Below are 55927 nucleotides of genomic sequence, written 5' to 3' on the forward strand. Positions count from 1 at the left end.
CGCGGGGCTGAACCGCAGGCGCGCATCAACGTCCACGAGGACGAGCTGTGTTCCCCGCGCCCGCGGGGCTGAACCGCAGGCGCGCATCAACGTCCACGAGGACGAGCTGTGTTCCCCGCGCCCGCGGGGCTGAACCGCGTGTGTTCGTTGGGGAGGAGACCGGCCATGCGTGTTCCCCGCGCCCGCGGGGCTGAACCGCGGACCCAATTCCATCCAGTCCCTATCGAATAGTGTTCCCCGCGCCCGCGGGGCTGAACCGCCCTATATGGACATGGACGCGACCACCTTCGAGTGTTCCCCGCGCTCGCGGGGCTGAACCGAACAACGGCCGGCTGTCGATGGTCGCGGGCACGTGTTCCCCGCGCCCGCGGGGCTGAACCGGTGTACGCGGGGGCACCCACAGGGTTTCGGTTGTGTTCCCCGCGCCCGCGGGGCTGAACCGTCTGCGGACGGACCGGCGTGGACAATCCCGGCGTGTTCCCCGCGCCCGCGGTGCTGAACCGGCTACAGCCGAGTGGGGCAGCAGATTGCCGACGTGTTCCCCGCGCCCGCGGGGCTGAACCGCCGCCGCCGCCTACACGGCGCACATCGACCAGGTGTTCCCCGCGCCCGCGGGGCTGAACCGGATCGTCCTGACCGTTGCCCACATCCACGATCGTGTTCCCCGCGCCCGCGGGGCTGAACCGGGCCTGGGTGTCGTCCCACTCGATGCAGATGTTGGCTCCGACCACGGTGTGCTCCTATACTAATATTAGCTCATTGCGCGGGCAGTCCCCGCCCGGACGACCAATCCCACGCGCAGGGTAGCCACGGTGGGGCGGTGCCGTGGCTTTTTCTACTCGCCTCTGCGATAGAGCCTCACACCGCGGCGAAACGCCTCAAGCTCCTCCTCACGTCCCTCCGACCACTCGAAGGGTGTTCCCCGCAGCCGCGGGGCTGAGCTGATCCTGGAGCAACGATTATCTTCGCCGGGTGGGGGTATTCCGGGACCGCAGTGGAGAGCCTCCTGGCTCATCGTGGAGTTCGTGTAGCAGTTATCCCGTTTGATTCAGGGGTGGGTAGTTTGCCGGTTCACACCGAACTCGTGCGCCAGCGTCGCCTCTTTCAGAAACGGTGCTACGTCAACGCCCCGTAATGGGCGCGTGAGCTAACGCTCGAAATTGGCGGGTTTCACGCTTCAGTCGCCGCGGTCCGACTCAAGCTCTGGGCACAGTTTGGGCACAATTTGGGCACACGGCGAGAAGAGGTTGCGGGGGAGAGCCTGTAAGCTCTTGATTTAATTGGCGCGCCCGACAGGATTCGAACCTGTGACCTTCGGCTCCGGAGGCCGACGCTCTATCCAGCTGAGCTACGGGCGCGTTGAATGACATAGCTTAGCGCCTAGAGCCGTCGATGTCCAAGTCGGTGAGACCCCTCCGACGCGCACCTGAGTTTTCGGAACAGGCCTTTATCGCTATACTCGGCCCGATTGAGCCGCCCGGAGGGCGGGCCGGCGCTCGCACAGAATCGCAGGGGGACACGGTGAGTCGCGAAGAAGACAGAAAGTTCATCCGCAACTTCGTTGCCGTCATCGCTGGCTTGGTGGTCACTGCCATCGTGCTCATCATCATCGCCACCATGCTTTATGACGGCGATGAGGAGGCCCGCCGCCAGCTCACCGCCGAGCGTGCGGCGAAGAATCTCGCGCCGGTCGGCAGCGTCCGCCTCACCGGTGATCCGATGCCGCAGGCGGCCTCGGCAGGCGGGGCTGGCGAGGAGGAAGCCGCGGACTCGGGCGCGGGTGACCGTTCGGGTGAGGAAGTGGCCATGCAAGTCTGTGCCGCCTGTCACGAGAGCGGCACCCTGGGCGCGCCGGTATTCGGCGATGAGGAGGCCTGGTCGCCGCGGGTGGATAAGGGGCTCGCTACCCTTGTTGACCATTCCATGAACGGCTTCAATAACATGCCCCCGCAGTCGGGTTCCGCCACCGAGGATGAGATCCGTAAGGCCATCGTCTGGATGGTTGAGGATGCCGGGTTGAGCGTCGAGGGCGCCGATGGCGCCGCCGCGGAGGGTGAGACTGCGGACGCTGCTCCGGAGGAGGATCAGACGGCGGCAGAAACTGCCGACGAGGAAGTGACCGCCGAGGACCAGGCGACCGAGGACCAGGCCGTTGCCTCGGAAGATGGGGCGGAGCCGGAGGCCCCCACCGATGGGGCCCAGGAAGTGGATCTCGCCATGGGCGAAGAGGTGGCGATGCGGGTCTGCGCGGCGTGCCACCAGACCGGTGCGGCCGGGGCCCCGGTCTTCGGCGACGAGGAGGCCTGGTCACCCCGCGCCGAGAAGGGCATCGCCACGCTGGTCGACCACTCCGTCAACGGCTTCAATGCCATGCCGGCCCAGGGGAATATGGCCTCGGAGGAGGAGATCCGCCAGGCCATTCTGTGGATGCTCGATGAAGCGGGCCTGAGTATCGAGGGCGCCGATGGCGCCGCTGCGGAGGGTGAGACCGCGGACGCTGCGCCGGAGGGAGAGCAGACCGAGGAAGAGACCGCCGGCGAGGCAGCAACCACCGGCGATGAAGCGGGCGAGGACCAGGCGGTCGCATCCGAGGATGCGGACACCACCGAGGCGCAGGGGTCGGAGGCAGCGGAAACGGATGCCGCGGCCGATGAGGCCCAGGAGGTCGACCTCGCCGCCGGAGAGGAGGTGGCGATGCGGGTCTGTGCGGCCTGCCACCAGACCGGTGCCGCCGGTGCCCCGGTCTTCGGCGATGAGGAGGCCTGGGCGCCTCGGGCGGAGAAGGATCTCGCCACGCTGGTCGACCACTCCGTCAACGGCTTTAACGCCATGCCGCCGCAGGGGAATATGGCCTCGGAGGAGGAGATCCGCCAAGCCGTTCTCTGGATGCTGGACGACGCCGGGGTCAGCGCCGAGTAGTGTCCATATTCGGGGCCGAGCGCATAGCGCCGGCCCTCCCCTACCGTCCCCCGCCGAGCAGGAGCCGCTCGGCATGTTCCAGGTTCTCCGGGGTGCCGTAGAGTACTACCACATCCCCGCTGCGCAGCCGGGTATGTGGTTCCGGCTGCGGTCCCCGGATGCCGCCGCGGCGCACCGCGGTCACATCGATCCCGGCTTCATCGAGGCGCAACTCTGCCAGCCGCCGGCCCACCGCGTGTGCCTGCTCGGGGAGGGTCACCGCGTGTAGCTGCTCCCGGAAGCGGTCCGCCTTTTCCAGATCCACCCGTTCCTGGCCGTGGAAGTAGCCCCGCAGCATGCGGTAGCGGTTGGCACGGACATCGCGCACGTAACGGAAGATCCGCCCCAACGGAATCCCGAGCAGCGTAAGGGCATGGGTGGCGAGCATTAGGCTCGCTTCGAGGACCTCCGGGACGATGGCGGTGGCCCCGGCACTGTGGAAGCGTTCCAGCCACACGTCGTCCCGGGTGCGCACCACCACCGGTAGCTCCGGGTAGCCCCGTCGCACATGGCTGAGGACGTTGAGGGTGGCCTGCGGATCGTTGTAGGTGAGCACCACCATCCGTGCCCGGGAAACCCCCGCCGCTTCCAGGATCTCCTGACGGGCGGAGTCGCCGAAATGGACCCGTTCGCCGGCGGCCTGTGCCTCACGCACCCGTGCCGGGTCCAGGTCCAGGGCGAGGTAGGGGATGCCCTCCTCCTCCAGGAAGCGAGCCACATTCTGGCCGGTGCGTCCATAGCCGCCGATGAGCACGTGATCCCGCAAGGATGCTGCCTGTTCGGCCACCCGTTCGCCGGTCTGGCGTCCATGCGGCGATGGGCCGCTGCCTGTCAGGGCCTGGGCGATGACCTCGTTGTAGCGCACCAGCAACGGCGTGATGGCCATGCTCAGTATCACCGCCGCCAGGGCGATCTGGCTCGGCACGCTTGCAAGGACGTTGTTGGACAGCGCCAGCGATAGCAAGGCGAACCCGAATTCGCCGCCGCCGGCGAGGATCACCGCGGTACGGACCGCCACCCGCGCCTCGTTGCCGCCGAGACGGGCGAGGCCGTAGACGAGGCCGAGCTTGAACAGCATGAACGCCGCCACGGTGGTAAGGACGCCGAGCCAGTGCTCGGCGAGGACGCCCAGGTCCAGTAACATGCCGATGGTCACGAAGAACAGTCCGAGGAGGACATCCCGAAAGGGCCGGATATCCGCCTCGATCTGGTGACGGTACTCGGTTTCGCCGAGCATGATGCCGGCGAGGAACCCTCCCAGGGCCAACGATAGCCCGGCAAGGTGGGTACCCCAGGCGGCCACCAGGGCCACCAGCAGCACGGTCATGGTGAACAGCTCGTTGGAACGGGCCCGGGCCACCTCATGGAACAGCGGCCGCAGAGCCCAGTGTCCCAGCGCGAGCATCAGTGCGAAGACCGCGATGCCCTTGACCAGCGCCCAACCCATGGCGAGGGCAATGCCCTCCCCGCCGTTGTTGCCGAGCAGGGGGATGACGATGAGCAGCGGAACCACGGCGAGATCTTGGAACAGCAGCACGCCTACCGCGCGTCGGCCGTGGCGACTGTGGATCTCCACCTGTTCGGTGAGCTGTTTGATGACGACCGCCGTCGACGACAGAGCGAGTGCCCCGCCGATGACCAGGGCCGCGCCGGGGGAGACGCCCAAGTACCAGGCGCCGCTGGCGATCAGTCCGGTGCCCAGAATCACCTGGGCACCGCCGAGGCCGAGCACCGTCCAGCGCATTGCCCGCAGCTGGGGTAGGGAGAACTCCAGGCCGATGGTGAACAGCAGGAACACGACACCGAATTCCGCGAGGTGGCTGACTTCCTCCACGTCGCCAATGAGGCCGGCCACGGAGGGGCCCACGAGGATGCCTACGGAGAGATAGCCCAACACCGGCGGCATGTGCAGGCGCCGGAATGCCGTGACCGCCACCACCGACGCGGCGAGCAGGATCAGTACCTCTTGGAACACGGACAAGCGCTGTTTCCCCCAGAGTGGTTGGTTTCCCCCATGCTAACCGCTGTTTCGCCGTGCTGGCGCCCAAGGGTGTTCGGGCAGGGTCGATATGCCACCGGCCGGTTGGCGCGGGCATGTCGTATACGAATAGGAATTGTTCGTATATTTGGTGTCTTTGCTGTTACAATGCCCGGGTATCCCCGGCCAGTGTCGTAAAGTAACAGAGGTCCATGACTATGGAGTCAGCAATGGAGGCCGTCGCCTGGGAGCGGATGTACGCCTTCTTCGGCGCCGGCGGGCCGGTGGTGCTGATACTCGCGGTGATGTCCGTGGTCGCATTGACCATTGTGCTGGTCAAGCTCTGGCAGTTCCGTGCCCTGCGAATCAATGATCTGGACGCCGCCCGGGCCGCGCTTTCCCGTTACCGTTCCGGACGGGTGCGCGAGGGGCTCGTACGGCTCGAGGATTCGCCGAATCCACTCTCTCAGGCCCTGGCCCGCGCCCTGCGCGGCGTCGAGCGCGGGCTGCCGGAAGACAAGGTGCGAGAAGAGGTCCATCGGTATTGTCGGCATGCCCTGGAGGGCCTTCGTGGCGGCCTGCGGCCGCTGGAGGTGATCGGTAGCCTCGCACCCCTTCTCGGTCTCTTCGGCACGGTGCTCGGGATGATCGAGGCCTTCCGTCAACTCGAGCTCGCCGGTAATCGCGTGGACCCCTCCGTGTTGTCCGGGGGTATTTGGGAGGCGCTGCTCACCACGGCCGTCGGCCTTGCGGTGGCGATCCCCGTGGTGGCTTTGCTGAACTGGCTCGAGCGTCGGGTCGAGCGCCTGGCTCATCGTATGGACGACGTCGTCACCCAGGTATTCACCGAGGACCTCACGGAGTTGCCGGAGTCCGCCGAGGAGGAGTCCCATGAGCCGGCCCGCCTCCGCGCCGCCGCCCCTGGCCGCTAGTGCGGCACGCCGGCGGCGGCCGCTGGTCAGTCTCACCCCGCTCATCGATGTCGTGTTCATCCTGCTGGTGTTCTTCATGCTGGCCTCGAGCTTCCTCGACTGGCGTGCCATCGACCTGTCCGCGCCGCGGCAGGCCGGTGCTGCCGGGAGCTTGGAGGGTGCGCTGCTCGTGGAGGTGCGCCCGGAGGGATTGCGCCTGGGCGGCGCCCCGGTTTCCGGCGAGGCGCTGGTGGCGCGGGTGGAGGCCCGGCTCGCGGAGGCGCCGGATACCCGGGTGCTGGTACGGCCCGCGCGCGGCGTAACCCTGCAGGAGGCGGTGGACGTCCTCGATCGTCTCGCCGGGACCGGGGTGCGCGATCTCTCCATGATCGGGGGGCCTCAGCGTGCACAGTGAGCAGCGCCCCTTCGAGCAGCAGGCGCGGCCGCGCAACGAGGACGAGCGCATCCTGCCGCTCATCAATGTGGTCTTCCTGCTGTTGATCTTTTTCATGATTGCCGGCCAGCTGAGCGCCACCGATGCCTTCCGCGTCGATCCGGCGGAATCAGCAAGCGAGGGGCGGGCGGAACCCGAGGACGTGCTGGTGCTCGTCGGTGCCGATGGCCGCCTCGCGGTGGACGGCGAAGAGATGGACCCGGCGGGGCTGGAGGCGGCAATGGATCGCCGGCTCGCGGAGACCGAAGGGGCGCGGGTGCGGCTGAAGGCCGATGCCCGGGCCGAGGCCACCGCTGTGGTGGGTGTCATGGAACGCCTACGCGACGCCGGCGTCGAGCGCCTCCAGTTGCTGACGGTGCCGGAGCGCTGATGGGGCCGACACGACGACAGTGGCTGCTCGCGCTGGTGGGGGCGCTGCTCCTGCACACCGCGGCGGCCGTGGCGGTGCTGTGGCGGGCGCCGGCTGCCGGTGGCGGTGGTGGCGGGGGCGCTGGCATTGAGCTGGCCCTCGGGAGTGCCGGTGGCGCCCCTGAGCGTGGTGCTGCGGAGGCGTCCCCGGATGCCCGGAGCGGCGATTCCCCCCGCGAGGCGGCGCAGACGGAGACCGCGGCGGTAGCCGCGGATACTCCTATGAGGCCGGAGGCCACCGAAACGCCGGTTCAACCGGAGGAAACTCGGCCGCCTGCAGCGGTGGAAACCCCGACCCAGGCCCGCGCCGTGGACACGGCCGAGCCGGAGGCGGTCACAGGGCCGGAGGTCTCGCCGGTAGTGCCGGCAGAGCAGCGGCCGGGGGAGACGACGGTGGCCCGGTCGGTGGAGGCCGAAGCCGAAGCGGAGGTGGACGGGGCACCGGCCGCAGTGACGGAATCCGTGCCCGAGCTCGAACCGGAGTCGCCATCGGAAGCCGTTGAGACCGCGGAGACCGAGCCGGAAGAGGTGACCGCAGCGGAACCGATAGAGACGGAGCCCGACTCGGAGGCGGTGGAAGCCGAACCCGAGGCGCTTGAGGAGACGGGGTCCGAGGCAGAGCCGATGGAGACCGGGTCAACCGAGCCAGAGGTAACCGAGCCTGAGGCAGAGCCGACGGAAACGGCGGTGACCGAACCGGAGCAGACCGGCGCGGCCGATGCCACGGAGACGGAAAACCAGACCGAGCCCGAGGACGAAGTCGGCGATACCGCCGAGAAGGCCGTGGCAGATGCCTCGTCGGCTGAAAACGAACCGGAATCGGGTGCTAGCGGGGAAGGCGGCAGTGGCGATGAAGCCCGTTCCCAGGAGGGCCAGAGCGGGGCCGGCGGGGCCGCGGCGATCGGTGACGACTATCTGGCCTCGCTGCGCGATGCGCTGGAACGGAGCAAGAGATATCCCCGTCGGGCCCGGCTGCGGCGCCAGGAAGGGGTGACCGAGGTGCGTATTGTCCTCGATCATGAGGGCCGGGTGATGGACTACGAAATCGAGCAGGGCTCGGGGCATGCCGTCCTCGATCGGGAGGTCGAGGCCATGATTCAGCGCGCCGCGCCATTCCCCGCCCTTCCGGAAGGCACCGGCCGCGAACGCTTCGAGCTCGTGGTGCCGGTACGTTTTTCGCTGCGTTAGTGATCAAGGAGCCCGCTTATGTCCCGTTTCGTTTCCCTGCCCGCCCTCATGCTCCCCCTGCTCCTATCCTGGCCCGCGCTGCTGCTGGCACAGGAGGGGAGGGCGACCGTCGAGCTCAACAAGCTGGAGGCGGACGGCGCCGACTGCCGGGCCTATCTCGTGCTCGAGAACGGCACTGATATTACCTTCGAGACGCTCCGCCTGGATCTGGTGATGTTTGGCCAGGAGGGGATCATCGCGAAGCGCTTGGCTGTGGATACCGCGCCGCTGGCGGCGGGCAAGACAAGCGTCAAGGTCTTCGCGATGAGCGAGCTCACCTGCGCGGAGATCGGCCGTGTCCTCCTCAATGGCGTGCTTGCCTGCGCCGACGCAGAGGGTGATCGCGACGATTGTCTCGCGCGCCTATCGCCGGAGAGCCGCGCCGGGGTGCCCTTCGTGGAGTGACCTATGCCCTACTGGTAGCCTGTTTCCGTTGCTAGCGGCATTGGCCGCCAGGTGTTGCCCATGCGGTTGATGTAGGTGCCACTGGCGCAGTACGGCTTGCAACCCACGATGCACCCGCAGTGCTGGCCGTCCAGGTCTCGCACCAGCCGCCATAATCCCATTGTTCAATCCCCTGTCCTGGAGGTGGGTGCGCGGGCGCCTTACGACCGTAGCCCATGGCGGGTTTACTGCCGCGGGTGGCGGTCAGCCCGGCGTGCCCGCTCCTGGTGCGCCGATTGCACCAGAACGCGGCAATCACCGTCCCCTTCGCGGGGGTATCCCTGTTTCCCGGACACTGGTACGGATCGTGCACGCCACGTTTGGCGAATCCATTCGTAGCAGGGACCCCGAAAATGGCGTACCGGACGCTTCCCTTTCTGCCGATACTGTTGTGGACGCCTATGGTCGCCGCGCACAGCGGTGACGGTGTGGCCGGTTTCGCAGCGGGCTTTGCCCACCCCTGGACCGGTGTCGATCACCTGCTGGCCATGCTCGCCGTGGGTGTGGTGGCGGCGATCCGGAATACGCGGCCATGGCTACTGCCGCTGATATTCGTGTGCGGCATGGCGCTCGGCGCAGTGCTCGGCCATGCCACCGGCGCCTCGCCGCTGGCGGAATGGGGCATCGCCGCGTCCCTGATAGTCCTCGGGGCAGCGGTGGCCGTGTATCGGCGGTTACCCGGCCTGGCGGGGCCGGCGCTGGTGGTCGCCGCCGCGATGGCCCACGGTCACGCCCACGGCGTCGAGGCCGGCGCCGCCGTCGATTGGGCCGGCTATGGGGCGGGCATGCTGTTGGCCACCGCGGTGCTGCATGCCCTCGGTGTGGCCCTGGGTGCACTCGGGCGCGCCAGCCTGCCCGTGGCCACCGGCCTGCGCATCGCCGGTGCCGGGACCGCCGTCGTGGGCACCCTTGCCGTCGCCGGCCTGATCGGATGAGTGCAGCCGTTGCGGAAAGCCCTGGCTGGCGTGCGTCCCTGGAGCTCGGCTTCGGCCCCCTGGGCGGGCGTACGGTGCCGACGCACCGGCGGCATTCGGGGCCCCTTCGCGTGCAGAAGGCCTTTCACCCGGAGCCGGGCGTCTGCCACAGCTACATCGTCCATCCCCCGGGCGGGGTGGTGGGCGGCGATCGGCTGAATACCACGGTGGACGTGAACCCGGGCGCGCATGCGCTGATCACGACACCGGGTGCCACGAAGTTCTATCGCAGTGCGGGGCCGGTGGCCTGCCAGCGCCAGAGCCTGCGGGTAGCCGCCGGCGCCACCCTGGAGTGGCTGCCCCTGGAGCAGATCGTCTTCGACGGTGCCCAGGTCGAGGCGAACCTGCTCGTGGAGTTGGAGGCGGGCGCGCGTTTCATCGGCTGGGAGCTCACCTGCCTCGGGCGTCCGGCCGCGGCCGCACCCTTCCGCAGCGGCCGTTTCGATGCCTGGATGCAGCTGCATCGCGATGGGGTGCCGTTGCTCCACGAACGCAGCGATTATGCCGCGGGCAGCGACTTGCTACGCGCGCCGTGGGGGCTCAATGGCGCGTCCGCGAGCGGCTTCCTGCTGGCCACTGGTGCCGATGATGAGGCGGTGGCCGCTGTCCGGGGCGTGATCCCCACGGCGGCCCGCGCCGGGGTCACTCGGCTGGACGAGCTGTTGGTATTGCGTTGGCTCGGGACGAACGCCGAGGCCGGGGCGCGTCTCCTGCGGGCGGCATGGGCCGTCCTGCGCCCCCGGCTGTTGGGCCGTGATCCCCACGAGCCCCGGATCTGGAGGACATGAACGGTGGAGCTGACACCACGGGAAAAGGACAAGCTGATGCTGGCTACCGCGGCCATCGTGGCGGAGCGCCGCCTCGCCCGGGGGGTGCGGCTCAATTACCCCGAGGCGATGGCCTATATCGCCAACGCCATCGTCGAGGGGGCCCGGGATGGGCGCAGCGTCGCCGAGCTGATGAGCGAGGGGACGCGCCTGCTCGGCCGCGAGCAGGTGATGGACGGTATCCCGGAGATGCTTCGCGAGGTGCAGGTGGAGGCCACCTTTCCTGACGGCACCAAGCTGGTGACCGTCCACGACCCCATCAGCTGAGCACGAACACGAGACCCCCGCGTGCCGGTTCGGCAAGGCCATGCGTGCCCTTTCACCGGCAGCAGGACGAGGGAGGCGAAACAGTCATGAACCCAGGTGAGATCATCCCCGCCGCCGGCGGGATCGAGCTCAACGCCGGCCGGGAGCTGCGGACCCTGACGGTGGCCAACACCGGCGACCGCCCGGTACAGGTGGGCTCCCACTATCACTTCCATGAGGCGAATCCGGCGCTGGATTTCGACCGTTCCCAGGCCTACGGCTTCCGGCTCGACATCCCGGCGGGGACAGCGGTGCGCTTCGAGCCCGGGCAGTCACGCACTGTGCAGCTGGTCGCCTACGCCGGTGCGCGGCGGGTGATCGGTTTCCGTGGGGCCGTAATGGGGGATCTGCAATGAGCCACATAGAACGCAGTGCCTATGCCCAGATGTACGGCCCCACCACCGGCGATCGTGTCCGCCTCGGGGATACCGAGCTCTTCATTGAAGTGGAGAGGGATTTCACCAGCTACGGCGACGAGGTGAAGTTCGGCGGAGGCAAGGTAATCCGCGATGGTATGGGCCAAAGCCAGCGCAGCTGTGACGAGGTGATGGACCTGGTCATCACCAACGCACTGATCCTCGACTACTGGGGGATCGTCAAGGCCGATATCGGTATCAAGAACGGCCGCATCGCCGGCATCGGCAAGGCGGGCAACCCGGACACCCAGCCGGACGTGGATATCATCCTCGGCCCGGGCACCGAGGCGCTGGCCGCCGAGGGCAGCATCGTCACCGCCGGGGGCCTGGACGCCCACGTGCACTTCGTCTGCCCGCAGCTGGTGGAAGAGGCGCTGATGTCCGGGCTCACCACCATGTTCGGCGGCGGCACTGGCCCGGCTACCGGCACCAACGCCACCACCTGCACCCCCGGTCCCTGGAACATTGGCCGCATGCTCCAGGCCGCCGACGCCTTCCCCATGAACCTCGCCTTCTACGGTAAGGGCAACGGCAGCCTGCCGGAGCCGCTGCGCGAGCAGATCGAGGCCGGGGCCTTTGGGCTCAAGCTCCATGAGGACTGGGGGACCACTCCGGCGGCCATCGACAACTGCCTTTCCGTTGCCGAGGAGCACGACGTACAGGTGGCCATCCACACTGACACCTTGAACGAGTCCGGCTTCGTCGAGGACACCATCACCGCGTTCAAGGGCCGCACCATCCACACCTACCACACCGAGGGCGCCGGCGGCGGTCACGCCCCGGACATCATCAAGGCCGCCGGCGAGGCCAACGTGCTGCCGTCCTCCACCAATCCGACGCGGCCCTACACGGTGAACACCATCGACGAGCACCTGGACATGCTGATGGTCTGCCATCACCTGGACCCAGGGATCCCCGAGGACGTGGCCTTCGCCGAGTCGCGTATCCGGCGGGAGACCATCGCCGCCGAGGACATCTTCCACGACCGCGGCGCGTTCTCCATCATCGCCTCGGACTCCCAGGCCATGGGCCGGGTGGGGGAGGTGATCAGCCGGACCTGGCAGACCGCGCACAAGATGAAGGTGCAACTCGGTGCGCTGCCGGAGGACTCGCAGCGCAACGACAACCACCGCGCCAAGCGCTATATCGCCAAGTACACCATCAACCCGGCGCTCGCCCATGGCATGGCCCAGGAGGTGGGCTCCATCGAGGTGGGCAAGCTCGCGGATCTGGTGCTCTGGAAGCCAGCGTTCTTCGGCGCCAAGCCCGGCGTGATCGTCAAGGGCGGCATGATCGCCGCTGCCCCCATGGGGGACCCCAACGCCTCCATCCCGACGCCGCAGCCGGTGCACTACCGCTACATGTTCGGCGCCTTCGGCGGGGCGGTTGCCGAGACGTCGGTGACCTTCCTTTCCAAGGCCGCGTTGGACAACGACATTCCAAGCCGCTTGGGGCTCGCCAAGCGCGCCGTGGCCGTGGCCGGGTGTCGGAACGTGAGCAAGGCGGACATGAAGCTCAATGACTGGCAACCGCGCATCGAGGTGGATCCGCAGACCTATGAGGTCCGTGCCGATGGCGAGCTGCTCACCTGCGAGCCGGCCAGGGAGCTGCCCCTGGCCCAGCGCTACTACCTGTTCTGAACGTCAGACGGGGTAATGAAGGAGTAATGGCCTTGATCGAGCTCATCGAGCGGCGCGAGGACCACCCGGAGGTGCAGGGCATGCTGACGCTGCCGTTCGAGACCCGGCAGAAGAGCCGGTTCCGGGCGCGCCTGGACGACGGCCGGGAAGCGGGGGTCTATCTGCCCCGTGGCACGGTGCTGCGCGACGGTGACCGCCTGGTGGCGGCGGATGGCCTGGTGGTGCGGGTCACCGCTGCCGCCGAGCCGGTGACCACAGTGCGCAGTGACGACCCCTGGGCCCTGGCCCGGGCCGCCTACCACCTGGGCAACCGCCACGTGCCGCTGCAAGTGGGGCGCGGGTGGCTGCGCTACCGTCAGGATCACGTCCTCGACGCCATGATGGCCGGGCTGCGGATGCGGATCACGGTGGAGGCCGCCCCCTTCGAGCCGGAGGCCGGCGCCTACGGCCACGGCCATCACCGCCACCACGACCATGCCTGAGCAGCGGACCCTGCGCTTGTGGCAGCTCATCAGCCCCACGCTGCCGGTGGGGGCGTACGCCTACTCGGCGGGACTGGAGACCGCGGTGGCCGATGGCCGGGTGTCTGACGCCCCATCGCTGGCGGACTGGCTCGCCGGGCAGTCGTGGGGGGTGCTCGCGAAGGTGGACCTGCCCGTGCTCCTGCGCCTGATGGCCGCCTGGGAGGCCGGGGATCGGGAAGCCGTGGGCTATTGGACCCAGTGGCTGCGCGCTGCCCGTGAGACCGCGGAGCTCCGCGCCGAGGACGAGCACATGGGCCGGGCGCTGGCCCGGCTGCTTGCCGCACTCGGGGAGGCCGACGCCGGCAGCTGGGATGCACCGGGTCATGCCAGCTGGGCGACCCTGTTCGCCCTGGCGGCGAGCCGCTGGGACATCCCGCCGGAGGAGGCGGCGGCCGGTTATCTCTGGGCCTGGCTGGAGAATCAGGTGGCCGCCGGCGTCAAGCTCATCCCCTTGGGCCAGACGGTAGGGCAGGCCGTGCTTTTCGAGCTGGCGGCGATGCTGCCCGAGGTGGTGGGCTCCGCCGGCGCCCTGGCCGACGGTGCCCTCGGGGCCGCGGCGCCGGGGCTGGCCATCGCGAGCAGTCGTCACGAGACCCAATACACGCGCTTGTTCCGCAGCTGAAAACGGAGGCCCGACATATGAACCCGAAAGACCCCCTGCGCATCGGCATCGGTGGACCGGTGGGTTCCGGCAAGACCGCCCTGACCCTCGCCCTGTGCCGGGCGCTGCGGGAGCGCTTTTCCCTGGCCGTGGTCACCAACGACATCTACACTCGGGAGGACGCGGAGTTCCTCACACACCACCACGCCCTGCCGGAGGGTCGGATCGTCGGGGTGGAGACCGGGGGGTGCCCCCATACCGCCATCCGCGAGGACGCCTCCATGAACCTCACCGCCGTGGCGGACCTGCAGGCACGCTTCCCCGACCTGGATGCGGTGCTCATCGAATCCGGCGGCGACAATCTCTCGGCGACCTTCAGCCCTGAGCTCTCGGATCTGACGATCTACGTCATCGACGTCTCCGCCGGCGACAAGATCCCCCGCAAGGGCGGGCCGGGGATCACCGGCTCGGACTTGCTGGTGATCAACAAGACCGACCTCGCCCCCCACGTGGGTGCCTCCCTGGAAGTGATGGAGCGCGACGCCCGGGCCATGCGCGGCGATCATCCCTTCGCCTTTACCAGCCTGGCGCGGGAGGAGGGGCTGACCGGCGTGATCAGCTTCATCCTCCGCGAGGGGATGCTCCAGGACGCCGCGGCTCCCACGGATTGAGGATCTACCAGTCGATCTCGTAGGCCAGACCAACGCTCCTGCCGGGCCCCTTGGCGAAGGCCGTGGGGATGTTGAAGGCCTGGTTGATTGCCGGGTGGTAGTCCTCGTTGAGGAGGTTGTTCACCGACACCACCATCGCCCCCGGGCCCAGGGAGAACCGGGACTGGGCACTGACCAGGGTGTAGCGCTCCACCTCGCCGAGGCCGAAACCGGTGGAGTCCGAGGGGCTGCCGGCATCGAACTTGTCGCGGTTGCCCACGTGCATGACCTGTAGCCGATTGCGCCAGTCCTCGCGGGGCCGGTGTTCCACATAGGCGGTGAGCTTCAGGGGAGCGATGCGGGTGCCGTCGAGCCGGGTCTTGTCACCGCTGGCGTTTCGGCGCTGGCCGTCCGCCCAGCTGGCGGTGCCGCCGACGTGCCAACGGCCGCTGACCACGTAGTCCGCGGTGGCCTCCACGCCCCAGACCTCCTCACTGAACTTGCGGATGCGGAGGTCGTCATCAAAGGTGGCGCCGCCGTCGGAGTCACTGTAGAAGACCGCGGCCGAGGCCTGCAGCCGGCTACCGTAGTAGCGCACCCCTACCTCGTAGTTGTCCACCTTTTCGGCATCGCTCTCGAAGTCCTCGGCATCGAGCGTCTCGCCCGCGCCGAAGGAGCCGGCGTCACGGAGGACGCGCCCGAGGTCGGCCAGCGAGAACCCCTGGGAGAAGCTGGCGAACAGGTCCACCGAGTCATTGGCGAAGAACACAGCGCCAATGTTGAACAACGTTTCGTCGTAGTCCAGCGTGCCGCCGCGCACGGTGTTGCCGTTGACGTTCTCGGCCACGGTTTCGGTGTCGACGCTGATACGCTCGTGGCGCAACCCGCCGCGAAGCAGCGCCCGCTCGCCGACCGGCAGCTCCAGCTCGGCGAAACCGGCCAACGCCGACTGATCCATGGCCGGCGTGTCCGAGCGCCCGTCGCCGCCGAAGCGTTCCGGCGTGGTCTCGTCCGTGAGGTAGTCCGCGCCCCACGTGATTTTTGCCCCTTGCTGGAGCGCCGGCAGCGGGGTGTCCACGGTGGTCCGGGCCCCGAGCTTCTCCGAAGCGATCTCGCCCTGCTTGAATCCCGGGAACTTGGGGAAGATGACCGAGAGGTCGCCGTAGTAGGCCTTGGCGCGGACGCTGCTGCCCAGGACGTCGGCATGGCGGTAGCTGACGCTGGCGGTGGTGTTCTCGGTGCCCGGGTCGGCGATCGGCCGGCTGTCGGCGGGTGCCTCGGACAGCGGCAGCGCAGGGGTGCGCCCGTCCTCCAGGCTTTGGGCGAACGTGTAGTCGCTGTCCTGCTCGTTGTCGAGGTGGTTGACCATGACCTCCACGCGCTGGCGGCCGCCGTCGAAGTCATAGCCGGTCTTCGCGAGCAGTCCATACTCGCGGCTATCGGCGAACCCGCCCTGGGTGCCGAGGGGGTCCGGTGGGATGCGTTCCCCCTCGGCGTCGAAGCGGCCACCGCGGTTGACGAAGGACCCTGAGACCACGTAGTCCCAATTGCCCTGCCTGCCGGAGAAGTGCTGCTCCAGCTCGTAGTCCTGGGAGTCGTCGAAATGCTCGGTGGAAAAGCGCGTGCCGACCCGGCTTTTCGCCTCGAAGCGCGTGTCGGCGGCCTCTCGGGTGATGATGTTGACTGCGCCCCCCGCCGCGCCGAAGCCGTAGACGGCGGTCCCACCACGGATCACCTCGATGCGTTCGATGGAGGAGGGGGCGATGGTGTTGAGGTCCCGAGAGGCGTCGCGCAGGGGCGTGGACTGGGGGATGCCGTCGATGAGCACGAGAAAGCTGCGTCCGCGCAACGTCTGGCCGAAGTTGGTGACCGCCTCGGTGCTGGGCGCGAGCCCCGGCACCGTGTTGGCGAGGATGGAGGAGAGGTTGCGGTCCATGGCCGCCTGCTCCTCGATGGCCTGCCGGTCCACCACCGTTATGGAGCGCGCGATCTCGGATACCGGTGTCTCTGTGCGCGTCCCGGAGACCACCACCGCATCCAGTCCGGCCTCGGGTGTCTCCGTTTGCGCTTGTGCCGGGCCGGCGGCGATCGCCAGTGCCAGGCCAAGCGGGGTGAACGGGGTGATGCCCGCGGCTGCCCTCGTGTTCATTGCTTCCCCTCTCTAATTGTCGAGTGTGTGCCGATGCTGCGGGTGGTTCGCGCTTGGTTTTTTGCGGAGACTAATACGAGTCATTCGTGTTTGCAACGAGAGTGAGTTCGGATTAGCCTCCCCCTGATGCAGTGTTCCAGGAGCGTGGGATGGATCCTGTCCCCAACGACGAACCCGGTGTCGGTCCCCTGTTTCGGCTCGAGGGCGTGGGGTTTGGTGTCGACACGACGATGCTGCTCGAAGGGGTGGGCCTGAAACTGGAGGCGGGGCGGGTCTATGCCCTGATCGGCCACAACGGGTCGGGCAAATCCACCCTGCTGCGTGTGCTCGCCCGGCAGCAGTCCCCGACTGTTGGGCAAGTCCGCTACCGGGAGCGGCCCATCGGCGAGTGGTCCGCCGTCGCGTTCGCCCGGGAGGTGGGCTACCTGGCGCAGACCCCTCCGGCGGCGGTGGGACTGACGGTCGCCGAGCTCGCCGCCCTTGGCCGGTACCCGTGGCTCGGTGCCCTGCGGCGCCCCCGGAGAAGGGACCGGGAGAAGACCGCGGAGGCGCTTACGGTGACCGGCATGGAGCGATTCGCCGATCGGTCGGTGGCGAGTCTCTCCGGGGGGGAGGCGCAGCGTGCCTGGCTGGCGATGCTGGTGGCGCAGGAGACCCGCTGCATGCTGCTCGACGAGCCCATTTCCGCCCTGGATATCGCCCACCAGATGGAGATCATGGCCCTGATCCGGCGCCTTTGCCACGAGCGGGGCCTGACTATCGTCGTGGTCTTGCACGACGTCAACGTCGCCGCCCGTTTCTGTGACGAGCTCATTGCGCTGCGCCAGGGGCGGTTGCTCACCCGTGGCGCCCCGCGGGAGGTGGTGCAGCCGTCCGTGCTGGAGCGAATCTACGGTGTCCCCATGGGGGTGCTGCAGCATCCGGAGCGTGCGGTGCCCATCAGCTACGTGGGCTGAGTCGTGTCCGGAGTGCGTGGCGGTGACGGTACGGGCTTGGCGGATACGCTGCCCCGCTGGCTGGGCACCCACTGGCCCGAGCTGGCCCCCATCCTGCAACCGACGCCCCGCCAGCCGGTTCCGGTGAACGCATTGTCGCGACCCGATGTGTTGACCCCGCTGCTTGAGCGCTATGGGGCAAGCTTTCCCGCCAGCGAGCACCGGGCGGCCACGTCGTTGTGGGCCCAGTGGTTTATCGGCCTGACCTGGCCGCCACTGATCGCCGGCATCGCCGTGGCGGGGCGTCTGCCGGCCGCTGAGCACCTGTCAGTGGCGATCTCGACGAGTTCCCGTCCCGAGGGGCTCCGACTCACCGGGGAGGGCCGGTGCGGTGCGCCGGGGGAGCTGCTCGCCGTCCTGGTGGGCGAGCTCACGGCACCGGTACTGGAGGCAGTTGCGCGGCAGGCCAGCCTCGCCCCGCGGGTCCTCTGGAACGTCGCGGCCAGCGTCGCTTCCTGGACGGCCGTGGAGCTCGAGCGGCGACTGCCCTTCGCTGCGGTGTGCGGCCTTGCGGCAATGCTCACCGCGGAGGCCTGGCCGGACGGCCAGGCCAACCCCATGGCCGGGGCGATCCGGCGTGCTGGCGACGGCTCCCGCAGGCGCCGCGTGTGCTGCCTGCGCTTCCGCCTGCCGACGATTGCCGCCTGTGCCGACTGTCCGGTTTCCGCGCGGCTCGATTGCCCATAGACTGTAACGCATTACGCCGGCTACCTTCGGGTACCCAATGACCGGCCACTACAACGACAGAAGCGGTCTATGAGCTCAGGGTCGATCAGCCAGCGCGTGCGTACGGGAAGCGCCGACCCCTCGTCGGACGCCCGCGACGATGACGGGCTGCTGCAGCGGATCATCGACGCGATCCCCGCGCCGGTGTTCTTCAAGGATGCCGAATGTCGCTATATCGGCTGCAACGAGGCCTTTGCCAGGGGGGTCATGGGCAGCGCCCCGGCCGACATCGCCGGCAAGGGCGTCCACGACATCGCGCCGGCGGAGCTGGCCCGGGTCTATGAGGCGGCTGACCGCGCCCTGCTCGCCGAAGGCGGCAGTCAGATGTACGAGACCCAGGTGCGCTTCACCGACGGCGGCTACCGGGACATCGCCTTTCACAAGGCGGTGTTCCCGGATCCCTCGGGGAATCCCGGCGGCATCGTCGGGGTGATGCTGGACATTACCGAGCGCAAGCGCCACGAGGCGCGGCTTGCCGAGCGCGAGCAGATGTTCCGCAGCGTCTTCGACGCCTCTGAGGACGCCATGCTGATCTACGATGAGGGTCGTCTGGTGGATTGCAACCCGGCCACCGTGCGCATGCTGCGCTGTCCGAGCCGGGAGTGGGTCATCAACCGGGAGCCGGCGGCGCTCTCCCCCACGCACCAGCCCGACGGCCGCGCCTCCCGGGAGAAGGCCGCGGAGATGGTGCGCACCGCCTTCGAGCGCCACTTCCACCGTTTCGAGTGGGTGCACCAGCGCGCCGACGGCGAGGAGTTCCCCTGCGAGGTGACCCTGACCACCATGAACCTGGGTGGGCGCAAGGTCCTGCACGTGGTTTGGAACGACATCACCGAGCGCCGCCGGCGTGAGCGCCAGATCGAGGCGCTGGCCAACTACGACCCGCTCACCGGCCTCGCCAACCGCCGCCTGCTGCGCAGCCACGGTCACGCGCTGCTCGGCCGCGCCCGCCGGGAAGGGGGGACGGTGGGCGTGATGTACATGGACCTGAACCGCTTCAAGGATATCAACGACACCCAGGGCCACGACCTCGGAGACGCCTTGCTCCGGCAGGTGGCGGAGCGCCTGCGCGCCTGTGCGGAGGGCGGTGGGTTGCTGGCTCGCCTCGGTGGCGACGAGTTTGCCCTGCTGCTCCCCGATGCCGGTATGCCGGAGCTGCGCGGGTGTGCCGCGCGAGTACTGGCCGCCTTCGAGGAACCGTTCCGGGTGCGTGGCGTCACGGCGCGGCTGGGCACGAGCATCGGCCTGGTGACCTATCCCCGCGATGGCGACAGCCTCACCGAGCTCCTCAAGCATGCGGACATCGCCATGTATGCCGCCAAGTCCGGCGGTCATGGCTACGCCGAGTTCTCCCCCGCCCAGGCCCGCCGCGTCCATGCCCGCGTTGACCTGGAGCACGAGCTGCGCGAGGCGATCAGCCGTGGGGATATCACGCTGCACTACCAGCCCCGGGTCAATATCGCCACCGGCGCGGTGGAGGCGGTCGAGGCGCTTGCCCGCTGGCACCGGGGCAGCCGCGACGACGTGCCGCCGGCGCGGTTTATCGCCGCGGCGGAGGATGCAGGTCTGGTCCACTTCCTCGACCGGCAGTTGATACGCGCGTGCTGCCGGCAGCTCCGGGGCTGGCGGGAGCGCGGGCTCACGGTCATGGCCAGCGTGAACGTCTCTGCCCTGACCCTGGAACGGGAGGATTTCGCGGCCATGGTGCTGGCGGCCCTGGAGGCCGCCGGTCTGCCGGGGGAGGCGCTGGAGGTGGAGATCACCGAGAGTGCCGCCATGCGCGACCCCGAGGCCAACACGCGCAAGCTCGCCGAGCTCAAGGGCCATGGCGTGCGGGTGGCCATCGATGACTTCGGTACCGGCTATTCCTCCCTGAGCTACCTCAAGCGCCTGCCGGTGGACTGTCTCAAGGTGGACCAGTCCTTCGTCCGCGACATCCCCGGTGATCCCATGGACGCCGGGTTGGTGGAGACCATTGTGGCCCTGGCCCGGAGCATGCGCCTGACCACGGTGGCGGAGGGCGTGGAGAGTGCCACGCAGCTGGCGGCGGTGCGGGATCTCGGCTGCGAGGCGGCCCAGGGCTTCCTGTTCGCACGCCCCGCAGCGGCCGATGAGCTGGAGGCGGTGCTCGCCGCCGGTCGAGTGTCGTTACCGGCTCAGTAGTCGGCGCCTTGGCGGCGTTCGCGGTAGCTCACGGCCTCGGCCACATGGGCTGCGGTGACGGCCTCGCTGCCGGCCAGGTCGGCGAGGGTCCGGGCCACCCGCAGGCAGCGGTGATAGCCGCGCGCCGAGAGCCGCAGCCGCTCGCAGGCGGCCTCCAGCAGCCGGCTCGCCTCGGCATCGAGGACGCAGGCCCGCTCAAGGGCGTCGGCGGCCAACGACGCGGCGGCGACGCCGTCGCGGCGGCGCTGCCGTTCGCGGGCGGTGACGACGCGGGCGCGGACGCTGGCACTGTCCTCGCCGCGGGCGGCGGAACGGAGCTCGGTGGCGGCGAGCCGCGGCACCTCGCAGAACAGGTCGATGCGGTCCAGCAGGGGGCCGCTGATCCGCGCCTGGTAGCGGGCGATCTGCTCGGGGCTGCAGCGGCACTCCCCGGCCGGATCGCCCAGATGCCCGCAGGGGCAGGGATTCATCGCCGCGACGAGCTGGAAGCGCGCGGGGTAGCGCACCCGCGCCGTCGCCCGGGCGATCTCCACCGCCCCGGTCTCCAGCGGCTCGCGCAGCATCTCCAGGGCCCGGCGGCTGAATTCCGGGAGCTCGTCGAGGAAGAGCACGCCGTTATGGGCCAGTGAGATCTCCCCGGGTCTGGGTTTGCCGCCACCACCGGTGAGGGCCGTGTGGGAGGCCGAGTGGTGGGGCGCCCGGAACGGGCGGATGCCCCAGCGTCCCGGGTCGAAGCCGCCGTCGCTCACCGAGGCCACCGCCGCGGTCTCCAGGCTCTCGGCGTCGCTCATGGGAGGGAGGATGCCGGGCAGGCGTGCGGCGAGCATGCTCTTGCCGGTGCCTGGTGGGCCGCTCAGCAGTAGGGAGTGGCCGCCGGCGGCGGCGATCTCCAGGCAGCGGCGCGCCTGCTGCTGGCCGCGCACGTCGGCGAGATCGGGGATTCGCTCGCCGCTGGAGCGGGCCACCGGCTCTGCGACGCTCAGCGTCCGGCGGCCGGCGAGGTGGTCGCAGACGTCGAGCAGATGGGCCGCCGCCAGGACGCGCCCCTCCCCCACCAGCGCCCCCTCGGCGGCGTTGATCTCCGGGAGGATAGCGGTTCGCCCCGCCTCCCGGCAGCGCAAGGCCAGCGGCAGCGCGCCGCTGACCGGGCGCAGGTTGCCGGTAAGCGCGAGCTCCCCCGCCAGCTCGTAACCGGCCAGGTCATCCCGGGGGATCTGCCCCGACGCCGCCAGCACCCCGAGGGCGATGGGCAGGTCGAAGCGGCCGCCTTCCTTGGGGAGGTCGGCGGGTGCGAGGTTGATGGTGAAGCGCCGGGCGGGGAACTCGAAACCGCTGTGTTCGATGGCGCAGCGGACCCGGTCCCGGGCCTCCTTTACCGCGGTCTCGGGCAGCCCCACGATGGACAGCGACGGAAGGCCGCCGGCCATGTGCACCTCGATGGCCACGGGTGGGGCCTCCACCCCGAGGGCCGCCCGGGCATGGACAATGGCAAGGGACGACACATCGACCTCCCTGTCGAGTCGCCGGTGGGCGGAATCACTCCGCGGTGGGCTGCTCGCCGCCGCTACCTTCCTCCGCGTTCAGGCGTGCCTCCAGCTCGGCCACCCGCTGCTCGAGCCCTTCCAGCCGCGCCCGGGTCCGGGCGAGCACCTTGGCTTGGGCGTCGAACTCCTCGCGGGTGACCAGCTCCATGCGCGAGAACGCCGACTGCATTGCCGTGCGGGTGTTCTTCTCGATCTCCTGCTGGAACTCGCGGAGCCCCCCGGGCAGGTGCTCGCTCACCCGCCGGGCCATCTCGTCGAGCTGCTTGGGACTGAGCATATCCATCCCTCCTTTGCCTGTTTCCGCATTCTACGCCCGCGCCCGCGGCGGCGCGAACGCACCATCGCGGCGTTGCACCGGAACGGGGCGGCACCAATCTGGTGCGTCGGTCCTGGCGGTAATCGAAAAGCAAGACGCACCGTATTTAATAACGCCCTGTATAAAAAGGGGTTTCCTAGGTTGGCATAGCAAATGCTAGGACTCTATCGAGTGTTGTGCAGTGCCGGCGATGCCGGCGGACCTGGGAGACCTGCAATGAAGCTGCTCACTGCGATTATCAAGCCGTTCCGGCTCGACGACGTCCGCGAGGCCCTCTCGGAGATCGGGGTCAAGGGGATCACTGTCACCGAGGTCAAGGGCTTCGGCCGGCAGAAGGGCCATACCGAGCTCTACCGCGGCGCCGAGTACGTCGTGGACTTCCTGCCGAAGATGAAGATCGAGGTGGCCCTCGACGATGACCTGGTCGACCGCGCCGTGGAGGCGGTGGGGAAGGCCGCCAACACCGGCAAGATCGGCGACGGCAAGATCTTCATCTTCCCGCTGGAGCAGGCCATCCGTATCCGCACGGGTGAGTCGGGCAAGGACGCGCTGTAACCGGCGGCGCCCATGAACAACCGAATGGAGGCCTGAACGTGGAAAATCAGATTTTCGAGCTCCAGTACGCCATCGATACCTTTTACTTCGTCATCTGCGGTGCCCTGGTGATGTGGATGGCCGCCGGCTTTGCCATGCTCGAGTCCGGGCTGGTGCGCTCCAAGAACACCGCGGAGATCCTGACCAAGAACATGGGATTGTTCGCCATCGCCTGCATCATGTACATGGTCTGCGGCTACGCGATCATGTATGGCGGTGACATCTTCCTCGCCGGCATCGCGGGCGGGCCGGGCTACGCCGACGAGGTCCTCGCCGCCTCCGCGGAGGCCGGCTTCGGCGGCGGGTCGGTATACTCCGACGCTGCGGACTTCTTCTTCCAGGTGGTCTTCGTCGCCACCGCCATGTCCATCGTCTCCGGCGCCGTCGCCGAGCGTATGAAGCTCTGGGCCTTCTTCGCCTTCGCGGTGGTGATGACCGGTTTCATCTATCCCCTCGAGGGTGCCTGGACCTGGGGCGGGGCCTCGGTGTTCGGCCTCTACTCGCTCGGCGACCTCGGCTTCTCCGATTTCGCGGGTTCGGGCATCGTCCACATGGCCGGCGCCGCCGCCGCGCTCGCCGGGGTGATACTGCTCGGCCCCCGCAAGGGCAAGTACGGGCCCAAGGGCGAGATTCGGGCCATCCCCGGCGCCAACCTGCCGCTGGCCACCCTGGGCACCTTCATCCTGTGGATGGGCTGGTTCGGCTTCAACGGCGGCTCGGTGCTCAAGCTCGGTGACATCGCCAGCGCCAACGCGGTGGCCATGGTGTTCCTGAACACCAACACCGCCGCGGCCGGCGGCGCCATCGCCGCGCTGGCCACTGCCCGCGTGGCTTTCGGCAAGGCGGATCTCACCATGCTACTCAACGGTGCCCTGGCCGGTCTGGTGGCGATCACCGCCGAGCCCTCCACCCCCTCGGCGCTGGTGGCCACCATCTTCGGTGCGGTTGCCGGCGTGATCGTGGTGTTCAGCATCGTCGCCCTGGATAAGCTGAAGATCGACGACCCGGTGGGTGCGATCTCGGTGCACGGTGTGGTCGGTATCTTCGGCCTGCTCATCGTGCCGATCACCAACGACGGTGCCAGCTTGCTCGGCCAGATCGTGGGGGCGCTGACCATCTTCGTCTGGGTGTTCGTGGCTAGCCTCATCGTGTGGGGCATCCTCAAGGCGGTGGTCGGCATCCGGGTCTCCGAGGAGGAGGAGAGCGAGGGTGTGGACATCGGGGAGTGCGGCCTGGAGGCCTACCCCGAGTTCACCAAGCTGACCTGAACCAATAACAACCGGCGTCAGCGCGCAACGCCCCGGGGGATACCCCTGGGGCGTTTTCTTTGCATCGTTGTCGCAATTGCGAATGGTTCCGTTTACGGGTAAATTGCCGGCCACTGCTGCAACGCCGGAGCCCACTGGTGTCGCCTGCCCAACAGCCCTGCCGGATAGTGGCCCGCCGTCCATGCGTCCTGCTGTACCGGTCTGGGCAGGGTAGCGGCGGACCCGTAACGGCCCGCCGCGGGTGGGTCCTGCTGCCAGTCCTGCTGCTGCTGGTGACCGCCGTTGCCGGGGCCGACGGCGACGGGCAGCCACCGCGTATCGCCACCCTGGACTGGACGATCGCCGAGACCCTCCTCGCCCTCGACGTGACGCCGGTGGGTCTGGCCCAGCCCGCCGCCTACCGGGATTGGGTCGGGGAGCCTCGGCTCCCCGGGGATGTGAAGGATCTCGGGCTGAGGAGCCAGCCGAGCATGGAGCGACTGGCAGCCCTGGAACCGGACCGAATCCTGATCTCCCCCATGTTCTCCCACCTGGAGCCTCGCCTCTCGCGCATTGCGCCGGTCACCGAGATCGGCCTGTATGCACCCGACGCGCCGGTCTGGGATGGGCTGAGCCGGCTCACCCGCCGCGTGGGTGCGCTGGTGGGGCGATCCCGTGCCGCCGCGGCCCTGATCGAGCGGACCGAGGCCGTGGTAGCGGCACAGAGGGAGCGGCTGCGTGAGATCCGGCGACCCTTGCTTGTGGTGCAGTTCATGGACCCGCGACACGTGCGGGTGTTCGGCGAGGACAGCCTGTACGGCGCGGTGATCGTCCGGCTCGGCCTGGATAACGCCTGGGGCGGCGCTACCAACCGCTGGGGCTTTGCGCTGGTGGGTCTCGAGGCGTTGATCAAGTACGACGCGAGGCTGGTGGTGGTCGAGCCGATGCCGGTGGGGGTGGACGCCGCGCTCCAGGATAGTGCCCTGTGGCGGCAGCTCCCGGGCGTCGCCGATGGCAGTGTCGTCCGCCTGCCCCCGGTCTGGAGCTTCGGCGGGCCTCATGCCGCGGCGCGCTTCGCCCGTGTGCTGACGGCCGGGCTCACGCGGGGCGAGCACGATGAGTGAGGGGTCGCGGGGGCTGTCCCCGGCCCGCCTGGCCGTTGGGCTCGCCGGCCTCGCTGTGGTGCTGGCGGCCCTCGCCCTGCAGGACGGCGCCGGGATCGTGGATGGGCTTCGGGCACTGCGGGAGGCCCCCTCCCATCCGGAGTTGCTGCGGTTGCGTTACAGCTGGTGGCCCCGGTTGATCAGCGCGCTGCTCTGCGGTGCGGCCCTGGGATTGGCCGGTGTGCTCCTGCAGCAGGTCCTGAGCAACCCGGTGGCGGCCCCCACCACCCTGGGTGTGGCCAGCGGCGCCAACCTGGCCCTCATGCTGGCGACCCTGCTCGCCCCCGGGTTGCTGGCCGCAGGCCGGGAATGGCCCGCCTTCGCCGGCGGCATTGCGGCCATGGGGCTGGTCATGGCGCTGGCCTGGCGCCGGCAAGCCGCGCCGCTGCTGGTCGTGCTCGCCGGCATGGTCGTCAACCTCTACCTGGGGGCGCTGGCCATGGTACTGCTGTTGTTCCATCACGAGGCGCTCAAGGGCTTGATGATCTGGGGGGCCGGCTCGCTGGCGCAAACGGGATGGGATGGTGTCGCCTTCCTCGCCCCGCGATTGGCCCTGGCGGGTGGGGTGGCGTTGCTATTGGTGCGCACCTTGACGGTCCTGGAGCTCGACGATGAAGGGGCCCGCGGGCTGGGTGTATCCCTGCGCCGGGCAAGGATCGCCGGATTGTCCGTCGCGGTGTTCCTTACCGCCTGCGTGGTCGCCGAGGCGGGGGTGATCGCCTTCGTCGGGCTCCTCGCTCCCAACATCGCACGCCTGGCCGGGGCCCGCCGTCTCGCCCCCCGCCTGGGCTGGTCGGCGTTGATCGGCGCACTGGTGCTGGCGGCCACCGATCTGGCGCTGCGGCGCTACGCCGGCGGGCTCGCTACCCTGGTGCCCACCGGTGCCGCCACCGCTGCCCTTGGGGCGCCGCTGCTGCTATGGCTCATCCCGCGGCTGGGCATCGCACAGGCGCCGCCGCCAGCCGGCCACGGTCTCTTCCCGCGGCATGCCGCGCCGGCACGGTTGCTCACCGCCTTCGCCCTGGCGCTGCTGATCGCGGTGGTGCTGGCCCTGGGGCTGGGGCAGGGGGTGGCGGGCTGGCACTGGCTGGCCCCCTGGGATCCCGTGGTGCTCGAGTGGCGCCTGCCACGGGTGCTGGCTGCGGCGGCAGCCGGGGTGACGCTCGCCCTAGCGGGGGCGGTGATACAGCGGCTCACGGGCAACCCGCTGGCGAGCCCCGAGGTGCTCGGCATCAGCGGCGGCTCCGCCATGGCCCTGATCGCCGCGATCTTCCTGCTGCCCCAGCCCGGCAGGGGTGAGCTCGCCGTGGCCGGGACGGCGGGGGCGCTGGCCGCCCTGGCCGTGCTCATCGCGCTCAACCGCGGCAATGGCATGCGCCCGGAGCGGGTATTGCTCACCGGGGTCGCCATCATGGCGATGTTCGAGGCGGTTCGCGGCCTGGTGTTGGCGGGCGGCGACCCGCGCACCGGCCGGGTCCTCGCGTGGCTGTCCGGCTCCACCTACCACGTGGAGCTCCCCGGGGCGGTGGCGTTGCTCCTCCTGGCCATAGTGCTCGCCGCGGCGGTGTTTGCGGGCCTGCGCTGGCTGGAGCTGCTCACCCTCGGCCCGGAGACCGCCCAAGCGCTGGGTGTGCCGGTCGCGCCCGCCCGCCTACTCCTGTTGGTGGCAGTGGCGTTGCTGACGACCGGCGCCACCCTGGTGGTAGGGCCGCTGAGCTTCGTCGGGCTGATCGCTCCGCACACGGCGCGGTTGCTCGGTCTCGCCCGTTCCGCCATGCACCTGCCGGGGGCCGTGCTGGTCGGTGCCGTGCTCACGGTGCTGGCGGACTGGCTGGGCCGCCAAATCCTGTTCCCCCAGGAAATACCCGCCGGTCTGGCGGCTTCGCTTATCGGTGGGGCCTACTTCCTTTGGACCCTGCGCCGGTTGTGATGGGCGGACGGTTGTAGCGTCCGTGCTGCCGCCGGTATAAGGGGTGCTCCATGGGTGGATGGGAGCGGTCGGTGGCGCTGTTGGCGGAAGGGATGCAGGCGGGAGCGGTGACGGTGCCACGGCTGGTGGTGGAGGCGGGCGAGCGCGTCGCCCTGAGTGGCCCCTCCGGCTCCGGAAAGACCCGCCTGCTACGGGCGCTCGCCGACCTGGATCCCTGGCAGGGACGACTCTCCCTGGACGGCATGGACGCCCTGGCCATGCCGGCGCCGCGCTGGCGGGCATCGGTGATGCTGGTGCCCTCGGAGAGTGCCTGGTGGGCGGATCGTGTGGGCGAGCATTTCCCGACCCGCCCGGAGGAGGACACCCTCCGAGGTCTCGGCTTCGACGCGGAGGTGATGGATTGGCCGGTGGCCCGGCTGTCGTCGGGGGAGCGCCAGCGGTTGGCCCTCCTGCGCGCGGCCGTGCGGGGGCCGCGGGTCCTGCTCCTCGATGAGCCCACCGCGAATCTCGACCATTCCAACGTCGCGGCCGTGGAGCGCTGGCTGGCATTTCTCTCGACCGAGGGGAGGGGGCAGCTCTGGGTCAGCCACGACCCCGAGCAGTTGGCGCGAATGACGGCCCGGCACTACGCGATTGGTGATGACGCCACCGTGCGGGAGCTGCGATGAGGGTCATTCCGCTCTCCGTCTGGGACCTGGGGACCGCGGCACTGCTGGTGTTCGCCCTCGCCGGCATCGCCTGGCGGGAGCACCTCGCGGTCAGCCGCTCCCTGCTCTGGTCCGCGCTGCGGATGGTCATCCAGTTGGCCCTGGTGGCTTTGGTACTGGAGACGGTCTTCGCGCTTTCCCGCTGGTACTGGGTAGTGCTCATCGGCCTGGCCATGCTCGCCATCGCGGCCCGCGAGGTCCACGCCCGGCAGCGTCGCCCCCTGGCCGGATGGTGGGGCTACGGCGTCGGCGCCGGGGCCATGTTCGTGGCGAGCTTCGCCACCGCTGCCCTGGCCTTGCTTGCGATGGTCCAGCCCGACCCCTGGTACCGCCCCCAATACGCCATACCGCTGCTCGGCATGCTCCTGGGCAATACCATGAACGGGGTGGCGTTGGGGCTGGAACGGCTCACTGAAGGGGCGTGGCGTCAGCGCGGGGCCATCGAGGCGCGGCTGATGCTCGGCGAGCCCTGGCAGGTGGCCATTGCGCCGCTGCGCCGGGAGAGCATGCGCAGCGGCATGATCCCGGTGATCAACGCGATGGCTGCCGCGGGTGTGGTCAGCCTGCCCGGCATGATGACCGGCCAGATCCTCGCCGGCAGTCCGCCCGCGGAGGCGGTACGCTATCAGATACTGATCTTTCTGCTGATCATGACCGGGACCGGCTTCGGGACGCTGCTGGCGAACCGTCTTGCCGCTCGGAGGCTGTTCGATGGCCGCAGCCGGCTGCGCCTGGACCGGTTGCGGGAGACGACGATACGGGAGGTGCGGTGAGGCGATTGCGGCAACCCTGGCTGGCGCTGGCGGCGTCGGCGATCATCCTGGCCGGTTGTGGGGGTGGGGACGGCGACGGCGGCACCTCGGTGAGTGGGCGGCTGCTTGTCGCCGCCGGTATCTACGCCGATGCCCCCGACGGTGGGCGTGACGTCGCCAGTCCGGCCACCGCCAGCGGATACGCGGAGCGGCTCGGTGCGGGTGATGCCTTCCGCACCACCCTCGCGAGGGGGCAGCCGGTTTCCCTGCTCTCCGTGGACGGCAGCCGGCTCAGCCTGTCGTTGTGTCCGCTGCCGTCCGGGACCTGCGCGCTCACCCGCACCGAGACCGCCGCGCCGGTGCGTACCCTGCTGGTGCCCGCCGACGGCGACTACGAGATCACCGTGCGGGCTGAGGACCGGGCCGGGATGTACGTGCTTTCCCTGGCCGGCGGGGCGGCGGGGGCGGACATCGCGGCGGCGGCCGCCGCGTTCGTCCCCGGTGAGATCGTCCTTCGCCTGAGGGCCGGCACGTCACTGCCGCCGGGGGAGGCGCTGCGGCGCCTCGGCGGTGGGGGCGACGCCCCCAGGCTGTTGCGCCTCGGCGATCCCGGCAGCGGTGCCGCCCTTCAGCGCCTGGGTGTAGAGGCCAGCGGTGCCGGTCGGCTGGAGACCCTGCGGGTGGTGGCGCGGTTGCGCCGGCATCCGGGGGTCCGCTACGCCGAGCCCAACTATATCTGGGAACGCCGGCGTATCCCCAACGATCCCCGCTATCCGGAGCAGTGGCACTATCCGGAGCTCGCCCTGCCGACGGCCTGGGACTCGGGCATCGGTACCGGCGCCGACGTTACTGTGGCGGTGGTGGATGACGGGATCCGGCCCCACGAGGACCTGCAGGGCCGCATCCTGTGGGAGGAGGGCTTCGATTTCGTCTCCAGCCCCCTGTTCTCCAATGACGGTGACGGTATCGATCCGGATCCCACGGATCCCGCCCTGGACGGCGTGACCCACGGTACCTCGGTGGCCGCACTGGTGGCGGCGGCCACTGACAATGCCCTGGGCGTGGCCGGCGCCTCCTGGGACGCGGCGCGGATCCTCCCCGTGCGTGTCGCCAGCGCCGGTGGCGCCACGCTGGCGGATGCCATCAACGGGGTGCGCTACGCCGCGGGCCTGTCCTCACCGGCCGGCCCCGAGGTGGCCGAGCCGCGGGCGGATATCGTGAACATCAGCCTCGGCGGTCCCGGCGGTGAGGCCGAGGCCGTGGAGTTCGAGGCGGTCCGGGCGCGGGGCGTGGTGGTGGTCTCCGCCGCCGGCAACAGCGGCGATGCCACGCCCAGCTTCCCGGCGGCCCATGCCAGCGTCCTGGGCGTGGGGGCGACGGTGCGTGGTGGTGATCGTGCCGCCTATTCCACGATCGGCGAGTCCGTGTCTCTGACCGCCCCCGGGGGAGACGCCGCCAGCGGCGTGCTCACCGCCAGCGGCGACCGCGCCTACGACACCATGGCGGGCACCTCCTTCGCCGCGCCCCAGGCCGCGGGCGTGTTTGCCCTGATGATGGCCCAGCATCCGCGGCTTAGCCCGGAGGATCTGGAATGCGGCCTGCGTGCCGGGGCCCTGACCGATGGGGTGGCGGATGTCCGCGATCCCTCCCTCGGTTACGGACGGCTGGATGCCGCCGCTGCGGTGGATTATGCCGCGGGCATCGCGAACGGTCGTATCGTGCCGGAGCCACGCCTCGATGCGGTGCCCGCCACGGTGGACTTCGGTCAGCTCCGTAATGGGTTGGGCCTTGATCTGCGGGTGCTCTGTGGTACCGACCCGATCTCGGGGCCGCCGCGGGCGAATGCAGGCTGGCTCACTGTGCTCCCGGCGGAGGGTGTCGGGGCGTACCGGCTGGAGGTGGACCGCTCGGCGCTGATGCCGGGCGTGAATCGTACTACCATGACCGCGTCCACGGTCGGCGGCCGTCGGCTCGATATCCCGGTGACGGCCGTGGGTGGCGAGCCGCCACCACCGGACGCCGGGGTCCAGTACGTGCAGCTGCGCCCCGCGGACGCCGGTCCCGAGGAGGCGCCCATGCGCGAGCAGCGCCTGGATGCCGACGGCGGCTACACCTATACTTTTTCGGGCCTGGAGCCGGGGTCCTATCGGCTTCTGGCCTCCAGCGATCTGGATGCCGACGGCTGGTTGTGCGAGCCCGGCGAAGTCTGTGGTGGCTGGCCGGATGGTCCGGTGGCTGAGCCATTTACTCTGACGGAGGGGGAGGAGCGCACCGGCATGAACGTCCGGGTGGCGCCGCTGTCGCCCCTGACGCCGGTGGCGGCCCGCGAGCGGAGGTAGGGTGTTGCTGGAAAAGATCCTTGCCGCAGTGTTGGCAGTGGGGCTCGTACTCGGGGTGAGTGCCTGCCATGCCCTGCCCGGGGAGGCCGGTGGTGGCAGCGTGAGCGTGCTCGGGCGCTCGCCGCAATGCGAGCCCGGTGCACGGGGCGGGATCTGGTTGGCGGAGGCGAACGAGGCGGCCGTTTTCGATCCGCCGCTGAACGCCGACGCCGTGGCATCCGTGGATTGGTCCCGGGAGGGGGTGCTGATCTACCGGATGGGCCGGCAGCCCAGCGGCGGCTTCGGTCTTTCCCTGGTGGAGGCTCGGCGGGAGGATGGGTTCCTGGAGGTGGTGCTGCGCGAGCGCACACCGCCGCCGACGGGGCTGGTACCTGCGGTGATCACCCATCCCTGCATCGCGCTGCGGGTGCCGAGCCGGGGGCTCGAGCGTATCCGCGTCGTTGATCCCGCCGGCCGCGAGAACGACCATCTTACGCTGGAACGCTGATCCCGTATCCCCTGAGCCGCTTTGCCTGGAGGCCGCGGCCTTGGGCTACGGGAACGTGCCGCTTCCCACCGCCATGGCCCGCGCCAGCAGCGGCGGCGGCGCCAGCGCGCCGCGGTGAACCCCGGGGCTGTAGTATTGGGTAGGGAAGGGCATCGCCGCGGCATCCGCCTCTCGGAAGCAATCCACCGGCACGCCCTTGCCCGCGAGGGTGGCGCTCCACCAGCCGCCCGGATAGCTCGGTACCGGGAAGGGCAAGGTGGCCCGCTGGGCGAACCCCGCCTCGGCGAGGGCGGTGTGGAGGTTCCGGATGATGCCCTCGCCATGGAGCAGCGGAGACTCGCTTTGCTGGACCAGCACCCCGCCGTCGGCCAGGATCCGATGCACGTCGGTGAGGAAGGCGGCCCCGAACAGCCCCTCGGCGAAACCCACTGGGTCGGTGCTGTCGATGATCACCACGTCGAAGGCCCCGCCAGCGGCGTCCCGTACGTAGGCCACCCCGTCGGCGAAACGGAGCTCCGCCCGGCGGTCGTCGTTGGCCTCGGTAAGCTCCGGGAAGAAGCGCTCGGCGGCCCGGGTCACGGCCTCGTCGATATCCACCTGCACCGCCTGCTCGACCGCCGGGTGACGAAGTACCTCGCGCAGGGTGCCGCAGTCACCGCCGCCGATGATCAACACCCGTCGCGGCTCGGGGTGGGTGAACAGCGCCGGGTGGCTCATCATCTCGTGATAGAGGAAGTTGTCGCGACTGGTCAGCATGACGCAACCGTCCAGGGTCATGAGATTGCCCCAGTGGCTCGTCTCGAAGACCTGCAGGTGCTGGTAGGGGGTGTGCTCATCCAGCAGGGTCCGGCGCACCCGTAGCGAGAACGCCACCCCCTCGTCTTCATAGGCCTCGGAGAACCAGTGCTCGTCCAAACTCATTCCGTGTTCCCAATCGTGGATCGGCGGGGAGTTTACTACTCGTAGCGGCTGTTTGGCAGGAACGACCCACGGATAGATACGGATACCCTATCCGTTTCCATCGGTGCTCATCGGTCGCTTACTCACGATGTCCACTCACCGCGACAAGCAGGGCGTCCAGGTCCAGTTCGGCCTCCACGGCGTCGGCGAGCCGGTCGATGCCCGCCTCGCGCTGGGCGGTGTAGTCGGTGGTAACCGGGGCGGCGACACCGGCCCAGCGCAGCAGCGCGGCGCGCGCCTCGGGGTGCTCGAAGACCCCGTGCAGGTAGGTGCCGGCCACCTGGCCGTCGGCGCTGACGGCGCCGTCCGCAATGCCGTCCGGGAGGTGCGCGAACGGCCTTTTCCGATCGCCGCCGGCGGTCTCGCCCATGTGGATCTCATAGCCCTCCACGGCGGCGCCGCCGTGGAGGGTCCCCCGGACCCGGGCGAGGCGCTTCCCCGCCGTGAGGGCCGTGGTGACGTCCAGCCAGCCCAGGCCCGCGCCGGACCCCGCCGGGCCCTCGACGCCCTCGGGGTCGGCGATCCGGGTGCCGAGCATCTGGTAGCCGCCGCAGATGCCGAGCACCCGGCCTCCGTAGCGCAGGTGTGGGGCGAGGTAGTCGGGCCAGCCCTGGTCCCGGAGCCAGTCCAGATCGGCGCGCACGGACTTGCTGCCGGGCAGGATCACCAGGTCCGCGGGCGGTGGGGTCTCTTCGGGGCCCACCAACTGGACGGACACCTGGGGATGCAGGCGCAGCGGGTCCAGATCCGTATGGTTGCTGATCCGCGGCAGGGCCGGAACCACCACCCGCAGCCCCGTGCCTTCGGCGGGGCGGTCGGGTAGGGCGTCCTCTGCCTCCAGGTGCAGGCCGTGGAGATAGGGCAGCACGCCGAGCACCGGCACGCCGGTGTACTCGCTGAACCACGCGAGCCCTGGATCCAGCAGGGCGCGGTCGCCGCGGAAGCGATTGATCACCACGCCGGCGATTCGGGCCCGCTCGCTCGCGGACAGCAGCGCCAGGGTGCCCACCAGGGTGGCGAATACGCCGCCGCGGTCGATATCGGCGACCAGCACCACCGGGCAGTCCACCGCCTCGGCGAAGCCCATGTTGGCGATGTCCCCTTCGCGGAGGTTGATCTCGGCGGGGCTGCCGGCGCCCTCCGCGATGATCCACCGATACCGGTCGGCGAGTCGGGCATGGGCCGCCAGGACGGTTCGCCGGGCGGTGCGCTTGTATTCATGGTAGTCGAGGGCGTCCATGTGGCCGTGGGCACGCCCGGCGAGGATCACCTGGGCACGGCGGTCGGCGCTTGGCTTTAGCAGCACCGGGTTCATATCGGAGTGGGGCTCCAGGCCACAGGCGCGGGCCTGTGCCGCCTGGGAGCGGCCGATCTCGCCGCCGTCGACGGTCACCGCGCTATTCAGCGCCATGTTCTGGGGCTTGAACGGGGCCACATCGAGGCCCCGCCGGGCGAAGGCCCGGCACAGGCCCGTGGTCACGGCGCTCTTGCCGGCGTCGGAGGTGCAGCCCTGCACCATTAGGGTGGCCGCGCTCACGGCCTTTGCTCCCGGGCGGCCTGCAGCGCATCGCAGACTGCCTGCGCACCTTGGACAAGCCGCGGGGAGGCCCGGTGGATGAGGTCCGGGTCCAGGTGGAAGAGATTGCCCCGGCGCACCGCGGTAAGCGCCTCCCATTGCCGCCACTCCTCCAGCCAAGGTGGGCGCTGGGCGTCCCGGCCGGCGGCGAGGATGGCCTCGGGATCGGCGGCGAGCACCGCCTCGGTGCCCACCCGCGGGGCCAGTGTCTCCAGCCCGGCGAAGATGTTGCGTCCCCCACAGAGCTCGATGACCCGGCTGATCAGGTGCTCGCCGTTGACGGTGATCATCGGCCGGTGCCAGATCTGGAAGAACACTGGGACCTCCGGGGCATTGGCGTAACGCCGGGCCAGCCGTGCCCGCTCCCGGCGGAACTCCCCAGCTGCCGACTGGGCCGTCTTATCGGCGCCGGTGAGCCGGCCGAGACGTTCCACGGTGGCCGGGATATCGTCGATCCGCCGTGGCTCGCTGACGAACACCGTCAGCCCAAGATCACGAAGCCGTTGCACGGTATTCGTCCCGTTGCCGCTCGCCCAGGCCACAACCAGGTCCGGTTCGAGGCCGAGGATGCGCTCGTAGTCGACGGCGTCGTAGCTGCCTACCCGGGGGATCTGCCGCGCCGCCGGTGGGTGATCGCTGTAGCTGACGGTGCCGACGATGCGCTCCCCCGCCCCGATGGCGAAGAGCATCTCGGTGGCATGGGGCGCGAGACTGACGATTCGGTCCGCCGGCCCGGGCAGTTCGATTCGGCGGCCATCGTCGTCCACGGCCTCCACCGCCGCTGCGACGGTGGCGTGGAGCAGGAGCACGACGGCAAGCAGGTTCCTCATGGGTTGACCTCCCCCAGGGCGGTGTCCAGGCGCTGCCAACCGGCGAGGCTGGCAGGCAGCCCGAAGCACAGCCCCGACGGGTCGTCGAAGGCCCGGACCAGGACGGTGCGCCGCGCGAGCGCTGCAGCGCGCCGCCGCAGCCTGGACTCGGCCACCGTGCTCGATCTCATGCTCACGCAAGGCAGGCCCCCACGGTGAGGGCAACGAGCCAGGCGGCGGTACCCCGGTCCACCAGGGCGATGGCGCGGTTCAGGTCGCGGCTATCGGGGGCGGGGCCGGCGCCTAGGGCCGGCCGCTGTTGGTGCACGCCGTGGTAATGGGCGGGGCCGCCGAGGCGCACGCCCAGGGCCCCGGCACCGGCGCCCATGACCGCCCCGGCGTTGCCGCTCGGCCAGACGCGCGCCCCGGCGAGGCCGTCTCGCCAGCCGCCGTGCCTGGTGCCGAGCAGGGCGTAGGTGGCCGCCGTCAATCGTGCGGGGAGAAAGCCGAGGGCGTCGTCCAGCCGCGCGGCGGGGGTACCGAAGCGTGCGAACCGTGCATCGCGATGGCCCCACAGGGCGTCCAGCGTGTTGGCGAGGCGGTAAACGACGACGCCGGGGGGGCCGGCGACGACGAACCAGAACAAGGTGCCGAAGACCGCGTCATGGCCGTTTTCCAGCACCGACTCGGTCGCCGCGGTGGCACAGCCGTCGGTGTCGAGACCATCGGTGTCGCGCCCCACCATCCGCGCGGTCGCCGTCCGGGCCGCGGGGACATCGCTGGCGGCCAGCGGCGCCGCCACCGCGGTACCATGAGCGGCGAGGCTGCCGCCGCCCAGGGCCAGCCAGAGCAGGGCGACGGAAACCGCGGGGCCGGCCACCGGCAGCGCGGCCAGCAGCCAGGCGAGCAATGCCGGCGGCCCGAGCAGGGTAGCCACCGCCAGCGCGCCGCACAGTAGTGGCCGGCGGCCGTGGTTGAGCCGGGCCTCCAACGATGCCGCGGCCGCGGCGAAGGCGTTGAGCGGGTGGCGCCGCGGCTCGGGAAGCAGCCGGTCCAGCGCCACTGCCAGGGCGCAGGCCAGGGCCACGCTCACTACAGCTCCACCCCCTTCTGGGCGCGAATGCCGGCCTTGAAGGCGTGCTTGACGACGTCTACCACGGCGTCCGACGCGTTCACTGCGCGGGCTGCCAGTTAATGGATACGAGCACGGCCCGGCCGGGCATCTCGTAGGTGTCCGCCGTCTGGTAGTCCTCGTCGAGGAGGTTGCTCAGCCGGCCGCGCAGGGTCCACTGATTGTTGATGCGCCAGGCGGCGGTGGCGTCCACCACCGTATAGCTGTCCAGTTCGGTGGTGTTGGCCAGGTCGTCATAGCGCTCGCCCCCGTAATGGACCTCCGTGCCCAGGGTGGCGCGGCCGAAGTCCCGCGACAGGCCCAGGGTCGCCGAGAATTCCGGGCGTCGGGGCAGCTCGTTGCCGGTGTCCCGGTCCTCAGTGTCCAGCCAAGTAGCGGCCAGCCGTGTGTCAATGCCGGCGAGGTGGGTGCTGATCTCGCCCTCGAGGCCGCGGATGCGGGCCTCGTTGACGTTGACGCTCGCGGCCGCCCCCGCATCGTAGGCGATCAGGTCGTCCACTTCGGTGTGGAAGGCGGCGAACCGCCAGCGCCAGTCCCGACCCCCGCGCAGACCCGCCTCGAGGCTACGGGAGCGTTCCGGGTCCAGATCCGGGTTGCCCTTGAAGAAGCCGGTATCCGGGTAGTAGAGGTCGTTGAAGGTGGGTGCCTTGAAGGCGGTGCCCCAGGACGCATAGCCGTGCAGCGCCGGCGCGAAGTCATAGCCGGTGGCCAGGCTCCCGGTGGTCTCCCCGCCGTAGGCCTCGTTGTCGTCGTGACGCACCGCGGCCTGGAGATCGAAGGCGCCGGGGCTCCACTGGTGCTGGGCGAACACGGCCAGATTGTCGCGGCTGTCCTCGGCGTAGTCGATGGTGCCGCTGACCTCATCGTCGTACCAATCCACGCCGAGGCTGGTCAGATGGTCGGCGCCCAGGAAGAGGTCGTTCTGCCAGTTCACCGACTTACGCCGGGTGATGAAGCGGTCGCCGCCGAAGTCGCGGCTGTCGGAGTCGTCCACGGTCTCGCCGATGCTCAGCCGGGAGCGCCAGGTCTCCACAGGCATCCATTCCAGCTCGCCGCTGACGCTCTGCTGGACGTTATCGGTCTCGTCCGGCGTGCCGTCGAATTCGTTGTTGCTCTCCGCGCGCAGGGCCCGGCCGCGTAGCGTGAGGGCATTGGTCACTTCGTAGTCGCCCGCGAGGCGCCCCGAGCGGCTGCTGAAGCCGTCACGGTCCGGGTCATGAGCGAAGTTGTCGGCATCGGTGGCGTCGAAGCCCTCCGTGGACAGCCCGGAGACACCGGCGCTGAAGCCGCCGCGCTCCCCCGCATGGCCGAAGCCCGTGGAGAACTCCCAGGTCTCCTGGCTGCCAGCGGCGAGGCGCACGTGGGAGGGATCGTCCCGGGTGAAGATCTGGATCACGCCGCCGACGGCGTCGGCGCCGTAAAGGCTCGCCCGGGGGCCGCGCACTACCTCGATGCGCTGGATCTGATCCAGGGGGAGCTGTTCCAAAGCGGCGCTGCCCGCGGTGGCGGAGCCGAGCCGCTGGCCGTCCACGAGCACCAAGGTGTGGTCGCTGTTGGTGCCGCGGAGATAGACGTTGGCAAGCTTGCCGCGGCCGCCGTTGCTGGTCACGGAGACGCCGGAGAGGCCGCGCAGCAATGTGTGTACATCCGGCGCCTGGCTCTGCTCGATTGCCTCCCGGGTAATCACGTCCACGGCCGCCAGGGCCTCGTCGGCGGTAATGGGGGTCCGGGTGGCGGTGACCTGCACCGGCTCGGTGAGCTCGGCGCCGTGGGCGGTGGCCGCGGCGGCGACGGCCGCAGCGGTGACGAGGCTGATACGGGTGTTCATTTTGTCTCCCCTGATATGCGCGCACCCGCGCAAGACGGTGATCCTGCGACGTGCGGAGGGGAGACGGGGAGTCGGTTGGTGGCCGGCAACCCGGACGCAGCCCTCCGCAGCGTCTTCGGTGACGCTCCAGGCCGGTCTCCGGGCTCACGAGCTGGATGGGATCCGCGGGCCGTGCCTTCCCGCGCCCGGGGGGCGCAGTGGCATGGTTCGGCCCGTGGGGAGCGTCGCGCTCCCCGGCTCGCCTACCGTTGCGGGGGCAGCGCCGGCATTGCCTCGCCCTTTGGGGGCGGGACGCACCGGCTTCCCGTTTCACCCGCGGCGATGCCGCGGGCACCTGAAGCAGGGCCTAGACCCTACCGACGGCATGACGCGGGGTCAACTGCCGCCGGCAGGGCGGAGGCTATTTTCCGAACAACTGGTTCGGCAGCCAGGTGATCAGATCCGGGAAGATGATCACCAGGAACAGGGCGATGGCCTGGATGGCCAGGAAGGGCAGTGAGGCCCGGTAGATCTGGGCCATAGTGATGTTCGGCGGGCAGACCCCGCGGATGTAGAACAGCGCGTAGCCGAACGGCGGGCTGAGGAACGACATCTGCATGTTCACCAGGTAGATCACGCCGAACCACAGGGCCACATCCCCGGGCTCCACGCCGGGCAGGCCGAATACACCGCTGAACTCCAGCCCCTCCACGATGGGCACGAAGATCGGCACCGCCAACAGCAGGATGCCCACCCAGTCCAGGAACATGCCGAGGCCCACCAGCACGATCATCATGATCAGCAGGATGCCGTAGGGGCCGAGGCCGGTGCCCTGGATCAGTTCGATGACGAAGTCCTGGCCGCCCTGGCGGATATAGAAGCCCACGAAGATGGTGGCGCCGAAGATGATCCACATGACCATGGCGGTGGCCTTGAGGGTGGTCATGCTCGCGGTGTGGACGTTGATCCAGGTGAGCCGCCCGTGCATGGCCGCCACTACCAGTGCGCCGAGGGTACCGATACCGGCGGCCTCCACCGGCGTGGCCAGTCCGGTGAAGATGGCACCGAGCACAATAATCACCAGGGTGATCGGCGCGAGCATGTTACGCAGCAGGCGGACCTTCTCCGACCAGCTCACCCGGTCCTCGGGGGCCAGTGCCGGGCCGCTGCCCGGGTTCAGCGTGGCCCGTAGCCAGATGTAGAGGCCGTACAGGCCGGCGAGGACCAGGCCGGGCACGATGGCGCCCACGTAGAGCTGGCCGACGGATTGCTGTGCGACCACGCCATAGATGATGGCGAGGATCGACGGCGGGATGAGGATGCCGAGCGTCCCGCCGGCCATCACTGAACCCAGGGCAATGGTGGGGTGGTAATCGCGCTTGAGCATGGCCGGCAGCGCGATCAGTCCCATGGTGACCACGGCGGCGCCAATCACGCCGACCATGGCCGCGAGCAACGTGGAGGCGGCGACCGTGGCGACGCCGAGCCCACCCTTCAGTCCGCCCATCCACTTGTAGGCGACGTCGAAGAGCTCCTCGATCAGCCCGGCCTTCTCCAGCACCGCGGCCATGAAGATGAACAGCGGGATGGCGGAGAGCTGGTAGTTCGTCATCAGCGGGAAGATGCGGGACGGCATGATGTGCAATGCCGCCTGGTCGCTGATGACGAACAGGAAGATAACGCCCACGCCGCCGGTGACGAAGGCCAGGGGCAGGCCGGCCATGAGGGCGACCAGCAGCCCCCCGAACATGATCAGCGTAAGCCAGCCGATGCTGGTGTTCTGCAGCATGCCCTCGAAGGACACCGGCGCCTCCAGCGGGAAGTAGCGGACGATGTTGCCGATCTCCCAGGCGACGATGACGCCGAAGATTGCCGCGGCCACCACCAGCGTCCAGCCGAGCAGGGGATTGCCGTCGCCCCGACGGAGCTGGTGGCGGAACGCCTGCCAGTCCTTGATCAGCCGCGAGAGGCCCGCGAGCAGCAGCAACATCCCGCCGAGGAACATCGCGAACTTGAACGGGAAGAAGGGGATAGCCCACTCGGTGAAGGAGACCTCATTGCGGTAGCCGGTGGCCCAGAAGTAGTCGTCCGCATTCATCGAATTGGCGAAGAAGTTCCAGGCCGTGGCGGTGAATGCCAGCACGAAGATGAAAAAGATCACCGAGGTGAGGATGTCCAACGACGAGCGGGTGATGCCGCGGAGCTTGGTGTAGAGCACGTCCACGCGCACATGCCCGTCCTCGCGCAGGGCGTAGGCGCCGGCGACGACGTACTGCGCGCCGAACATCAGGAACATGGATTCATGGGCCCAATTGGTCGGCGAGTTGAACGCGTAGCGGACCAGGACCTCGTAGGAATAGATGAAGGGGGCGAGCAGCGCCCAGTAGGCCACGTAGCGGCCGGTGAACCCCGATATGGCGTCGATGAATCGGGTCAGCGCATTGCCCGGCAGATAGTCGAGGGCGTTGCCCTCCTCCTCCATGGGCACGGTCCCGCCGCTCGGCGTATCCCCGCGGCGCTCGGCGCGCCAGACGAAGAACATGACAATGAGCGGTCCGATCAGCAGCAGGACCCAGTATAGCCAGTGCGGTAACTCCCAGCTGATCCGCAGATCGATCATGGGCTCCCCCCTCGGGATCAAAAAAAACCGTCACGCGGACGGTGCGGCAAGGGCGAGCCCCGACCCCGCGAGGGGGGCCGGGGGCCGTTGGGACATCCTCAGATATCGAGCTCGTGGCCCTCGATGTCCTCGTCGGTGATGACGGCGACGGACGGATCCTTCATGGTCTCGAGATGGAGCTGGAACAGCTTCGCCGCATCCTCGTCCTTGTTCGCCCACTCGAACCACTTCGGGATGGCCGCCTCACGGAAGCGCTGGGCGTCCTCCTCGCTGAGGTGGATGATCTCCACGCCGGCCTCGCGGTACTTCGGCCAGGCCTGCCGGTTGGCCTCCTGGATGGCAGCATAGTGCTCCCGGGAGTAGGCCGCCACGAGGTCGTGCATGAGGTCCTGGGTCTGCGGGGACAGCCGGTCCCAAGTGCGTCGCTGGATGGCGATGTCCATGAGGTCCACTGGCTGATGCAGGCAGGGCGTCGACGGCGGGCCCATGATGATGTAGTCGGTGACCTCGTGGAAACCGAGCTCGTAGTTCACCGCCGGGCCGACGAAGTCCGCCGCGTCGATGGTGCCGCGCTCGAGGGCCGGATAGACGTCGGAGCCCGGTAGCAGGGTGGTGCGCACGCCCACCTCGGCAAAGGTCTCGGCGACGATGCCGCCGGGGAAGCGGATCTTCTTGCCCTCGAAGTCGTCGAAGCTGCGCAGCGGCACCTTCGAGTGGATCAGGTTCATGTCGTGGTGGACATGGCCGAGGAACTCGATATCGAAGCGGCGGTAGAGGTCCTTGATCATGCCGAAGCCGCCGTAGGCGCCGAACATCATGTCCCAGTGGTGGGGCAGCGATAGCGCCATGGGATAGGAGCTCATGAACACGCCGGCCGGCATCTTGCCCGCCCAGTAGACGGTGAACATGTTCTGGCCTTCGATGACGCCGTCACGCACGCCGTCCATGGTGGAGAAGTCCCCCACGATGGCGCCGGCGGGATGGGGCTCCACCCGGACCTCGCCGCCGGTGAGCTCCTGGACGCGGCCGGCCCAGTTCTCGAAGGTCTTGTAGCCGACGGTGCCCGGCTGCCAGGAGCTCTGGATGCGTAGGCGCACGCCGTCCTGGGCCTGGGCATTGCCGATGTAGGGCGCGCCGGTCAGCACCGCAGCGCCGCCGGCGGCGCCTATGGCGGTGTTCTTCAGGAAACTCCGGCGGCCGGTATCGGTGGTGGTGTCGTCTTTGCGATCTTGCTCAGACATCTCTCTCTCCTCCTGGTTTTCGCCCGGTCGGGCGTGTGCTGTGGATACCCAGCATGCGCCAACCCGCCCGCAGGGGGCGGAATTGGTCTTACCACAGACAGTAGACCATAGCAGGCGTGGCTGCATCAAAGGGTTGCCCTCTCAGTGAATGATGTCTACTGTATACAGTATGAGGAATGCACTCGATGCTGAAGCCGCAGCACCTGCCGGATCCTCGCCGTGCATCGGCGTCTGCACCCTGGACAGGGCCACGGGCTGGTGCTGTGGCTGTGGCCGCACCATCGAAGAGATCACGGCCTGGCCGCGACTCTCCGCCGATGGTGCCCGGGCGGTGTGTGCGCGGCTGCCGGGGCGGCTGGCGGTAATGGGCAGGACCCACAGGGAGGGGGAACAGTGATGCAACGGATCGACGTACCCAAGCCGCTGCCGGAGCTGGTCTACCACGCGGTGCTCAACGCCATCTGCGAGGGCACGTTGCGCCCCGGCGAGCGGGTCACCCAGGAGGGGATGGCCGCGCGATTGGATGTCTCCCGGCTGCCGGTGGGCCAGGCACTGAAACGCCTGGAGGGCGAGGGGTTCCTCTGCCCGGCCGGGCGGCGGGGCCTGCGCGTGGCCCCGTTGACCCGGGAACTGGTGCGCGAGCTCTACGGGCTACGGGCGGGCATCGACCTGGTCGCCGCCGGCGAGGCCGCCCGGCGCTGCGATGCGCACTTCCGCCGTGAGGGCCAGCGGATCCTCGAGGACGGGCGCTCGGCGCTCGCCGCCCGGGACGTGCCGCTGCTGATCTCCGCGGACGAGGAGTTCCACTGGCTGATCTACGAGACCGCCGCGAACGCACGGATCCTGGAGGTGATGGCCACCCAGTGGCACCACACACGGCGGGTGATGCTCCACGTCATCGATGACGTGGCCAATCAGGAACCGATCTGGGATCAGCACGAGCGAATCTACCGGGCCATCGCCGCCGGCGACGCGGCGGCCGCCGAGCGGCTGGCCCGCGAGCACGCCGACGAGGCCTCGGGCTGGCTGCAGCAGGCCGCCGAGCGGCTGTCGGCGTAGATGCCAACACAACGAGGAGGAGAGGAAATGGCCGAGAACGAACCGGTGATCCGGGTGCTGCTCGCCAAGGTCGGCCTGGACGGCCACGACCGTGGCGTAAAGATCGTGGCGCGCACCCTGCGCGATGCCGGCATGGACGTGGTCTATACCGGGCTGCATCGCACCCCGGAGGAGGTCGTGGATGCCGCGCTCCAGGAGGACGTGGACATCCTCGGGATCAGCCTGCTCTCGGGAGTGCACATGACGGTGTTCCCCCGGGTCCTGGAGCTGCTCCGGGAGAAGGGCGGCGAGGACATCATCGTCGCCGGTGGGGGCGTGATCCCCGACGAGGATGTCGCCGAGCTCGAGCGCATGGGCGTCGCCAAGGTTCTGCTCCAGGACACGCCGCCCCAGGAGATCGTGGATTCCTTCCGCGCCCTGGTGGCGGAGCGCGGGGCGCGCTAGCGCCTCGCGCCGCCACGACAACCAAAACACTGGAGGAGGAGATCATGGAGCAGTGGCACTTCCCGCCACGCTACGACGGCACCTACTTCCCGGCGCCGGATCAGCGATACTGGTTCCCTCAGCGCGAGACCATGGACCCCGCGGAGCGCGACGAGGCCATCGTCGCGCGCCTGCGCGAGGTGATGCACTACGCCTACGAGCATGCCCCCTTCTACCGGCGGAAATGGGATGCCGCTGGCATCGGCCCTGACGACGTCCGCAGCCTAGCGGACTTCGAGCACGTGCCGGTGGTGACCAAGGACGAGATCCGCGCCTCCCAGGCCAATGCCCCTCCGTTCGGCGATTACCTTTGCGTCCCGGAGCAGGAGGTACACCATATTCACGGCACCTCTGGGACCTCCGGGCGTCCGACGGTCTTCGGCATCTCCCGGGAGGACTGGGAGACCATCGCCAACAACCACGCCCGGATCATGTGGGGCATGGGGTTGCGCCCCGGGGACACGGTATTCGTCGCCGCCATCCTCAGCCTTTACATGGGCTCCTGGGGGGCGCTCATCGGCGCCGAGCGCCTGGGCTGCAAGGCTTTCCCCTTCGGCGCCGGCGCGCCGGGGATGACCTCCCGGGCGGTGACCTGGCTGCGCATGATGCAGCCGGCGGGCTTCTACTCCACCCCATCCTATGCGCTGCGCCTCGCGGAGGTGGCCGAGGAGGAGGGCGTGGACCCGCGGGAGTTCGGCATCCGGGTGATGTTCTTCTCCGGCGAGCCGGGCGGCTCCATTCCGGGTATCCGTGACCACATCGCCCGCACCTTCGGGGCGCGTGTGGTGGACTCCGGCACCATGGCGGAGGTGACCCCCTGGATGCACGGCGCCGGCAGCGCCGAGACCGACGGCATGCTGCTGTGGCAGGACATCGTCTACACCGAGGTGTGCGACCCGGAGACCTTCCGCCGGGTCCCCTACGGGAGCCAGGGGACCCCGATCTACACCACCCTGGAGCGGACCTCCCAGCCCATGATCCGCCTGTTCTCCGGCGATCTCACCCACTGGGTGCTGGAGGACAACCCCTGCGGACGTACGTACCCGCGCCTGCCCCAGGGCATCTACGGTCGGATCGACGACATGTTCCAGATCCGCGGCGAAAACGTGTACCCGAGTGAGATCGCGGCGGTGCTCACCGAGCTCGACGGCTATGGCGGTGAGCACCGCATCGTCGTCTCCCGGGAGGGGGTGATGGACGAGCTGCTGGTGCAGGTGGAGATGGACGGGGCCACCGAGGCCCGTGGTGATGCGGCCATCGCCGCATTCCGCGAGCACGCCGCCTCCGCCCTGGCCCGCATGCTTGGCCTGCGGGTGGCGGTGGAGCCGGTCAGCGCCGGCACCTTCGAGCGTACCGATTTCAAGGCCAAGCGCGTGATCGATGACCGGGATCTCTACGCAAGCCTGCAACGGCGGGTAGGGGGCGGTGATGGCTGAGCGCATCGCCTCGGAGGTCCTGGCGGAACGGGTCCGCGGCGGCGATCCCCGGGCGATCGCCCGGCTGATCACCCGGGCCGAGTCCGGCGAGAGCGAGTGCCGCCACGCCCTGGCGGCCCTGTATCGCGACACCGGCCGGGCCCACGTGGTCGGCATCACCGGCGTGCCCGGTGCCGGCAAGTCCACCCTGGTCAGCGAGCTCGCCCGGACGGTCCGCGCCGACGGCCGCCGGGTGGCGGTAATCGCCATCGACCCATCGAGCCCGTTCACCGGCGGCGCCATCCTCGGTGACCGCATCCGCATGTCGGACCTGGTCAGCGACCCCGGGGTGTTCATCCGCAGCATGGCCACGCGCGGGGCCCTGGGCGGGCTCGCCCGCCCGGCCCTGGATGCGGTGGACGTGCTCGACGCCGGCGGCTTCGATCTCGTGCTGGTGGAGACGGTGGGCGTGGGCCAGGACGAGGTGGATGTGGTCCGCGCCGCCCACACCACCGTGGTGGTCAATGCCCCGGGCCTGGGCGACGACATCCAGGCCATCAAGGCCGGCATCCTGGAGATCGCCGACATCCACGTGGTGAGCAAGGCCGATCGCGCCGACGCCAACCGCACGGTCCGCGAGCTCAAGTCCATGCTGATGATGAGCATGCCCGAGGGGCCTGAGGCCTGGCAGGTGCCGGTGGTGCCTACCAGCGCCGAGACGGTGACCGGCTTCGGCGAGCTGCTCGCCGCACTCGACCGTCACCGCGAGCACCTGTACCGCACCGGCGAGATCGAGACCCGGCGGCGCCGCATCGCCAGCACCCGGGTAGTGAAGATCGCCGAGGAAATGGTCCGGGAGGGCTTTCTCAAGGCTCGCCGGGAGCGTATCGAGGCCATGCTCGAGCGCGTGGTCGCCCGCGAGCTCGACCCCCATGGGGCCGCGCTGGAGCTGTTGGACACGGTCAAGGAGAGGATTCGCGATGACGAACAAGCTGTATGACGAGGGGGCCGTCGAGCGTATCGACGGCGAGCGCCGTGACTGGGAGGCCAACGAGGTGGCGGATTTCGTCCGCCGCATGCCCGAGCGCCGGGAGGAGTACCGCACCGGTGCGGGGCTCCCCGTCGAGCGTGTCTATACCCCGGCGGACGTGGCGGACACCCCGTTCGAGTCCATCGGCCTGCCGGGGCGCTACCCGTTCACCCGGGGGCCGTATCCCACCATGTACCGGGGTCGGCACTGGACCATGCGCCAGATCGCCGGCTTCGGCACCGCCGCCGAGACCAACGAGCGCTTCAAGTACCTGCTCTCGGTGGGGCAGACCGGGCTGTCCGTGGACTTCGACATGCCCACCCTGATGGGATTCGACTCGGACCACCCCATGAGCCACGGGGAGGTGGGCCGCGAGGGCGTGGCCATCGACACCCTCGAGGACATGGAGACCCTGTTCGAGGGTATCGATCTGACCAAGATCTCGGTATCGATGACCATCAACCCCTCGGCCTGGATCCTTTACGCGATGTACCTCGCTTTGGCCGAGAAGCGTGGCTACGACCTCAACGACCTCTCGGGCACCATCCAGAACGACATCCTCAAGGAATACATCGCGCAGAAGGAGTGGATCTATCCGGTGCGCCCGTCGGTACGTCTGGTGCGCGACTGCATCGAGTACGGCGCCAAGCACATGCGCCGCTACAACCCCGTGAACATCTCCGGCTATCACATCTCCGAGGCCGGGGCGACGGCCACCCAGGAGGTGGCCTTCACCATGGCCACCACCATCCAGTACGTGGAGGAGGCCATCAAGGCCGGTGTGGCCGTGGACGACTTCGCGCCCCGGCTGTCGTTCTTCTTCGTCAGCCAGGCCGACTTCTTCGAGGAGATCGCCAAGTTCCGCGCCGCCCGCCGGGTATACGCGCGGATCATGCGCGAGCGCTTCGGCGCGGAGAAGCCCGAGTCGTGCCGGTTGCGCTTCCATGCCCAGACCGCCGCGGCGACCCTGACCAAGCCCCAGTACCAGGTCAATATCGTGCGCACCGCCTTCCAGGCCCTCTCGGCGGTGCTCGGTGGCGCCCAGTCCCTGCACACCAACGGCATGGACGAGGCCTTCGCCATCCCCACCGAGGAGGCGATGCGCATGGCGCTGCGCACCCAGCAGGTCATCGCCTACGAGACCGGCGTCGATCAGGTGGTGGACCCAGTGGGGGGTTCCTGGTACGTGGAGCGTCTCACCGACCAGATCGAGGAGGAGGTCAACGCCCTGCTTGCCCGCGTCGACGAGATGGGCGGTACACTCCAGGCCATCGACGAGGGGTGGTTCCAGAAGGAGATTGCCGATTCCGCCTATGACTTCGCCATCCGCAAGGCCAGTGGCGAGCGGCCGGTGATCGGCGTCAACTGCTTCGTCGAGGACGAGGAGAAGGTCGACATCGAGACCCATCCCCACGACCCGGAGACGGAGCGCCGCCAGATCGAGCGGCTCAATGGCGTGCGCGAGCGCCGTGACGAGTCGCGGGTCCAGCAGCTCATCGAGGAGCTGCGCGAGATCGCCGATGACGAATCCCGCAACATCATGCCGGTGACCATCGAGCTGGTGAAGGCGGGTGCCTCAATGGGCGACATCGTCGAGACCCTGCGCGAGATCTGGGGCACCTATCGGGAGACCCCCGTCATCTGAGTCGCCCGATCACCCATCAACGCGCCGGGCCCGCTGCCCGGCGCAGGGAGGAACGCGTACCCATGGTCCGCCTCACCAAGATCTATACCCGCACCGGCGATGCCGGGGAGACCGCCCTCGTCGATGGCAGCCGTGTGCCCAAGGACGATCCCCGGGTCACCGCCTATGGCACCGTCGACGAGCTCAACGCCGCCATCGGGCTCGCCCGTATCGGTGGCAGTGGCCGCCTCGAGGAGGAGCTGGAGCGCATCCAGAACGACCTCTTCGATCTGGGGGCGGACCTGGCCACGCCCCTGGAGGCAGAGCTCAAGCACGAGCCATTGCGCCTCGATCCCGCCCAGGTGAGCTGGCTGGAGCGCTGCATCGATGCCTACAACGCCGAGCTGGAGTCGCTGCGCTCGTTCATCCTTCCCGGCGGTGTGGCCCGGGCGGCCCATTTGCATCTGGCGCGCACGATCGCACGGCGGGGCGAGCGCGAGCTCGTCACCCTGCAGCGGGAGGCGGCCATCAACGAGGCGGCGCTGGGCTACGTCAACCGGCTATCCGATTATCTGTTCGTCGCCGCCCGCTACGTCAACGCCGTGGAGGGCGACGGCGATCTGCTTTGGGTGCCGGGCAAGCACCGCGGGGGCTGATGGAGAACCACGGGGCCCGCGGAACGGGCCCCCGAGGATGTCACTGTCGCACTGCCTCGACGGCGATGCGGATGGTGGCCGTCTTCGGCATGGGGATGCCGTTGTCCTCGAAGTAGGTCAGGCCGAAGTCGGCGATGTCCACGGTGGTCTCCGCGGAGAACGCCCGCCGGAAGCCGCCCCACGGGTCCTCCCGGGCGGCCATCTCTTCCACCTCGAAGGCCACCTCCTGGGTGTTGCCCTTGATGGTGAGATCGCCGCGGAGCGTGGCGCTATCGTCGCCCGTGGGCTCGTAGGCGGTGCTCACGAAGCTTGCCTCCGGGAAGTCCGCGGTCTCGAACAGGCCGTCGCGCTCGCGCAGGTGCTTGTCCCGCTCGGCGTGGAAGGTGTCCAGCGATGCGGTATCCACGGTGAACTCGGTGCTGCTCGCGGAGCGGTCCTCCGCGTCGTAGGTGATGGTGCCGGAGAAGTCGTGGAACACCCCCGGCATCCAGGCGAAGCCGATGTGGCTCACCTTGAAGGTGATGAAGGAATGTGCCGGGTCGATTTCGTAGTCCTGCGGCTCGGCGAGGGCGCTGCCGGCGCCGAGCGCGAGACCGGCGGCGGTGGTGATGGCGATGAAACGGTTCATGGGATGGCTCCTTGTTGCTCTTGCAGCGGTGTAGTGATCAGTGTCCGGGCCGAAGCATGCGGGTCAGCGTGCGGTCCCGGTTGACGAAATGGTGTTTGAGGGCGGCCAGCGCGTGGACCGTAGCCACGGCGATGAGCAGCCAGGCCGCATAGTAGTGAACGGCCCCCGCCACATCCTCCTGGTTGGCGATGCCGATCTGCAGCGCCGGCAGCTCGAACCAGCCGAATACGCTGATGGGGTCACCCTTCGCGGTGGGGATCAGGTACCCGGAGGCCACGATCACGAAACCGAGCAAATAGGTACTCCAGTGCGCGATCACCGCCCCGATACGTTCCCAGGCCTTCATGCCCCGCTCGAAGGCGGGCCTTGGGTTGGCCAGCCGCCAGAGCAATCGCAGCACCAGGGCGATGCCCACCAGGATCCCCACGGACTTGTGGATCTCTGGCGCCGTTGTGTACCACTCGTGGTAGTAGGAGAGGTCCACCATCCACAGGCCGAGCACGAACAGGCCGATGATGGCTACGGCGATCAGCCAGTGGAGGATGATGCTCACCAGCCCGTAGGCGTTGGGGGTGTTTCGCCAGATCATGGCCGTCTCGGTAGCTCGTTGTCCATCCCGGCATTGTTGGCGGCAAGGAGGGTGCCTCACAAGGGGAACTGCCGGAAAATATTGTTTCCACTACGTGGACAATGCGGCCCCCTAGGACGGTCTCACTCGGGGAGGAAGGCGCGCCGTTCCCCGTCGCGGAGGATGCGGATGGGGTGGCCGTACAGCCGCTCCAGGGTGGTCTCGTTGAGGACGGTCCGGGCCGGCCCGAGGCACGCCTGACCATCGCCGAAGAGCAGCAATAGGTGGTCACAGAAGCGGTCGGCGAGATTGGGGTCATGCAGGCTCATCACCAGCGTACCCCCGGCGTCGCGGCTGCGCGCGGTGACGCGTTCGAGCAGCCGCACCTGGTGGTGCAGGTCCAGGTGGTTGCTGGGCTCATCGAGCAGCGCGATCTCCGGGTCCTGGGTGAGTAGTGTCGCCAGGGCCAGGCGTCGGCGCTCGCCACCGGAGAGGGTGTTCACCGGCCGTTCCGCGAGCTCCGCCAGTCCCACCTCGGCCAGGGCGGCCTCGGCCAGGGCCATGTCCCGGGGCCCTTCCCATTGCCAGTTCCCGAGCCAGGGGTGGCGGCCGATGAGGGCCGTCTCCCGGACGGTGGTGGGGAAGGGGTCGTGGCTGTCCTGGGGCATCAGACCGAGCCGTTGCGCCACCGCACGGCGGGCCATCCGTGCCATCGGCCGCCCGTCCAGGTAGAGCTCGCCGCCGTCCAGGGGACGCAGGCCGGCCATAGTGTGGAGCAGCGTGGTCTTGCCGGTGCCGTTGGCCCCGAGCAGCCCCCAGCACTCGCCGGGGCCCATGCGAAAGTTCAGGCCGCTGCAGATCCGGTGGCCGGCGATGGAGACATCTATGCCCCGGGCCTCCAGCACTGCCATCACGCTACCTCCCGGCCGCCACGGTAGAGCAGGAAGAGAAACACCGGTACGCCGATGAACGCGGAGAATACCCCCACCGGGAGTTGCTGCGGCGCAAAGGCGGTGCGGGCGAGGGTGTCCGCCAGCACCAGAAAGCTGCCGCCGAGGAGCACCGCCGCCGGCAGCAGCAGGCGGTGATCGGTCCCTATGGCGAGCCGCAGCAAATGGGGGATCACCAGCCCGACGAAGCCCACGGTGCCGGCAATGGTGACGGCGCTCGCGGTAAGTAGTGAGGCCAGCAGGTAGATCAGCAGACGCAGCCGGCCGATGGCCACCCCCAAGGCCCGAGCCTGGAGCTCGCCGCGGGCGAGGAGGTTGAGTTCCCGGGCGAAGGCCAGGGCCAGGCCGAGGCCGGCGAGCAGGGCCAGCAGCGGCCAGACGGCCGGGGAGGCGCCGGCGAGGTCGCCCATCAGCCAGAAGAGCATGCCCCGAAGCTCCCGGGCCGGGCCCACCGCCAGCAGAAAGCTCACCACCGCGCCCCAGCCGGCGGCGACCACCACGCCGTTGAGCAGCAGCCGGGTTGGGGTCCAGCCGCCACGTCCGTGGGCCAGGCCGAAGACCAACGCCATGGACGCCAGTGCGCCTGCGAAGGCGCTGCCGGAGACCATTATCGCCCCCAGGCCCAGGAGCATAGCGCCCAGGGCCCCGGTGGCGGCGCCGCCGGAGATCCCCAGCACGTAAGGATCGGCCAGGGGATTGCGCAGCAGTACCTGCATGAGGGCGCCGGCCAGGGCGAGCAGGCCGCCGGTGATGAATCCGGCCAGTGCCCGGGGCAGGCGCAGCGACCAGACTACATCATGAGCGGTGCCCTCGCCCCAGAGGGCGGCGGGAAGCTCCTGCAGCGGGATGGCCAGGCTGCCGCTCATCGCTGCCACCAGCAGGCTGAGCATCGCCAGCGCAGCCAGCCCGGCGAGCCAGAAGAGACCCGCGCGGGGCATCATTCGCGGGTGCGGCGGTGGACGATGAGGTCCCAGACGCCGTGGCCCTTGCGCCGGCCACGGCGCTCGAACTTGGTTACGGGGCGCTCGCCGGGGCCGGGTGCGAAACCGCCGTAGGGGTTGGTGAAGGCGTCGCTGGCCGAGACTACGGCGAGCATGTGCTCGGCGTAGTCCGCCCAGTCCGTGGCCATGTGCAGGAAGCCACCAGGGGCGAGCCGCGTCGCGATCAGTTCCAGCCAGTCCGGCTGGACCATGCGGCGCTTGTGGTGGCGTTTCTTCGGCCAGGGGTCAGGGAAGAACAGATCCAACCCCGCAAGGGAACCGGGGGGGATGCGCCGGCGGAGCACCGCCACCGCATCGCCCTCAATGACGCGCACATTGGGGAGGTCTTCAGACGCGAGGGTGCGCAGCAGCCGGCCGACGCCGGAACGGTAGACCTCGATACCGAGGTAATTGCGTCCGGGGTGCGCCCGTGCCATCTCCGCCAGGGCCTCGCCGTCGCCGAAGCCCACATCCAACACCACCGGTGCCTGCCGACCGAAGGCCGCGGCGAACTCCAGCGGCCCACCTTCGGGCTCCAGGCCGTAGCGGGGGTAGAGCTCGTCGATGGCCCGCTGCTGTCCGGCAGTCAGCCGCCCCTCGCGGCGGACGAACGAGCGTAGGGGGCGGTGGTTGCGTTGGGATTCAGTCACTGCAGTCGCGTCTGTAGGTCAGCCACGGATCGACACCGATGCACGAAGAGGATCCCTGCCGCTGGCGGGATTTCGCCGGCCGTGTCCCGGGAATATCGACGTCCATCTCTGTGCATCCGTGGCTCAGCGTTCTCGTCAGAAAAACGTACCGTCGAGGGGGGAGGAGGCGCTCGCGTAGCGTTTGCGCGGGATGCGGCCGGCCAGATAGGCCTCCCGGCCCGCCTCCACGGCCAAACGCATGGCCCGGGCCATGCGTACCGGCTCCCGGGCGCCGGCGATGGCGGTGTTGAGCAGCACCCCGTCGCAGCCCAGCTCCATGGCGATGGCGGCATCCGAGGCGGTGCCCACGCCGGCATCCACCAGCACCGGGACCGAGGCGTTCTCGATGATGGTCAGTAGGTTGTAGCGATTCTGGATACCGAGCCCGGAGCCGATGGGTGCGGCCAGCGGCATAATGACGACACAGCCGATCTCCTCGAGCCGCCGCGCGATGATGGGATCGTCCGAGGTATAAACCATCACGTCGAAGCCCTCGGCCACCAGCGTCTCCGCCGCCTCCAGGGTGGCAGTGACGTCGGGGAACAGCGTCTTCTCGTCGCCCAAGACCTCCAGCTTGACCAGGTTGTGCCCGTCGAGCAGCTCCCGGGCCAGGCGGCAGGTGCGTACCGCGTCCTTCGCCGTGTAGCAGCCGGCGGTGTTGGGGAGGATGGTGTAGCGATCCGGGGGCACTGCCTCCAGGAGGTTGGGCTCGTCGCCGGATTGGCCGATGTTGCTGCGGCGGATGGCCACGGTGACGATCTCCGCGCCGCTGGCGGCGATGGCCTCCGCGGTCTCGTCCAGGTCGCGGTACTTGCCCGTGCCCACCAGCAGCCGCGAGCGGAACTCGCGGCCGGCGACGCTAAAGCTGTCTGCTGCCATGGTGTGTTCCAGTCGCTGAACGGGATTGCGGGGGTCAGCCCCCGCCGATGGCGCGGACGACCTCCACGCGGTCCCCGGCGGCGAGCTCGTAGTCGGCCATCTCGCCCCGCGGTACCAGCTCCTCGTTGACCTCGACGGCGATCCGACGGTTGCCGAGTTCGAGCGCGGCGACCAGATCCGCGACGGTGGCATCGCCGGCAATCCGCCGTGGTTCGCCGTTGACGAGGACCTCGATGGGTGCGCGTTGCTCCTGCATAGCTTTACTATTGTACACGTGCCGGCCGTGGCAGTGGCTACCCAGCACCGGAGGTTATGCGCGCACCTGGGGCGGTTTCTCCGATACCATCCGGGGGGTGCAACACGGCTGGCCATGAGCGGCAAGCCGATCCGCGCACGCGCGCGGACGACGTCGCAGGTGGGTGTCGAGATCCGGCACTAGTTGCTCGCTGCTGTTGCCCACTGACTACCTGCTGGCTTTTGGGGATCACTTACGCGCCACAAGTGCATTTGTAGATCACAAATCAAAATATATGAGCCACAAGGTGTTCTTGGGGCGCACGTGAGCGCCAACCTGGCTGACGGCGCGTGCGCAGGGGTGATCGACCGAGTCGTAGCGGAACCGGAAAGAAGCCCGGCGATTGCCGGGCTTGGGGGGTGGTGTCTTTTCCGGTTCAGGCAGCGGCTTCGTCTTCTTGGTCGACGCTGTTGCGGATCAGGAAGTCGAAGGCGCTGAGCGCCGCCTTGGATCCCTCACCCATGGCGATGACGATCTGCTTGTACGGCACCGTGGTGGCGTCGCCGGCGGCGAGTACGCCGGGAACCGACGTGGCCCCGCGGTCGTCGATCTCGATCTCGCCGTAACGGGACAGGGCCACGGTCCCCTGCAGCCACTCGGTGTTGGGCAGCAGGCCGATCTGGACGAAGACGCCCGCCACCTCCACGTGACGGATTTCGCCGCTGGTGCGGTCCTTGTAATCCACGCCGTTGACCCGGTTGCCGTCGCCGGTGACCTCGGTGGTCTGCGCCGAGCGGATCACCGTCACGTTGGGCAGGCTGTCGAGCTTGTTCTGCAACACCGCATCGGCGTTCAGCTCGTCGGCGAACTCCAGCACGGTGACATGATCGACGATGCCGGCCAGGTCGATGGCCGCCTCCACCCCGGAATTACCGCCGCCGATGACCGCCACGCGCTTGCCCTTGAAGAGGGGGCCGTCGCAGTGGGGGCAATAGGCCACCCCCTTGTTGCGGTACTCGGCCTCCCCGGGGACGCCGAGCGCCTTCCAGCGGGCGCCGGTGGCGAGCACCACGGTCCGGCCCTCGAGGCTGGCGCCGTTGGCGAGCTCCACGCGGTGGGGCGCGCCGGGGCGCTCGGCGGGGACCAGGCGCTCGGCGCGCTGGCGGTCCATGATGTCGACGTCGTAGTCCTTGACGTGTTCCTCGAGGGCCGCAACGAGCTTCGGGCCCTCGGTATACGGCACGGAGATGAAGTTCTCGATGCCGAGGGTATCCATGACCTGGCCGCCGAAGCGCTCCGCCGCAATGCCGGTTCGGATGCCCTTGCGCGCAGCGTAGATGGCCGCCGAAGCGCCGCCGGGGCCGCCACCGATGACCAGCACGTCGAAGGGGTCACGGGCGTTGATCTTCTCCGCCTCGCGGCCCTCGGAGCCGGTGTCGAGCCTGGCGACGATGTCCTCCAGGCTCATCCGTCCCTGGGCGAACGGCTCACCGTTGAGATAAACACTCGGGACGGCCATCACCCCGCGCTCCTCGACCTCGTCCTGAAACACCGCGCCGTCGATGGACTCGTGGCGGATGCGCGGGTTGACCACGCTCATCAGGTTGAGCGCCTGCACCACGTCCGGGCAATTCTGGCAGGACTGCGAGAAGAACGTCTCGAAGTGGTAGTCGCCGTCCAGCGCCCGGATCTGCTCGATGACCTCCGCGGAGGCCTTGATGGGGTGACCGCCGACCTGCAGCAGCGCCAGGACCAGGGAGGTGAACTCGTGGCCCATGGGGATACCGGCGAAGCGCACGGCGACATCGCTGCCTGCGCGGCGAATGGTGAACGACGGCCGGCGCACGTCGGCGTCGTCATCGCGCAGCAGGCTGACCTGCTCGGAGAGTGAGGCAATCTCGCCGAGAAGCTCCTCGAGCTCCCGGGATTTATCGCCATCGTCGAGGCTGGCAACCAGCTCGACCGGCTGCGTCACATTCTCGAGATAGGCCTTCAACTGGTCCTTGAGCTTGTTGTCCAACATAGCGATGGCCCCCCTGGGCTTCGGTTTCATTGTCAGGCCCGGGCGCGCGGGCGCCCGGTGCGTGCGAAGGTTCGCGAGGGGCCCGGGAAAAGCCCGGGCCCCGGAGGCCGCTTCAGATCTTGCCGACCAGGTCGAGGGACGGCTCCAGCGTCTGCTCGCCTTCTTTCCACTTGGCGGGGCAGACCTCACCGGGATGGTTGCGCACGTACTGCGCGGCCTTGACCTTGCGCAGCAGATCCGCGGCGTCACGGCCGATGCCCTCGGCGGTCACCTCCATGGCCTGGATCACGCCATCCGGATCGATGACGAAGGTGGCACGGTCGGCCACGCCCTCACCCTCGCGGAGGTTCTCGAAGTTGTTGGTGATGGTGTGGGTCGGGTCACCGATCATGGTGTATTGGATCTTGCCGATGGCCTCGGAGGTGTCGTGCCAGGCCTTGTGGGCGAAGTGGGTATCGGTGGAGACGGCGTAGATCTCCACGCCGAGCTCGCGGAACTCGTCGTAGTGATCGGCCAGGTCCTCGAGCTCCGTCGGGCAGACGAAGGTGAAGTCGGCCGGATAGAAGAACACCACGGACCAGTTGCCGCGCAGGTCCTGGTCACTAACCTCGAAGAACTTGCCCTGCTTGAAGGCCTGGGCGGTGAACGGCTTGAGCTCGGTGTTGATCAGCGACATGGATACTCGCTCCTTTGGTTTGCGTGGATGTCGTTGAATGACGCTGTGCAGCATAACCAGGACGAGGTAATGAATGAAATTGATTGTCTAAAACATATCGATTGATAGAGACGATCATTATGGGCCCAGTAGAAAGGCCCAGGGCGAGGGGGCCGGCCAAGGTCCCCTAGTGGAAACCCAGCAAGGGGAGAGGTTTGCCGGCGAGGTGGCAGGATTAGGCTTGGCTCCGGGGCGTCTTCCCCCTTGCTTTTCCCCCGGGAAAACGGCTACAAATACACGAGCAGGGCCAAGGGTCCGCATGCGGCCGTAGTTCAACGGTAGAACCCGACCCTCCCAAGGTCGTGATGCCGGTTCGATTCCGGTCGGCCGCTCCACTATCTTTCGCGTCAGGGGCCTTGCCTCGAGGAGCCCCTTTCCAGCTCACGGATCCAGTCGAGCTGTCCCCCGCTGTATGGTT

The 55927-nt window shown here is 69.0% G+C and carries 54 protein-coding genes, 2 tRNA genes, 1 CRISPR repeat array and 1 riboswitch (1 of these 58 cut by a window edge); of the genes, 33 read left to right on the plus strand and 23 right to left on the minus strand.

Features of this window, described 5'->3' with window-relative positions:
* The first annotated feature begins 47 nt into the window (after positions 1-47).
* Positions 48-686: a CRISPR direct-repeat array (repeat unit 29 nt; unit sequence GTGTTCCCCGCGCCCGCGGGGCTGAACCG).
* Positions 687-1281: 595 nt separating this feature from the next.
* Positions 1282-1358 (minus strand) — tRNA-Arg (locus tag ACQ754_RS07055).
* A gap of 163 nt (positions 1359-1521) precedes the next feature.
* Here ACQ754_RS07055 and ACQ754_RS07060 point away from each other — a divergent pair.
* Positions 1522-2919, plus strand: a complete 1398-nt coding sequence (locus tag ACQ754_RS07060; RefSeq protein ID WP_440996301.1) for a c-type cytochrome — start codon at positions 1522-1524, stop codon at positions 2917-2919.
* A gap of 40 nt (positions 2920-2959) precedes the next feature.
* Here the strand turns inward: ACQ754_RS07060 and ACQ754_RS07065 are convergent, their stop codons facing one another.
* Positions 2960-4933 carry a monovalent cation:proton antiporter-2 (CPA2) family protein gene (locus ACQ754_RS07065; RefSeq protein WP_440996576.1) on the minus strand — a complete coding sequence of 658 codons (1974 nt, stop codon included), beginning with the start codon at positions 4931-4933 and terminating at the stop codon, positions 2960-2962.
* A gap of 221 nt (positions 4934-5154) precedes the next feature.
* On the opposite strand from ACQ754_RS07065, the gene ACQ754_RS07070 reads away from it, so the two are divergent.
* From ACQ754_RS07070 to ureG, 13 genes are all read left to right on the plus strand, one after another.
* Positions 5155-5868, plus strand: coding sequence for a MotA/TolQ/ExbB proton channel family protein (locus ACQ754_RS07070; protein WP_440996302.1), 714 nt, complete (start codon positions 5155-5157; stop codon positions 5866-5868).
* The gene (locus tag ACQ754_RS07075; RefSeq protein ID WP_440996303.1) at positions 5828-6262 is read left to right on the plus strand and encodes an ExbD/TolR family protein; all 435 of its coding nucleotides are present in this window, start codon (positions 5828-5830) and stop codon (positions 6260-6262) included. Before ACQ754_RS07070 ends, ACQ754_RS07075 begins: the two co-directional genes overlap by 41 nt.
* Positions 6252-6671, plus strand: a complete 420-nt coding sequence (locus ACQ754_RS07080; RefSeq protein WP_440996304.1) for an ExbD/TolR family protein — start codon at positions 6252-6254, stop codon at positions 6669-6671. The genes ACQ754_RS07075 and ACQ754_RS07080 overlap by 11 nt, the downstream gene beginning before the upstream one ends.
* Entirely contained in the window at positions 6671-7897 is a 1227-nt protein-coding gene (locus ACQ754_RS07085; protein WP_440996305.1) for a TonB family protein, read from the plus strand. Before ACQ754_RS07080 ends, ACQ754_RS07085 begins: the two co-directional genes overlap by 1 nt.
* 18 nt (positions 7898-7915) lie before the next feature.
* Positions 7916-8341, plus strand: a complete 426-nt coding sequence (locus tag ACQ754_RS07090; RefSeq protein WP_440996306.1) for a Tat pathway signal sequence domain protein — start codon at positions 7916-7918, stop codon at positions 8339-8341.
* A 392-nt stretch (positions 8342-8733) separates the two neighbouring features.
* Positions 8734-9315, plus strand: a complete 582-nt coding sequence (locus ACQ754_RS07095) for a HupE/UreJ family protein (protein ID WP_440996307.1) — start codon at positions 8734-8736, stop codon at positions 9313-9315.
* Positions 9312-10142 (plus strand): urease accessory protein UreD, encoded by an 831-nt coding sequence (locus ACQ754_RS07100; protein WP_440996308.1) that lies wholly within the window; start codon positions 9312-9314, stop codon positions 10140-10142. Before ACQ754_RS07095 ends, ACQ754_RS07100 begins: the two co-directional genes overlap by 4 nt.
* Before the next feature lie 3 nt (positions 10143-10145).
* Complete coding sequence (locus ACQ754_RS07105; protein WP_440996309.1) at positions 10146-10448, plus strand: urease subunit gamma; 303 nt, start codon at positions 10146-10148, stop codon at positions 10446-10448.
* 86 nt (positions 10449-10534) lie between these two features.
* Positions 10535-10843 (plus strand): urease subunit beta, encoded by a 309-nt coding sequence (locus ACQ754_RS07110; RefSeq protein WP_440996310.1) that lies wholly within the window; start codon positions 10535-10537, stop codon positions 10841-10843.
* Entirely contained in the window at positions 10840-12543 is a 1704-nt protein-coding gene (ureC, locus tag ACQ754_RS07115; RefSeq protein ID WP_440996311.1) for an urease subunit alpha, read from the plus strand. Before ACQ754_RS07110 ends, ureC begins: the two co-directional genes overlap by 4 nt.
* A gap of 32 nt (positions 12544-12575) precedes the next feature.
* The gene (gene ureE, locus ACQ754_RS07120) at positions 12576-13025 is read left to right on the plus strand and encodes an urease accessory protein UreE (RefSeq protein WP_440996577.1); all 450 of its coding nucleotides are present in this window, start codon (positions 12576-12578) and stop codon (positions 13023-13025) included.
* Positions 13018-13689, plus strand: coding sequence for an urease accessory protein UreF (locus ACQ754_RS07125; RefSeq protein WP_440996312.1), 672 nt, complete (start codon positions 13018-13020; stop codon positions 13687-13689). Before ureE ends, ACQ754_RS07125 begins: the two co-directional genes overlap by 8 nt.
* Before the next feature lie 17 nt (positions 13690-13706).
* Positions 13707-14339, plus strand: coding sequence for an urease accessory protein UreG (gene ureG, locus ACQ754_RS07130; RefSeq protein ID WP_440996313.1), 633 nt, complete (start codon positions 13707-13709; stop codon positions 14337-14339).
* Positions 14340-14343: 4 nt separating this feature from the next.
* Here the strand turns inward: ureG and ACQ754_RS07135 are convergent, their stop codons facing one another.
* Entirely contained in the window at positions 14344-16467 is a 2124-nt protein-coding gene (locus ACQ754_RS07135) for a TonB-dependent receptor (protein WP_440996314.1), read from the minus strand.
* A gap of 149 nt (positions 16468-16616) precedes the next feature.
* Between ACQ754_RS07135 and ACQ754_RS07140 the strand changes: the two genes are divergently transcribed.
* From ACQ754_RS07140 to ACQ754_RS07150, 3 genes are all read left to right on the plus strand, one after another.
* On the plus strand, positions 16617-17423 hold the full coding sequence (locus ACQ754_RS07140; protein WP_440996315.1) for an ATP-binding cassette domain-containing protein: 807 nt from the start codon (positions 16617-16619) through the stop codon (positions 17421-17423).
* Between the two features lie 3 nt (positions 17424-17426).
* Positions 17427-18149, plus strand: a complete 723-nt coding sequence (fhuF, locus tag ACQ754_RS07145) for a siderophore-iron reductase FhuF (protein WP_440996316.1) — start codon at positions 17427-17429, stop codon at positions 18147-18149.
* Between the two features lie 69 nt (positions 18150-18218).
* Positions 18219-20351: a putative bifunctional diguanylate cyclase/phosphodiesterase gene (locus tag ACQ754_RS07150; RefSeq protein WP_440996317.1), complete on the plus strand. Its 2133-nt coding sequence runs from the start codon at positions 18219-18221 to the stop codon at positions 20349-20351.
* Here ACQ754_RS07150 and ACQ754_RS07155 read toward each other — a convergent pair.
* Together ACQ754_RS07155 and ubiK are read right to left on the minus strand one after the other, a co-directional pair.
* On the minus strand, positions 20345-21853 hold the full coding sequence (locus ACQ754_RS07155) for a YifB family Mg chelatase-like AAA ATPase (RefSeq protein WP_440996318.1): 1509 nt from the start codon (positions 21851-21853) through the stop codon (positions 20345-20347). The genes ACQ754_RS07150 and ACQ754_RS07155 overlap by 7 nt on opposite strands.
* Positions 21854-21887: 34 nt before the next feature.
* A complete protein-coding gene (ubiK, locus tag ACQ754_RS07160) occupies positions 21888-22172 on the minus strand; it encodes a ubiquinone biosynthesis accessory factor UbiK (protein WP_440996319.1) in 285 nt (94 codons plus the stop codon).
* 255 nt (positions 22173-22427) lie between these two features.
* Between ubiK and ACQ754_RS07165 the strand changes: the two genes are divergently transcribed.
* The 8 genes from ACQ754_RS07165 (at position 22428) to ACQ754_RS07200 (ending at position 31430) form a co-directional block, all read left to right on the plus strand.
* Positions 22428-22766 (plus strand): P-II family nitrogen regulator, encoded by a 339-nt coding sequence (locus ACQ754_RS07165; RefSeq protein ID WP_440996320.1) that lies wholly within the window; start codon positions 22428-22430, stop codon positions 22764-22766.
* A gap of 32 nt (positions 22767-22798) precedes the next feature.
* The gene (locus ACQ754_RS07170; RefSeq protein WP_440996578.1) at positions 22799-24073 is read left to right on the plus strand and encodes an ammonium transporter; all 1275 of its coding nucleotides are present in this window, start codon (positions 22799-22801) and stop codon (positions 24071-24073) included.
* Between the two features lie 137 nt (positions 24074-24210).
* A complete protein-coding gene (locus tag ACQ754_RS07175) occupies positions 24211-25176 on the plus strand; it encodes an iron-siderophore ABC transporter substrate-binding protein (protein ID WP_440996321.1) in 966 nt (321 codons plus the stop codon).
* Entirely contained in the window at positions 25169-27145 is a 1977-nt protein-coding gene (fhuB, locus tag ACQ754_RS07180; RefSeq protein WP_440996322.1) for a Fe(3+)-hydroxamate ABC transporter permease FhuB, read from the plus strand. Before ACQ754_RS07175 ends, fhuB begins: the two co-directional genes overlap by 8 nt.
* A gap of 50 nt (positions 27146-27195) precedes the next feature.
* Positions 27196-27813 carry an ABC transporter ATP-binding protein gene (locus ACQ754_RS07185; protein ID WP_440996323.1) on the plus strand — a complete coding sequence of 206 codons (618 nt, stop codon included), beginning with the start codon at positions 27196-27198 and terminating at the stop codon, positions 27811-27813.
* The gene (locus ACQ754_RS07190) at positions 27810-28625 is read left to right on the plus strand and encodes an ABC transporter permease (protein WP_440996324.1); all 816 of its coding nucleotides are present in this window, start codon (positions 27810-27812) and stop codon (positions 28623-28625) included. Before ACQ754_RS07185 ends, ACQ754_RS07190 begins: the two co-directional genes overlap by 4 nt.
* A complete protein-coding gene (locus tag ACQ754_RS07195) occupies positions 28622-30943 on the plus strand; it encodes a S8 family serine peptidase (RefSeq protein ID WP_440996325.1) in 2322 nt (773 codons plus the stop codon). Before ACQ754_RS07190 ends, ACQ754_RS07195 begins: the two co-directional genes overlap by 4 nt.
* Positions 30944-30947: 4 nt before the next feature.
* A complete protein-coding gene (locus ACQ754_RS07200; RefSeq protein ID WP_440996326.1) occupies positions 30948-31430 on the plus strand; it encodes a protease complex subunit PrcB family protein in 483 nt (160 codons plus the stop codon).
* Positions 31431-31475: 45 nt separating this feature from the next.
* Here the strand turns inward: ACQ754_RS07200 and speE are convergent, their stop codons facing one another.
* The 8 genes from speE to dctP all read right to left on the minus strand — a co-directional run bounded on the left by speE (position 31476) and on the right by dctP (position 41575).
* Entirely contained in the window at positions 31476-32351 is an 876-nt protein-coding gene (gene speE, locus ACQ754_RS07205) for a polyamine aminopropyltransferase (protein ID WP_440996327.1), read from the minus strand.
* Positions 32352-32469: 118 nt separating this feature from the next.
* The gene (locus tag ACQ754_RS07210; RefSeq protein ID WP_440996328.1) at positions 32470-33927 is read right to left on the minus strand and encodes a cobyric acid synthase; all 1458 of its coding nucleotides are present in this window, start codon (positions 33925-33927) and stop codon (positions 32470-32472) included.
* The gene (locus ACQ754_RS07215) at positions 33924-34796 is read right to left on the minus strand and encodes a cobalamin-binding protein (protein WP_440996329.1); all 873 of its coding nucleotides are present in this window, start codon (positions 34794-34796) and stop codon (positions 33924-33926) included. The genes ACQ754_RS07210 and ACQ754_RS07215 overlap by 4 nt, the downstream gene beginning before the upstream one ends.
* On the minus strand, positions 34793-34951 hold the full coding sequence (locus ACQ754_RS07220; RefSeq protein ID WP_440996330.1) for a hypothetical protein: 159 nt from the start codon (positions 34949-34951) through the stop codon (positions 34793-34795). Before ACQ754_RS07220 ends, ACQ754_RS07215 begins: the two co-directional genes overlap by 4 nt.
* A 17-nt stretch (positions 34952-34968) precedes the next feature.
* The gene (locus ACQ754_RS07225; protein ID WP_440996331.1) at positions 34969-35868 is read right to left on the minus strand and encodes a cobalamin biosynthesis protein; all 900 of its coding nucleotides are present in this window, start codon (positions 35866-35868) and stop codon (positions 34969-34971) included.
* Positions 35869-35947: 79 nt separating this feature from the next.
* Complete coding sequence (locus ACQ754_RS07230) at positions 35948-37735, minus strand: TonB-dependent receptor domain-containing protein (RefSeq protein ID WP_440996332.1); 1788 nt, start codon at positions 37733-37735, stop codon at positions 35948-35950.
* 112 nt (positions 37736-37847) lie between these two features.
* Positions 37848-38088, minus strand: a riboswitch (cobalamin riboswitch).
* Positions 38089-38135: 47 nt separating this feature from the next.
* The gene (locus ACQ754_RS07235) at positions 38136-40334 is read right to left on the minus strand and encodes a TRAP transporter large permease subunit (protein WP_440996333.1); all 2199 of its coding nucleotides are present in this window, start codon (positions 40332-40334) and stop codon (positions 38136-38138) included.
* Between the two features lie 98 nt (positions 40335-40432).
* Positions 40433-41575: a TRAP transporter substrate-binding protein DctP gene (dctP, locus tag ACQ754_RS07240; RefSeq protein WP_440996334.1), complete on the minus strand. Its 1143-nt coding sequence runs from the start codon at positions 41573-41575 to the stop codon at positions 40433-40435.
* A gap of 169 nt (positions 41576-41744) precedes the next feature.
* Here dctP and ACQ754_RS07245 point away from each other — a divergent pair, with 169 nt between their 5' ends.
* The 7 genes from ACQ754_RS07245 (at position 41745) to ACQ754_RS07275 (ending at position 47842) form a co-directional block, all read left to right on the plus strand.
* Complete coding sequence (locus ACQ754_RS07245) at positions 41745-41972, plus strand: DUF1289 domain-containing protein (protein WP_440996335.1); 228 nt, start codon at positions 41745-41747, stop codon at positions 41970-41972.
* Positions 41972-42634 carry a GntR family transcriptional regulator gene (locus ACQ754_RS07250; protein WP_440996336.1) on the plus strand — a complete coding sequence of 221 codons (663 nt, stop codon included), beginning with the start codon at positions 41972-41974 and terminating at the stop codon, positions 42632-42634. Before ACQ754_RS07245 ends, ACQ754_RS07250 begins: the two co-directional genes overlap by 1 nt.
* 27 nt (positions 42635-42661) lie before the next feature.
* The gene (locus ACQ754_RS07255) at positions 42662-43078 is read left to right on the plus strand and encodes a cobalamin B12-binding domain-containing protein (protein WP_440996337.1); all 417 of its coding nucleotides are present in this window, start codon (positions 42662-42664) and stop codon (positions 43076-43078) included.
* A 44-nt stretch (positions 43079-43122) separates the two neighbouring features.
* Positions 43123-44553 carry a phenylacetate--CoA ligase family protein gene (locus tag ACQ754_RS07260; protein ID WP_440996338.1) on the plus strand — a complete coding sequence of 477 codons (1431 nt, stop codon included), beginning with the start codon at positions 43123-43125 and terminating at the stop codon, positions 44551-44553.
* Positions 44546-45532 carry a methylmalonyl Co-A mutase-associated GTPase MeaB gene (gene meaB, locus ACQ754_RS07265; protein ID WP_440996339.1) on the plus strand — a complete coding sequence of 329 codons (987 nt, stop codon included), beginning with the start codon at positions 44546-44548 and terminating at the stop codon, positions 45530-45532. The genes ACQ754_RS07260 and meaB overlap by 8 nt, the downstream gene beginning before the upstream one ends.
* Positions 45513-47207 (plus strand): methylmalonyl-CoA mutase family protein, encoded by a 1695-nt coding sequence (locus tag ACQ754_RS07270; RefSeq protein WP_440996340.1) that lies wholly within the window; start codon positions 45513-45515, stop codon positions 47205-47207. Before meaB ends, ACQ754_RS07270 begins: the two co-directional genes overlap by 20 nt.
* A gap of 62 nt (positions 47208-47269) precedes the next feature.
* Positions 47270-47842 carry a cob(I)yrinic acid a,c-diamide adenosyltransferase gene (locus ACQ754_RS07275; protein ID WP_440996341.1) on the plus strand — a complete coding sequence of 191 codons (573 nt, stop codon included), beginning with the start codon at positions 47270-47272 and terminating at the stop codon, positions 47840-47842.
* Positions 47843-47882: 40 nt separating this feature from the next.
* On the opposite strand, the gene ACQ754_RS07280 is transcribed toward ACQ754_RS07275, so the two are convergent.
* From ACQ754_RS07280 to ahpC, 9 genes are all read right to left on the minus strand, one after another.
* Positions 47883-48470 carry a YceI family protein gene (locus ACQ754_RS07280; RefSeq protein WP_440996342.1) on the minus strand — a complete coding sequence of 196 codons (588 nt, stop codon included), beginning with the start codon at positions 48468-48470 and terminating at the stop codon, positions 47883-47885.
* 37 nt (positions 48471-48507) lie between these two features.
* Positions 48508-49059, minus strand: a complete 552-nt coding sequence (locus ACQ754_RS07285; protein WP_440996343.1) for a cytochrome b — start codon at positions 49057-49059, stop codon at positions 48508-48510.
* A gap of 122 nt (positions 49060-49181) precedes the next feature.
* Positions 49182-49949 (minus strand): ABC transporter ATP-binding protein, encoded by a 768-nt coding sequence (locus ACQ754_RS07290; protein ID WP_440996344.1) that lies wholly within the window; start codon positions 49947-49949, stop codon positions 49182-49184.
* Positions 49949-50926, minus strand: a complete 978-nt coding sequence (locus tag ACQ754_RS07295) for a FecCD family ABC transporter permease (protein WP_440996579.1) — start codon at positions 50924-50926, stop codon at positions 49949-49951. The genes ACQ754_RS07290 and ACQ754_RS07295 overlap by 1 nt, the downstream gene beginning before the upstream one ends.
* Positions 50926-51618 (minus strand): tRNA (guanosine(46)-N7)-methyltransferase TrmB, encoded by a 693-nt coding sequence (gene trmB / locus ACQ754_RS07300; RefSeq protein ID WP_440996345.1) that lies wholly within the window; start codon positions 51616-51618, stop codon positions 50926-50928. The genes ACQ754_RS07295 and trmB overlap by 1 nt, the downstream gene beginning before the upstream one ends.
* A 135-nt stretch (positions 51619-51753) precedes the next feature.
* Complete coding sequence (locus tag ACQ754_RS07305) at positions 51754-52536, minus strand: thiazole synthase (RefSeq protein WP_440996346.1); 783 nt, start codon at positions 52534-52536, stop codon at positions 51754-51756.
* Between the two features lie 34 nt (positions 52537-52570).
* The gene (gene thiS, locus ACQ754_RS07310; RefSeq protein ID WP_440996347.1) at positions 52571-52792 is read right to left on the minus strand and encodes a sulfur carrier protein ThiS; all 222 of its coding nucleotides are present in this window, start codon (positions 52790-52792) and stop codon (positions 52571-52573) included.
* Positions 52793-53207: 415 nt separating this feature from the next.
* Positions 53208-54794, minus strand: a complete 1587-nt coding sequence (ahpF, locus tag ACQ754_RS07315) for an alkyl hydroperoxide reductase subunit F (protein WP_440996348.1) — start codon at positions 54792-54794, stop codon at positions 53208-53210.
* A gap of 112 nt (positions 54795-54906) precedes the next feature.
* Positions 54907-55470: an alkyl hydroperoxide reductase subunit C gene (gene ahpC, locus ACQ754_RS07320; protein WP_440996349.1), complete on the minus strand. Its 564-nt coding sequence runs from the start codon at positions 55468-55470 to the stop codon at positions 54907-54909.
* 300 nt (positions 55471-55770) lie between these two features.
* Between ahpC and ACQ754_RS07325 the strand changes: the two genes are divergently transcribed.
* Positions 55771-55844: transfer RNA gene (locus tag ACQ754_RS07325), tRNA-Gly, on the plus strand.
* A 12-nt stretch (positions 55845-55856) separates the two neighbouring features.
* On the opposite strand, the gene ACQ754_RS07330 is transcribed toward ACQ754_RS07325, so the two are convergent.
* Positions 55857-55927: the final stretch of an MFS transporter gene (locus ACQ754_RS07330; RefSeq protein WP_440996350.1), read on the minus strand. It continues 1210 nt past the right edge of the window; only the last 71 of its 1281 coding nucleotides appear in the window; its start codon lies off the right edge, out of view — the gene reads right to left on this strand; its stop codon occupies positions 55857-55859.

This window comes from Arhodomonas sp. SL1, assembly GCF_052060015.1.
In the GTDB taxonomy this organism is placed as follows: domain Bacteria; phylum Pseudomonadota; class Gammaproteobacteria; order Nitrococcales; family Nitrococcaceae; genus Arhodomonas.

What these genes read in the sequence shown, in the direction of transcription:
- ACQ754_RS07070 (WP_440996302.1), top strand. Translation starts at nt 5,155, where the DNA reads ATGGAGTCAGCAATGGAGGCCGTCGCCTGGGAGCGGATGTACGCCTTC.
- ACQ754_RS07075 (WP_440996303.1), top strand. Translation starts at nt 5,828, where the DNA reads ATGAGCCGGCCCGCCTCCGCGCCGCCGCCCCTGGCCGCTAGTGCGGCA.
- ACQ754_RS07085 (WP_440996305.1), top strand. Translation starts at nt 6,671, where the DNA reads ATGGGGCCGACACGACGACAGTGGCTGCTCGCGCTGGTGGGGGCGCTG.
- ACQ754_RS07090 (WP_440996306.1), top strand. Translation starts at nt 7,916, where the DNA reads ATGTCCCGTTTCGTTTCCCTGCCCGCCCTCATGCTCCCCCTGCTCCTA.
- ACQ754_RS07095 (WP_440996307.1), top strand. Translation starts at nt 8,734, where the DNA reads ATGGCGTACCGGACGCTTCCCTTTCTGCCGATACTGTTGTGGACGCCT.
- ACQ754_RS07100 (WP_440996308.1), top strand. Translation starts at nt 9,312, where the DNA reads ATGAGTGCAGCCGTTGCGGAAAGCCCTGGCTGGCGTGCGTCCCTGGAG.
- ACQ754_RS07110 (WP_440996310.1), top strand. Translation starts at nt 10,535, where the DNA reads ATGAACCCAGGTGAGATCATCCCCGCCGCCGGCGGGATCGAGCTCAAC.
- ureC (WP_440996311.1), top strand. Translation starts at nt 10,840, where the DNA reads ATGAGCCACATAGAACGCAGTGCCTATGCCCAGATGTACGGCCCCACC.
- ACQ754_RS07125 (WP_440996312.1), top strand. Translation starts at nt 13,018, where the DNA reads ATGCCTGAGCAGCGGACCCTGCGCTTGTGGCAGCTCATCAGCCCCACG.
- ureG (WP_440996313.1), top strand. Translation starts at nt 13,707, where the DNA reads ATGAACCCGAAAGACCCCCTGCGCATCGGCATCGGTGGACCGGTGGGT.
- ACQ754_RS07135 (WP_440996314.1), bottom strand. Translation starts at nt 16,467, where the DNA reads ATGAACACGAGGGCAGCCGCGGGCATCACCCCGTTCACCCCGCTTGGC.
- ACQ754_RS07140 (WP_440996315.1), top strand. Translation starts at nt 16,617, where the DNA reads ATGGATCCTGTCCCCAACGACGAACCCGGTGTCGGTCCCCTGTTTCGG.
- ACQ754_RS07150 (WP_440996317.1), top strand. Translation starts at nt 18,219, where the DNA reads ATGAGCTCAGGGTCGATCAGCCAGCGCGTGCGTACGGGAAGCGCCGAC.
- ubiK (WP_440996319.1), bottom strand. Translation starts at nt 22,172, where the DNA reads ATGCTCAGTCCCAAGCAGCTCGACGAGATGGCCCGGCGGGTGAGCGAG.
- ACQ754_RS07165 (WP_440996320.1), top strand. Translation starts at nt 22,428, where the DNA reads ATGAAGCTGCTCACTGCGATTATCAAGCCGTTCCGGCTCGACGACGTC.
- fhuB (WP_440996322.1), top strand. Translation starts at nt 25,169, where the DNA reads ATGAGTGAGGGGTCGCGGGGGCTGTCCCCGGCCCGCCTGGCCGTTGGG.
- ACQ754_RS07185 (WP_440996323.1), top strand. Translation starts at nt 27,196, where the DNA reads ATGGGTGGATGGGAGCGGTCGGTGGCGCTGTTGGCGGAAGGGATGCAG.
- ACQ754_RS07190 (WP_440996324.1), top strand. Translation starts at nt 27,810, where the DNA reads ATGAGGGTCATTCCGCTCTCCGTCTGGGACCTGGGGACCGCGGCACTG.
- speE (WP_440996327.1), bottom strand. Translation starts at nt 32,351, where the DNA reads ATGAGTTTGGACGAGCACTGGTTCTCCGAGGCCTATGAAGACGAGGGG.
- ACQ754_RS07215 (WP_440996329.1), bottom strand. Translation starts at nt 34,796, where the DNA reads ATGAGGAACCTGCTTGCCGTCGTGCTCCTGCTCCACGCCACCGTCGCA.
- ACQ754_RS07230 (WP_440996332.1), bottom strand. Translation starts at nt 37,735, where the DNA reads ATGAACACCCGTATCAGCCTCGTCACCGCTGCGGCCGTCGCCGCCGCG.
- ACQ754_RS07235 (WP_440996333.1), bottom strand. Translation starts at nt 40,334, where the DNA reads ATGATCGATCTGCGGATCAGCTGGGAGTTACCGCACTGGCTATACTGG.
- dctP (WP_440996334.1), bottom strand. Translation starts at nt 41,575, where the DNA reads ATGTCTGAGCAAGATCGCAAAGACGACACCACCACCGATACCGGCCGC.
- ACQ754_RS07245 (WP_440996335.1), top strand. Translation starts at nt 41,745, where the DNA reads ATGAGGAATGCACTCGATGCTGAAGCCGCAGCACCTGCCGGATCCTCG.
- ACQ754_RS07250 (WP_440996336.1), top strand. Translation starts at nt 41,972, where the DNA reads ATGCAACGGATCGACGTACCCAAGCCGCTGCCGGAGCTGGTCTACCAC.
- ACQ754_RS07255 (WP_440996337.1), top strand. Translation starts at nt 42,662, where the DNA reads ATGGCCGAGAACGAACCGGTGATCCGGGTGCTGCTCGCCAAGGTCGGC.
- ACQ754_RS07260 (WP_440996338.1), top strand. Translation starts at nt 43,123, where the DNA reads ATGGAGCAGTGGCACTTCCCGCCACGCTACGACGGCACCTACTTCCCG.
- meaB (WP_440996339.1), top strand. Translation starts at nt 44,546, where the DNA reads ATGGCTGAGCGCATCGCCTCGGAGGTCCTGGCGGAACGGGTCCGCGGC.
- ACQ754_RS07270 (WP_440996340.1), top strand. Translation starts at nt 45,513, where the DNA reads ATGACGAACAAGCTGTATGACGAGGGGGCCGTCGAGCGTATCGACGGC.
- ACQ754_RS07275 (WP_440996341.1), top strand. Translation starts at nt 47,270, where the DNA reads ATGGTCCGCCTCACCAAGATCTATACCCGCACCGGCGATGCCGGGGAG.
- ACQ754_RS07280 (WP_440996342.1), bottom strand. Translation starts at nt 48,470, where the DNA reads ATGAACCGTTTCATCGCCATCACCACCGCCGCCGGTCTCGCGCTCGGC.
- ACQ754_RS07285 (WP_440996343.1), bottom strand. Translation starts at nt 49,059, where the DNA reads ATGATCTGGCGAAACACCCCCAACGCCTACGGGCTGGTGAGCATCATC.
- ACQ754_RS07290 (WP_440996344.1), bottom strand. Translation starts at nt 49,949, where the DNA reads ATGGCAGTGCTGGAGGCCCGGGGCATAGATGTCTCCATCGCCGGCCAC.
- ACQ754_RS07295 (WP_440996579.1), bottom strand. Translation starts at nt 50,926, where the DNA reads ATGCCCCGCGCGGGTCTCTTCTGGCTCGCCGGGCTGGCTGCGCTGGCG.
- ACQ754_RS07305 (WP_440996346.1), bottom strand. Translation starts at nt 52,536, where the DNA reads ATGGCAGCAGACAGCTTTAGCGTCGCCGGCCGCGAGTTCCGCTCGCGG.
- thiS (WP_440996347.1), bottom strand. Translation starts at nt 52,792, where the DNA reads ATGCAGGAGCAACGCGCACCCATCGAGGTCCTCGTCAACGGCGAACCA.
- ahpF (WP_440996348.1), bottom strand. Translation starts at nt 54,794, where the DNA reads ATGTTGGACAACAAGCTCAAGGACCAGTTGAAGGCCTATCTCGAGAAT.
- ahpC (WP_440996349.1), bottom strand. Translation starts at nt 55,470, where the DNA reads ATGTCGCTGATCAACACCGAGCTCAAGCCGTTCACCGCCCAGGCCTTC.